Source organism: Cutibacterium nasicola (assembly GCF_051303185.1).
In the GTDB taxonomy this organism is placed as follows: Bacteria; Actinomycetota; Actinomycetes; order Propionibacteriales; family Propionibacteriaceae; genus Cutibacterium.
On sequence record NZ_JBPPGE010000001.1, the window covers coordinates 517,147 to 574,817 of the forward strand.

The window sequence follows — 57,671 nt, forward strand, 5'->3', positions numbered from 1 at the left end:
AGTCAGCGACAACGTACAGTAGAGCCACCATGAGTCAACCGCCTGACATCAGCCAGTACCAGCCGCCACAGCGTCACGGCGGTTGGATCGGCGTCATCATCGTGGCGGCCGTCGTCGTCGCACTGGTGCTCGTCGCCCGCCGAGTCACGACTGAGGCGACGAGCCCCGTCACGCCGACACCATCGGCTACTGCGACGTCCGCGTCCGTAACCCCACCGCGTGTCCCGGCATCGGCTACAGCCGTCGCGTCGTCGTCACCCTTTTCTTCGAAGGATGACGACACCGAGGGACGGTGGTCGATCGACAATGTGACATGGGGGCCCGGCACTGTCACCCTCACGGTCACCATTGAGGTCACCAAAGGCTCACTGGCCGATTACAGCTTTTTCATCATGGAAAACGAATCGACCAACATTCATCAGGAGAGCCAGTCACCGACAGGGTCTCTTGGCACCATCGTGTCCCAGGGCCACAAGGTTCGCGGCACAGTCACCATCGACTGCCCGCGCACCGATGCCACCGTCATGCTCACTCACGCGTCGGGGATGTCCTCGCCCATCTCGGCGTTAACGATCAAGGCGTAGCTCACGCCTCGCACGAAGAGGCGTGAGCCCGGCTTCAGCGTTTCTCAGGCAACCGCAATGCGCGGGTAACGTGGCTGCCACATCGCCGAAAACACCTTCTCGACTGGATTGTCGGTGGACTCGGCCGCCACACCTTCCTCCATCGCCTGCTGGGCCACAGCAATGCCCACCGACGCCGACAGTGATCTCAGGCTCTTGATTGACGGTAGGAGTGAGGCCCCGACAAAGCGACTGTCGGCGTGCAGCGCCACCGCCTGAGCAGCAGCGGCAATCATGCCACTGGTCACCCGGGAGGCCCGAACAGCGATGGTTCCCAAACCAATGCCTGGGAAGACCAGAGCGTTGTTGGCTTGCGCAATCTGATAGGTCACGCCATTCACCATGACCGGCTTGAACGGAGACCCTGTGGCAACCAGGGCACGTCCGTCAGTCCACTTGAGGATGTCGGAGGGCAACGCCTCAGCTTTACGAGTCGGGTTGGACAACGGCATGATCACTGGGCGATCACAGTGGGCAGCCATCGTCGTCACGATTTCCTCGGTGAAGGCTCCAGTCTGAGCAGAACAGCCGATGAGGATGGTCGGGTGAACGTTTCGAACCACGTCGCCGAGGGTGTACTGGTCTGGACTATCGAGGGCCCAACCTTCTAGCTCTTCCTTGCTGCGAGCGAAGGGCTGCTGGAAGTCACGCAGCCGCAAACCGTCGCGCAACAAGCCTCGTGAACCGAGCCCCCAGAAGTGGGAGCGGGCCGTCTTCTCATCAACCCCCTGGCTCACCATGAGCTGCACCAGCAGATTGGCAATTCCGGTCCCAGCCGAGCCTGCGCCGTGAATGACGATCCGGTGCTTGCTCAACGGAATACCCGAGGACTTGACGGCGCTCAGAACCGCTGCGACGACGACGGCCGCGGTACCTTGGATGTCGTCGTTGAAGGTGCAGTAATCATCGCGGTATTTGTTGAGAATCCGCGTGGCGTTACCGGCCGCAAAGTCTTCCCAGTGCAGAAGGGCATGGGGGAACATTCGGTGAGCGGTCTCGACGTATTGCTGGATGAACTCGTCGTATCTCTCGCCACGCACACGGGGGTGACGCACCCCGAGGTAGCCATCGTCGTTGAGACGTTCCATGTTGTCGGTACCGACATCGAGGATGACTGGAAGCACACGGTGAGGGTGAATTCCTGCGGCAGCCGTGTAAACGGCCAGTTTCCCCACCGTGATCGCGACGCCACCAACACCCTGGTCGCCGATGCCCAGGATGCCCTCCGCATCGGTGGCCACGATGAGGTCGACATCGTCGGGGCCGTGGCCCAACTGCGCCAAGGCCTGCTCCATGCCGTCCGGATCGTCAATGGACAGGTAGATGCCACGCGGACGGTCGTACCAGTGGCTGTACTCCTCAATCGCCTTACCGATCGTCGGGGTGTAGACGATGGGAAGCATCTCCTCAATGTGCTCGGCCAAGAGACGGAAGTACAGCACCTCATTGCGATCATGCATGTGGTTGAGGTATAGGTACTTCGCCAAGTCATCAGGCTGCGCCGAGTACTGTGCGTACACCCGCTTGAGCTGATCAGTAATCGTCATGACTCCCGACGGGAGCAAACCGGTGAGACCAAGGGCCTTTCGCTGCTCAATCGTGAACGCAGTGCCCTGGTTGGTCAGGGGGTTCGTCAACACCTCCTGGCCACGAGCCGTAATCCTGAGCAGATCTCCGTCGTCATCGTGCGCATACTGAAAAGGAACTGACATATCCCTTAGCTTATGCGGTCAGCAGCACAAATGGTCATCACTTCACGCGATGGATGACAAAGTGTCACGCAACCGTTCCGCTGAAGTCTTGAGAGACGCGATCTCCTCGGTATCCATGAGGACCGGAACAACCCCTTCGATGCCGTCGCGAGAGACGAGGCAGGGCATCGACAGTGCGACTCCTGAAATTCCGTGCACGTCGGTCACCACGCTCGACAACGGCAGGACGGAGCGGCCTGGGCGCAGCAGCGCCTCGGCCAGACGGGCGCCTGTCAAACCGATGGCATAGTTCGTCGCGCCCTTACCCTCAATAATCTTGTAGGCCGCGAAAGCCGCCTCATGAGCCAGGTCAGCCAGCACCTCCTCGGTGAACACCCACTCGCCGTCGACGGTCCAGTCGCGGATCGGTACACCGGAAATATTGGCTGTTGACCACAGCGGAAACTCCGAATCGCCGTGCTCACCCACGATAGTTGCGTGGACGTGACGCTGTTCCACGTTGGCCCATTGGCGAATGAGCCAACGCAGCCGCGAAGTGTCGAGCATGGTTCCGGTGGAAAAGACACGGTTGGCAGGCAGCCCAGTGGCTTCCTGGGCGACGACGGTGAGCACGTCGCACGGATTGGTCACCAGCACGAAAAGGGCATTCGGGGACTGTTCAACCAGTTGCGGCATGAGAGAGCGCAAGATATTGGCGTTGACGCCAGCGAGGTCCAGACGAGTCTGGCCTGGCTTTTGCCTGGCCCCGGCCGTGATGAAGACGACGTCAGAGTCGGCAGTGTCGTGAACGTCAGCGCCACCCATGACCGACGCAGGAGTGAACTGGGTGCCGTGGGCGAGATCTGCTACCTCAGCCTCGACCTTGTCCTTGGCGATGTCATAGAGGGCAACGAGGTCAGCTGATCCACGAATGAGGCAAGCGTAGGCCAGTGAAGAACCGACCGAACCAGCACCAACAACGGAAATTTTGGAGGCGCGACGGGTGGCGTCAAAAGTGCTCATGCTCATCATCTTAGGGTGCCTCGTGTCTGATGATGGATCCTGCGCACCGGGGCTGCTCATCTGAACAAGCTGTCAGCAAGGCTGGGCGGTTGTGCATGCCTTGAGGTCACCGCCCGTTCGCTCGGCGCCACGCCTGTGCGAGCTCCCGAGCGCTGGACTCGGGATCGGCGCTTCGACAAATTGCCGAGACCACGCTGAGGCCGTCACAGCCCATCCGGGCTACGTCCTGAGCATCACAGACAGTGACTCCCCCGATGACGCATACCGGCCACGGACTGACGTCGACGACAGCGCGTATCGCAGCCAGGCGGAGCTCCCCTGCCTCAGGTTTGGTTCCCGTGCTGTGCAAGGCCCCGACGCCCAAGTAGTCGACAACGTCACGGCCATGAGACAGCGCAGCCTCCACGTGAGCAGGGATCTGCGCGGACAAGCCGATCAGCAGATCGTCCCCGAGAATCTCTCGAGCCTGGGCTACCGGCATGTCGGACTGCCCGACATGGACGCCGTCCGCCCCGATGTCGGCGACCAGATGCACCCGGTCGTCAATGATGAGGGGTACGCCGCTGCACACATTCCGCACCCGTCTTCCTACGACGACGAATTCGTCGTCGGGCATATCGTGGTCGCGAAACTGAACCAGAGTCACTCCACCGGCGACAGCGCGCCGCACGGTCTCGACGACCGCGTCTGGACCACCGCATTGGGCGGTGTCTGTGACGAGGTACACCGACAGGTCGAAGTCAGGACGTGACATCGCGAAGCCCTCCCTGCGCGCCAACTTCATCGGGTGAGACCAGGAACAGTTCGTCGATGAGAGCCTGAGCGAATCCACCCGGACCCACACTGTGATCCGCCGCTCGTTCGGCAGCCACACACACCATGGCGGTTGCGGATGCAGCGGCAATGAGATGATCATTCTGGACGCCTGCAAAGGCCGCCGTGAGAGCCCCCAGCGAGCATCCGACGCCGGTCACTCGCGCCATCCATTCATGCCCCGATGACACGGTTACGTGCCGGTGCACGTCCATGATGTGATCGACGGGGCCACTGATGGCGACCACAGTGCCGTATGTGCGCACGAGATCAGCTGCGGATCCCAATGCGTCCTCGACGGCATCTCCGGCCTCCGGCCCTCGAGCAGACGCTCCTGTTCCGGCCAGTGTCAACACCTCGGAGGCGTTCGCCCTGATGACGGCTGGAGCGCCGACGCACAAAGCGTCCAGGGCGACTTGGGTACGCCATGGCATCCCGACTCCCACTGGGTCGAGCACCCAGGGTGTGTCACCACCTGCTGCGCCCCGCACGGCAGCAACCATGGCCTCGGCGGTCTCCCGGTACGGAGTACCAGTATTGACGAGCACGCCGTCAGCCACCGAGGCGAATCTCTCAGATTCCTCAGGGTTGTCGACCATGGCAGGAACCGCCCCCGCAGCCAACAACACATTCGCGGTGAAATTGGCAACCACGATGTTGGTCAAGCACTGCACCAGCGGCTTGTCCCGACGCAGCCGCTCCACGGACTCCGACACCAAATTCGACAACTCAGTCATGTCAACCACTCCCTTCGCCGGCATTACCCGGACAGGTTCAGGCGGTCGGCACCATCTCGGCACCCTCTCAGCCCTTGTGGTGGGCTCCCGCGTTGTTGTGGTCCACTTTAACGCCGAGCGGACACTTGGCCACACCAACATGTCAGTGGCCAGGTGGCCAAATGGAACGCCCCAGAGCCGCAAGCACCGACTCGTGCATCGCTTCAGATACCGTCGGGTGCGCGACGATCGCCTCAACCAGCGTCTCCGGCGTGGCCTCGAAAGCCTGGGCAACGGTGAAACCCTGGATCATCTCGGTGCCGTCAGGACCGACCATGTGCGCCCCCAGCAACTCACCGGTATCGATGTCGAAGATGGTCTTGACGAAACCGTCAGCCTCCCCCGGCGCAAGAGCTTTACCGTTACCTGACAAGGAAAATCGCCCCACCACAATGTTGGCTCCACTCTTCTTTGCCTCTTCCTCGGACACTCCGCCCGACGCCACCTGAGGTCGGGTGTAAATGCACCCGGGAACCCGGTCGCGTCGCAGGGGATGAGCCGACGAAACCCCGGCCAGATGCTCGACGCACACCACCGCTTCATGGCTGGCTTTGTGGGCAAGACATGGACCGCCTGTCACGTCACCCACTACATAGAGGCCGGCAACCGTGGTACGGCTCCACTCGTCGGCGACGATGAATCCGCGCCGGTCACGTTCGACACACAGCCCATCCAGGCCCAGCCCCTCGGTGTTCGGGGCGACTCCCGTGGCGACCAGTACCACGTCTGTCGTCACTGATTCCTCAGTTCCCTCCTTGGTGGTAAACGTCGTCACCCCATGGGCCGTCGCAACGTCCGACACATCCGTGTGCACACGGATACCCCGGGCACCAAAGTGATGCTCCATGAATGCGCAGACCTCGGGATCCTCAGTCGGGAGTATCCGTGGCAAGACTTCGAGCACCGTCACCTCGACCCCAAGATCGCAGTACAGGCTCGCGAACTCAACGTCAATTGCTCCCGACCCGATGACGAGCAGGGAGTCCGGCAGGGATGAGGGATGCAGGGCCTCGGTCGAGGTCCAGATCCGGTCGTCGTCAGGTGTCACCCCGGGAATCGACTTCGGTCGGGCACCGGTGGCGAGGATGATGTGGTCTCCGCGCAGGGTGCGAGTGCCGTCCTCGCCGTTGACCTCGACCGCCCCCTTGGCGGGAATGGCCGCAGTGCCGGTGATGATCTCGACGCCATTGGCCTTGAGCAACCCGCCGATTCCGGCGCGCAACTGGCCGATGACCGAGTCGGCGTGACCGACGAGGGCGTCGAGATCGATCCCCGTGAGCTCGGCTTTGATCCCTAGGCTGTCGGCCTGTCGGACAGCATGGGCGAGGTCTGCGCCATGGAGCATGGCCTTGGTGGGAATACAGCCACGGTTGGTGCAGGCGCCACCCAGTTCCCCCCTCGACGATGGCGGTGTCCAGGCCCAGCTGGGCGGCCCGGATCGCCGCAACATATCCCCCAGGGCCGGCCCCGATTACGATGACGTCGTGGCGTTCCGTGGCATTGCTGCTCGTCATGGTAACCACCTCAGACCAGCATCTGGGCCGGGGACTCCAGGATCTCCCGAGCCACCGAGATGAACTGAGCGGCCTTGGCCCCGTCGACGATGCGGTGATCGGAGGCCATCGTCAAGGTGACGACGGTCTTGACCTGCACCTCGCCGTCCACGACGACCGGGCACTCCTCACCGTCCCCCAGCGACAAGATCGCGACCTGCGGTGGGTTGATGATCGCGTCGAAGGAGGTGATGCCATACATGCCCAGGTTGGACACCGTGAAAGTGCCACCCTGGAACTCGTCGGGGCTGAGCGTGTGGGAAGCTGCGGACGGTCTGCCCGTCGAACTGCACGTTGACCTCGGGCATCCGCGTCAGCGCCACGGCTGCGGCCTTGACGATGAAGTCGTTGACCGAGACGTGGACGCCTGGGACCGAGTCATTGATCTGCTTGCGCAGGACCAGGACGTCGTCGAGGACGACGTCCTGGTTGACTCGGAAGTGCGGGGCCTCACGCACCGATCCCTGGAGGCGACGAGCAATGATCGAGCGCATCCCGGACAGGAGACTCTCGGTGGGTTCGTTGCTGGGCTGGGCCTCGGCCTGCGGGGTCCCGGTGGCCACCTGCTCCTCAAGGAGCGACAGCCGTTGAGCGGCCTCCTCGACGTCAGCCCGACAGACCCGGCCCCGGCTTCCGCTGGGACGGCGGTCGTGCAGGTTGACGCCGAGCTGTTCGGCGATGCGTCGGGCCACCGGGGTGGCTTCGACGGTGGAATCGTCAAGGGTGGACCTGACGACGAATCCGGATGTGCGTACCGACTTCGGCTCGAAAACGGTGCCGCCTGCGTTGCAGATCGCGGTGGTGACGTCGGCCAGGCTGACGACATTGGTTTCGTCCCAGGACGAGTGTGGGGAGAACGCGACGTCGACACCAACGGCATCGGCACCACCCTCGAGATCGGGGCTCCAGTCCACATCCATGCCGCTGAGCACTATCGCCTGCGTCAGCACCAATGGAGCTGCGCGGCATCCCCGGTGTTGGATCCCCGCACCTCACGCATCGTCAGAGCCATTGACTTGTCCTTCACCGCAGACAGTGCTTGTCCCACTGCGGTGGCACTGGCCTCGTCCTTGGCCCGGCAGGCCGAGTTCGCCTTACGAGCCGCACATCTACGCAGATTGGAAAAGTTGCATCACACCACCAACCGATTACGGATTCGAGGGCCGTGGGTGCTCGTCGACCGGTGGGGGCGGGTGGCTGACAGTTCTGGTGTCACGGTCGCAGACCGTCTACCAGTACCTGAGGCCCCGGCCCGCGGTATGGTCGTCAGTGGGCAAGGAGCGACCCGGTTGGAGCCGGTGGACGGTAGGTGGTTGCCTCTTCCTCGGGGTGACCATCCACGGAAGGGATGACGCAGACACTTCGGTACGGGCCGAGATCCACAGAATCCGCTCCCGTATCGCCTTGCGCCAGGGGTCAAGGTGTCCGACGCGCCCAGTACTCGTGCCTCCGCGTGATCCGAAGCCGAGACCGGAAACGGCCTTGTCCAGTAATACAAGAAGCCGGCCTCCCGACGAAGTCTCAAGTGACACAATGCCGCCATGACTTCCCATCTTGACCCTGTCGTTGACGTTCTCGATGCTGCGTCGTCAGAAGCTGCCGATAGTGGAACCTTGTTGTCCTGGGCAGCCGTTGACGACAGTGAGGTGCGATGTAACGACACTGACGATCACGTCTACAGCATTGCGTCGATGTCGAAATCGTTTACCGCTGCCAGCGTCCTCGGGATCTGTCACGGGCTCATTGACGTGGCTTCTCGACGGCCCAGTCTTGACGACACGCTGAAAACGTGGATCCCACGGCTTCAGCCGCCAGTGGCGGACGCGACGATCCGTGACGCCTTGACGATGTCGACCGGCTTGCCACCCGATGATCCTTGGGCAGACCGTCAGCAGGCCATGCCCCGAGACGAGTTCGAGGCTCTGTTGGGCGAGCCGTTGCTCACGACTTTTGCCCCGGGTACGGGTTATGCGTACTCAAACCTCGATTATGCCATCCTCGGACACATCGTCGAACAGGCCACCGGGCGGTCTTTCCTCGACGTGGTCACGACTGCCTTGCTCGACCGGGTAGGAATGACGCAGTCTTACCTCGACGTCGCGCAGGTGCCCGAGGAAAAGCTCGCCCCGGGTCTCGGCAGAGATGGCAGCATCCAGCCGTTGCTCGGGCCCGGAACCTTCTCCCCCATTGGCGGCCTCATCTGTTCAGCCAAAGATGTTGGTGTCTGGGTCAGTCGCTTCATCACTGCCTGGTCGGGTGACGACGGCTGGGATCGGGTCTTGCGTGACATGCAGCAGATCCAGCGGTATTTCACGAGCTACGGCCCAGTCACCGAAGGATACGGATATGGCCTTCACGTCGCTGTCACGGGACAGGAACATGTCGTCTATCACTGTGGCGGATATCCCGGTTATGGATCGACGATGATGTGGCATCCGCGGTCCGGGGTCGGCGTCGTCGTGCTTGCCAACCAGACATATCACCCGGCCATCCGCGTGGCGGCGCACGCCTTGGAGACCGTCGCTCCTGGGGCTGCCGATCTGCTGCTGCCCTCACAGGCCAAGGATCGTAAGGCCTGTGACGCCGTCCATCCCTCGCCGATGAGCCCGCTGGTGCGGGACCGACTGTCCCATGTTGAGCGCGTCATTCGCGAATGGTCGCAACCCATCGTTGATCATGAATGGAGTCCAACTGTGGCGATGGATCTGCCGCTGGATCAACGTAAGGAAGCGTTCGCGGAGGCCGTCAAGGCCACTGGGGAGTCATCCGACGCCGCTGTCAGCATCGTCGAGGTCACCCCGAATCGTTCGATCTGGCGGGTCGAGGGCCCCCTGGCTACCCGGCAGGTCACAGCGTCAGTTAACCCATTGGGTCAGGTACAGGCCCTCGACGTCAGGATCGTCTGATTGGTCAAATTGTGTCGAGTGAGGTGCCTCGAGTTTCGCGGGCGAACGTATATGTCAGACCGCCGATAACGAGCAGCACAGTGAACAAGATGAACGCCGGGAAGACCGCATCCAAGGTGACATTCTGTTTGACCGCAGATCCGCCCACCATCAGCCCCATAAGCGCTGGTCCGATGATTTTGGCAGTCGCACCGATGCCGTAACCGAGTCCCAGACCGGTGGAGCGTGCTTCGTTGGGAAATTGCTCGGCGCCAAAGGCATTCAGAATGCCGAAAGCTCCGTCACCGAAGGCCATTGCAATAAGTACGCCGGCGAAGAAGACCTGCCAACCCCAATCCAAATGAGCCGAAAGCGCGACGATCAGAGTTCCAGTGGCACCGATGAGACCGAATGACAGCATCGTGATCCTCCGACCGATGCGGTCGGCCAGCCATGCTGAAAGAAAGCGCCCGATGAGATCAGCCAAAGAGACGAACATAAACAGGGTCCCAACTTGCTCTGCAGACTTGCCAAACCCAGTCTTGAGGAGGGTCTGACCCCACGACTGAATCGTGAATGACCCCAGAATGAAGCAGAAGGATCCCAAACTGACAATGAGGAGGCTCTTACGATACTTGCCGAAGACAAGTGAGTACGAAGCGTCTTGGACGTGCTCTACGGACGGCAGATCTCCAATGTCGTCAGCCGGTATCTCCAGCGCCCATGCCAGAGCCTCACGAGCTTCCTTTTCTCGCCCATGACTCTGCAAAAATCTTGGCGACTCGGGAACAAGGCGAATCCACACAAGCAGGAAGACGGGAATGGCACCTAGCGCGATGAGAGCACGCCAATTATCTCCCAAGGCATTTTGCGCAAGTGACCCCAGAAAAAGACCTAGCGGGATGAACACCGACGCCAATCCAGCAAGAAGGCCACGCTGTTTAGCTGGCACAAACTCCTGAACATACGGAATCGACGTGATATTGAGACCGCCAACACCTATCCCCACGCCGATACGCAATATGGCGAGCATAACCCAGCCGCGATCTGGAGTGAACACTGATATGACGGTGAATGCAACAAACATGAGGACGCACCAAAAAAACGATGAACGGCGTCCAATTTTGTCCGCGAGGCGTCCCCACATGATAGCACCGATGACCGTACCCAGGCCAGAACAAGCGAGGATGACGCCCGCCTCAGTGCCGGTCAAATCCCATGGCTTAGTGAGGACGGATACGACAAAACCAATAAGAAAGATATCGAAGAACTCGGAAATATTTCCGACGATAGCAAGGGCGACAAGATTCTTCTGATTGCGCGTCAAGGGACGCGAGTCTATAAGATCTAAGGCTGATTGCTTGGATGCTGTAGAAGTGGACATGTAGGTGTATCTCCTGTCTGCGCCACGATTATTGTCAACGCAGGATGTCTGTGTTCGAAGGAATATTGAGCTCACTGGGGCTCACACGAGTCAAATCACCGTAATGAGTCAGGGCGTAAGCAGATGTCCGCTGCCCGTAATAGATTCCCTGGACCACATCACCTGCAAGATACCCGTGCAATGTTCCTGCAACAAAGGAGTCTCCTGCACCTGGACGGTCGACGACAGGCACCTGAACCACTGGGAAGGTGTGGTCACCGCGCTCGTCGTCGGATAGATAGACACCGCTGATCTGGTCAGTCGACACAACCGTCGGAGCTCCGAACAATTCGCGCAGATCGTGGCATGCCTGTTCCCCGTCGGATTCAATTCCGAATACCGCCCTGCCATCACGCACTGAGCAAAAGACGATATCCGATATGTGAGCAATGGGCTCGAGCACCTCTCGGGCCCGCCTCGACTCCCACAGCAGGGAACGATAATTGACGTCAAGTGCGACGGCTATTCCACGGCAATGGGCTTCCTCGACGAAATGGCTCACGACAGCAGCTGTATTCTCGGTCAGAGCAGCCGTAATGCCAGTCACGAAAACCAGTTTCGTGTCGAGCATGGCATCCCACTCGAGATCCTCGACACGGACGTCACGAAACGGAGTGTGCTCGCGGTCGTAGAGTACACGCGCTGGCATCGGATATTCACCGGGCTCCATGAAGTACAGTGCGACGCGTCCCTCGGGCTTGATGCAGATGTGGGAGACATCGACACCAACACTGCGAAACTCGTTGACAACCCGGTCAGTCAGATCGCCCTTTGGCATAACAGATGTCCAGCAGGCGTCGCGGCCGAGCTGGGACAGCAAGCCTGCAACGTTGGCTTCGGAGCAGGCAGCGGTGGCGCGTAGCTGCTGGGCATTGACCAGCCGTTCTCCCTTGTAGCAGGTGAGTCGGATCTGCCCTTCACCAATAGTCGAGATGTCGTAAGTCATGCCGTCACTCCCTGGGACGCAGCTGCGGTGCCGTAGCGATTGGTGTACCGGTCATGGTTGGAGTCAATCTCCGACTGTGGGAGTGGGGAGATCTCGCCGATGAGCTTGGCAAAAGTCAAGGTCCGGGCTACGTCCTCGACCATAACGGCCGCCTTGACAGCCTTCTCAATGGAAGTGCCGACGGTAAAAACACCGTGTTTCTTGAGTAGCACGGCTGGGGATTCGTCGATGAACCGTACAATTTGCTCACCTATCTGCTCAGTGCCGATCTGAGCGTAATCTCCACACGGGACCCGCCCACCGAACTCGTCGGCGACGGCGGTCATAGCGCAGGGTATGTCCTGGCCTGTGGCCGCCCAGGCGGTAGCGAAGGTGGAGTGAGTGTGAATGATGCTGCGGACATCGTCATGGCGACGGTAGACGTACAGGTGCGAAGCGGTGTCCGAAGATGGCCCGCGATGTCCGTCGACGACTTTTCCGTCGAGGTCGACGACGACCATGTCGTCAGGCATCATGTCGTCGTACAGCATTCCGGAGGGCTTGATGACCACCAGGCCAGTCTCGGGGTCTCGCGCAGATAAATTGCCTGAGGTCCAAGTCACCAGGCCATGTCGGGGCAATTCTAGGTTGCCCTCGCAAACGTCTTTCTTGAGCTTTTCGAGCATCGAACGTTCTCCTTTGAACAGCGGTTTAGAAATTTCTTGGGGTTGGGGTCAGTCAACCCAGGATTCAAGCCGGTGCGACCGGTCCCGAATCAGGCCAGGGTACGACAAACCGGGATTCCAGCGATTCGAAGATGTTCCTCGATGAACTCACGCGCCGACGCACTGCGATCGTTGGAATCGGGGGCATCGTCGTTCCACATCTCGATCATCATTCGGCCGCGCCAGCCCTGCTTGGCAAGGATGGCGAAGGCATCGTCCCAGTCAACGGTCCCCTCCCCCATCGGTACCCGTCGAGGCTCGCCAGGCCGGACATCCTTGACGTGGATCGCGACCATATGGCCGCGTCCAGCCCCGAGTTCGGTGGCAGCGTCGAGCTGTTGCTCAGCAATGTTGCCGAGGTCGGGGTACACCTGCAGGCACGGTGAGTCGGCGAGCTTGACGAACTCCATGGCCTTGCGGATCGAGGTGACGTCGGTGCCGTCAACGTTTTCGATACCCATCACGACCCCCAGCCGTGCAGCCATTGGGACGGCGTCGAGCAGAAGATCGGTGTACCACTGCTCAGACTGATCGTTCATCTGCTCGTAGTAGCAGTAGTATCCCGCCACCTGAAGCACAGGCACTCCGAGATCGTGGCACAGCTGCAACCCTTCGGCCATCACTTCGCGGGCGCGTTGACGCACCGTGGGGTCGGCGCTACCGGGACCAATGCGCCTGTGCACTGACAAGCAGATACCACCGATCGTAGTCCCTGTTTCCTCGATGCAGTGGCGCACCATACGACGCTGGTTCTGATCCCATTCAAGCCGTGCGGTTCGTTCTTCGGTTTCATCGATCGATAGGTCGACGAAACTGAAGCCGGACTCAGGCACCTGGATAAGGAAGCGACGCCAGTCGTCGGCAGTCTCAAGCGGGTTGCCAACGAGGGCCTTCTCGTAGATGCCGAGGGTCACTCCGTCTGACAGGGGCTCAATCATTTCGGCCACACCTCGTCCAGGGTGGAGCGTAGCTGCTGTGCCGCAGCCTTTGGGTCGTGGACGTCGACGATTGAACGACCAGCGATCACAATGCCGACCGGATGGCTAGCAAAAACCGGGAGGTCCTTGGGAGTGATGCCTCCAGTGACGGTGACCGTGAATCCCATCTCAGCGAGTTCGTCGACCCGTCCGAGATCCTCTGGCTTCCAGGAGAGGTCTCCGGCGGCCTCACGGTCGCGGGAACGCTTGACGATGACATGCTCAACGCCCAGCTCACGCCAGCGGCGGGCACGATCAGCGTCGTACCACTCGTCGGCGAGCTCGACCTGAACTTCGCCACCGAACTCCTCTGCCACCTTGCACACCTGGTCGATGGTGGTCAGAGATGCCCCGGCGACACAGGAGACGAGATCAGCTCCGGCTTTGAAACACATCCGGGCGATCTTGGCCCCAGCCTCGGCGATGCGGACATCGGCGAGAATGGTCTTGTCGGGGTAGGCCGCCCGAATGGCGCGCACCACGCCCATGCCCTCGGCGAGAACCAGGATAGTGCCGCACTCAATGATGTCGACGTCATCAGAGACCTTAGCCAACGGGGCGATTGCCGATGGCAGGTCGAATGTGTCAAGAGCGATTTGAAGGCGTGGCATTGCCGTCACCCAGCCAGCGGCTCGAAGCCGAAGAAGGCGGCGGCGTTGTTGATAAGCAGGTCGTCAACGTAGCTGCGGTCAACACCTTCGTCCTCGACCAGGCGCGGGGCAAAGACGGCGGGATCATAGTCGATACCCGAAACCGAACCGTAAACCTTCTGGTACGAGGCCTTGCCGGAATCAGTGCCCAGGAGGATCTGCTTGCCGTAGCCTTTCTCACCAAGGGTCTTGATGAGGTTGACGCGGGTGTTGTCGGGCACGTACTTGATACGGTTGGTGCCGTCGAGTTCAACGTAGCAGCCGAGCTTGCAGATCTGCTCGTGGACCCACGGATCCCAGTTACGCTGCATGTGGCCGATGGCGATCTTGGCGGGATCGACGCCTTGGTCGACGAGGTAGCGAGCCTGCTCGGGGCCACAGGTGCCGGCGGTGACGTGGGTGTTGATGGGGCAGCCAGTCTCCTTGGAGGCGATAGCGACAGCCTTACCGGACTTCTTCTCCCATTCGGTGATCTTGCCGTACGCGGTAGCCCACTTGATGACGCCGGCCTTCACCTTGGTGCGCTCAACGATCGGGCCCATATAGTCGAAACGGTCGATGCCCTCGACAATATCGGCGATCAGCAAATCCGCGATCTGGTTGACGGTGTACTGGTTGACCCAGCTCTGACGCCACTCAAGGTAGACCTTCTGCTGGTGAAATCCGGTGGCCTGGACGACCTGGAGGCCTGGGACCTTCTCGACAACTTCAAGGGTCTTGAGCACACCGCGACCCGAGGATGCGGGGCACATGTCGACGACCGTGGCGCCGTCGGCCCAGCTCATGGAAGCTTCGACGAAGTAGGTGGCCTCTTGAGCGGCCTTGTCGACGTCGTCGAGCAGGTGGTCAGGATCGATGTAGACCTCACCGGCGCCAACACGGATGAGGTGGTCGTGGGCGTTGACGACGCCAAGCGTATCGGGTGAAACGTCGCCAGTGATGGTACGAACGACGGCCATTGGGGTGATTCCTCTCTCACGACTGTGTGACGAGAACCATTCAGCCGTCAGCCCGACATCCTTCGCAAGGCCATGGACTCACATATGTGAATTCACTAAGCGCTAAACCGCCAGTAAGATGGCCTAACACCGCGTTTCAGCGGGGCTTCTAGCATAAAGATTCACATTTGTGAGATACATATGAATGACCGCGAACACATCCAGACCCTACTGACCGTGGCAAAGCGATACTGGTTGGAAGAAGCAACTCAGGCCGAGATCGCTGATGAGATCGGCTACTCCCGATCAATGGTGTCGCGCCTACTCGACGAAGCGCGGCGTCGTGGAATCATCACGTTTACCGTGCAGCACCCGTTACAACGAGCACTTGAGTTGGAACAGGACCTGACGCGCACCTTCGGATTAGCGTGCGCGCGCGTAGCCATGTCAGATGACGACTCTGCGGCTCACGAGGTATCACGGATGGCTTCCGATCTCGTGACTACATATATGCACCCGGACTCGGTCATCGCACTGTCGAATGGGCGTGGAGTAGCTTCGGTGGTGCGCGCCATGACCCCGACACGTCATCCTGAAGCGACAGTGGTCCAGGCAATCGGGGGGACAGCGCGGGGGAATCTACTCCTAGACTCCCCCGAACTGTGTCGTCAACTGGCGGAGCGACTTGGCTGCGCTTACCGAGTGATGCCCGCGCCAGTGTTGGTATCGAATCCGCAAGTAGCAGCGGCTTTAAAGGCGGAGAAGTCCATTGGAATGACAATCGCTATGGCCTCCCACGCCGACATCCTGGTGACGGGGGTAGGCGCGGTCGGAGTGAATTCAGTGGCACCGATTTTCGATCACGTGATGCCCGAACGAACTCACGCCGAGTTGTTGTCGCGGGGAGCGGTCGGCCACATCTGTGGGCACCACATCAATGCTCAGGGCCGTCATGTCGATGCGGACTTCTGCCACGGGTTGATGACGATACCGATCGACCGGATCCCGTCAATCACCCACGTCATCGTCAGTGCTTTCGGAGCTGAAAAGGTGCCAGCTTTATCGGCGATCCTTCGAACCCATCTGGTAACGGATCTGGTAACTGACATCGCAACTGCGAAAGCCGTGCTGGATCATCGCGGCTGAGGTTGGGGTAACTAACGCACTGTTACTGTCGGAAGTATCTCAAGCCGAGGAGGATTCCTGTGGCCCCTGGCCTCACCATCACCACAGACGAGCTCGTCGCGGCCATTGCCAAATGCCGGTCGACACTGGAACATGTGTGGGGGTGGCTCAGGTGTTGGCCACAAACTGTGCATCATGTGAGCGGGATGGCACAACTAGTCACGGAGTGGTTCAAGGTCTCGGAATACGTAAAACAGTCGGACTGACAGGACCGTCACCAGCGGAGCGCACTACGTGGGCCCGCTGTACCTGCGTATTGACGGCCACAACAGTTTCGCCCAGCCCACGGCGACTGCCACCGAAGTGACCACCAAGCGGATGCCCACCGGAGCCGGTGCCGCGATCGTTGCCGGCCATGACGCCCACCACTTCAGTGCCCTCTGGCCCAGTCTCGAGCCGTGGGCTTATAAGGGGTTCATCGGCTTAGGAATGGTCACCAGCTGGCGGTAGCGGCCAAGGGCACAACCGAGGCCGCTATGAGCACTAACCCCATCGCTTTTGCGACGCCGCTACCCGGCCAGGACCCGCTCGTCTTCGACTTTGCGACTTCCTCAATTTCTCACGAGGACCTGCAGCCCATGGCTCACACGGATCAGACGCCCCGGAACCGGTATTGACACCGCGGATAAGGAGACCGACGATCCGTCTGAGATTCTTGAGAAGGGCAACATCCTGCCCCCTTCGATGAGCACAAAGGAACTCTCATCGCCATGATGATCGAGATGACGGCAACTGGATTGACGGGTACAGGGTTTTCCTATCAGGTAGCCGCAGAAGCCCCAGAAGGCGTGTCGACCTTCCGCACCGGCCAGCTGTATATCTTATTGGATCCGACCCGAGACGGGAATGACGCCTATGCCGACCGGATCAGCGAGTTCGTCGAGATACTGGAGCAGGCCGGGTGGGATCACATCCCGGCCCGCAGCAGGCATCGCCGTCGTGACAAGGCGATGGAGAAAGGGATCCTGGTTACTAACGAGCTCGCAGCTTTGCTGGAGAAGTGAACGAAACGCTCCCAGGCAGTCACCACAGCTGATGACATGACGTCGTCACCCCGTCGAAGCCGACTGAAAGGAGGTCATCCACGACAGCCCGGGAACGAATGAATCCCCGGCGAGAAGAGTGCGCTTCGGCTCGCTGTTCCGCACGGCGTGATAGGCACCCTTGGCCATCGGTCCGGGAAGAATCTCGACGGCATCCGTCCGCAGCTTTTCCAGGATTCGAAGAGCTGTCTTCAAGGCAATTGAATCCAGTAGAAAAACTCTGAAAATTGTGTTGAGTCCTCATTTTTGCGCAGTTTCGATCACCCGGGCATTCGCGCTGATGACCGTGTCGACGCCGCACTATTCCTTGAGGAATGACAGGCCCGCCGAATTCGGATGAAGGCCGGACATCATGTCGGCATGCACCACGACTTTCTTCCCTGCCGTCAACACGTCATGGGCAGCCGACATCACAGTATCGAGGGCCACGTCAGTGAGTAGAACGTTATGAAGTGTTACGTACTGTTTTTCGCTATCCGGAAGCGTAAGACCAATCCACTCCTCGATTGAGTTCACGATGCGAGCCGCTTCTGGCTCTGCATTGGGAACTTGGGATTTAATTTCGGTCATCAGCTCATAGCCTGGGCCATCAGTTAGGGAATTTCCTTTGTGAATACGATCGAGCGACGCAACTACATGCGACACCAGCAGCCCCACCGATTCATTGTCCAACTTGTCGTCATCCACCACGTCGCGGATCGCGGTTTCTACCGCATCTATCCACTCTGTTGGCAGAGTAGACGTCTCTCTAATGATTTCGAAACGACATTTAAATTGTTCAGCCATGTAATTCTCGCAAAAATTGGTTTTAGTATCTTGGCATCGTCTGGTGTGCCATTACTGCCCTCACTACAGATATGATGTCTTCGCTACCAAGGACCTTCAATACATCATCCCCAATCGCATCAGAACTGTCCCACTTGACCAGCACGGCGTTTGTGTTTCCAATTCCTTCAAGTTCAGGCATTGGAACTATCACTACATCTGACGGCAGTTTTGAACGAGCTTCATCGGCGTTCCATATGGTGGCGTCGAAGAGATCGCCCTCAAACCCACGAGATAGCTGGTTGTACGTTGTCTCAACTACCATGTCATCGCGGAGCCGAGGGAACGCCTTCCTTGCAAGAAATATCTGGTCGGGAGACGATGGGTCAACGGCGACTCTCAAGTGAGGATCTTGAATGTCACGACCGTTCTTCATCATGATCTGATGCGATCCAACATACGTCCCTGGACCGAAGTCCCTAATGACTTCGAGATGCGGGTTCTCGCTGGATGCCATTTTTGACATCACCGCGAGGTCGATTCGCTCGTCGCGGAGGAGGTTAATGCGTTCATATGCTCCTCGGACATACGGGAGACTAAGAGGAACACCAGCATCCTCAAAGGCGGCATGGAATCCCGTCGCTAATGCTTCATATCGAAGGGTGTAGGGCAATGGCATCGCGATGACGAACGTGCCCCTTCCCGAGATGTCCCACAGAGCGGCTTTGTCGATCTTGGTCACATAGGTACCAAGATGACCGTGGGTCTCCACTCTTAACGCATCCACCTCCGCGAGCACGCCGAGCGCGGCTTGGATCGTTCCTTTTCCGTAGCCGTAACGACTTGCGAGGTCCTGCATCGTCGGGATCTGGTCACCAACTTGTAGGCCCCCAAGGTCGCGTGACAACAGCATCGCGGCCTTGCCAACCCTCGTCATCAGTGCCCCTAGACGTGTCATACAGAGGACAATAGTCAAAAATCTGGATATTGACTGTAGGTGTCCGCACTTCGATCACTGAGGATGATCGGAGACCTCTGTAGGTCAGACGCCGGAAGGATCCGACACGTCAGTCATCGCACTGTAGTCCTGTGCCCCGAGGCCGTAACCGGTACCTCGATGACCGGTTGGAAGATGAGACACCGGGCACCATCAATGTCGCCGCGCGTGGCGGAGGATCCTCAGTCCTCCAACTCCTCACCAAGCCCCAGCCCACGGAACCGCTCAACAATTCCCCCAAGGCCTTGATCACTCGGTTCTTCTTCTCGGCGTGAGGGTTCCCGCCAGACCTGCCTGCACCGCCAAACTGCGACATCGGCCTCATGACCTCGATGATTCCGGTTCCGGTGGTCTGCACCTCTCCGTCGCGGAAGGCATTGCCCATGAAGTTACGCGTCTCTTCAGGGCGCAGGTCCTCATCCCGGATGATCTCGTCGAGCTCTTGGTTCCGTTTTGTGGTGATGAAGCGTCCCCATTGTGAATCAACGGCCTCGTCAACGCTCATGATCGCAACGAATTCTTCGACGAGATCCTTCATGTTGGGTAGGTTCGGGTTGGCGTTAATGGCACGGTAAATGGTCGGGGTCAGTTCGACATCCTCGCCATCACCACACTCCTTGCGGTGCTCCTCGACAAGCATGAGGATGTAATCGACGTTGACGGGGACCTGCTTAATGAGCTCAATCTCAAAGACGACGTCGTCGTGGTCGAGCCTTTCTTGTCAGCGTCCTGCTCACTGCGGGATTCGTTCCACGTTTCAGGTAAAAACTGCGATAGTCCTGCTTCTGACGCTCGGTAAGCATATCGTCGGCCGAGAATTCGTCGAACGAGGTGAGGATGTTCTCAAGCCTGACGATAGTACCGAACAGCTTGACGAACTCCTTGTTCGCTTCCTCTCCGACAATGGGTTGACCGAGTGGAAACCGAGCGAGGAGCTCTTTGACCTTCGCGGCGTAGTCCGTCAGGTAGTCCTTGTAGGGCTTGAGCAGGACGATGCCGCCAGCGTTCTTGTTACCGAAGAGCTCGAGGGCATTGTTGGTGGCGTCCTCAAGATCTCGGAAGCAGACGATGTTGCCGTAGGTCTTGACGGGATTGAGGATGCGGTTGGTGCGAGAATAGACCTGTAGGAGCCTGCGGGCTTTCAACGGCTTGTCGCCGAACAGGGTGTTGAGGGTAGTGGCGTCGAAGCTGGTCAGAAACATGTTGACGACGACGGCCAGGTCGACTTCGCGGTTCTTGAGCCGCTGCGAGAGGTCCTTGTAGTAGTTCTGGAACTTGTCAGAGGACGTGTCGTAGCTCGTTCCGAACAACTGGTTGTATTCCTGGATGGCGTCCTCCAGGAATACCCGCGAGTCCTCGGACAGCGCATCGGTATTCAAGGCCTCGTCGTCTAGGATGCCGCCCTTAGTCGCCTCGTTGGTCCCGTAGGAGTAGATGATGGCGATCTTGAGCTTCTTGTCAGGGACCAGGTCTTCCTGTTGCGCTGGAATTCGTTGTAATAGCGACGAGCGGCGTCAATGGATGCCGCGACGAAGATGGCATTGAACCCGCGAGCACGTTTGCACTGGCGGATGGCTTCGTCGACATGACGGACGCGGGTGGACTCACTGACGTTGACGACAACAGAGTGCTCGTAACTGCTCTCACGCTTAGTCTTCTGGTCAAAGTGTTCCAAGGTGTACCGGACGATCTGACTGATGCGTTCAGGGGCCATGGGGGCCTTCTCGGTGTCGATGCCGGTAACCTCGCGGTCCTCCGGGTTTCCGACCCTCATGGTGTTGATGTAGTCAACGCGGAAGGGCAGCACGTTCATGTTGCTGATGGCGTCGACAACGGAGTAGGTGTACAGCTTGTCGCCAAAGGCCTGCCCGGTGGTGCGCAGCTTCGGGTTGCCGGAGCTACCGCGATTGGCAGCGAAGATGGGCGTACCGGTGAAACCGAAGAGGTGGTAGCGCTTGAAGGCCCGAGTGATGTCGGTGTCCATGTCGCCGAACTGGGACCGGTGGCACTCGTCGAAGACTATGACGACGTGCTGGTTGTAGATGTCGCGGTTCTTGTTGCTGTGGATGAACGTGCTGAGTTTCTGGATCGTCGTAATGATGATCTTGGCGCTCGGATCCTCAAACCGACGCTTGAGGATGGTCGTCGAGGTGTTGGAGTTGGCGGCCCCCTTCTGGAACCGGTCGTACTTGCGCATGGTCTGGTAGTCCAAATCCTTGCGGTCAACGACGAAGATGACCTTGTCGATCCCGGGCATCATGGTGGCCAGCTGGGCGGTCTTGAACGAGATCAGGGTCTTGCCGGATCCGGTGGTGTGCCAGATGTATTCGCCGGCCGCGACAGTGCCAAGCTGCTTGTAATTGATCGAGGTGACTTCGAAGCTGTTGGAGGCCTTCGGGGCCGTGCGCTTCTGCTGATCCTTAAGGTGCTGGTTGCGAGTGGTGTTCAAGTAGTACTTGGTGTGGGTGCCGTTGGAGATGACGAACAGCTGGACGTACTCAACCAGTCCGGAGCCCACCCAGTAACCCCGTTTATCTGTACACCCAAGACGGGGCGTGCCCGACGTGAAATCATACGTGCCGACATTCGAGAACATGATCGCGTCGTATGACGGTGTCAGGCCCGCCATACGACGACCATCATCGTCTGTTGGAGTGGTGTGGCAATCGACCTTGTGAACCCCACACCACTTGACGTTGGTCAGGCAGTAAGCAGCCGCCGAGGGTTATCGATGACGAGACTGCGGCACTGCGCCTCCGAGACACCGCGGCTTCGAAGTTGAGCGAGAAACACCTTCGGTACGAAGGCGAAACCATTCCCACCATTGCAGGTCCACATCTGCTTCAGGAAAAGATCGTGACTGAAGATCAACTGCTGACCGTACCCTCGGGCAATGAGATGAGCGACGGCGTCAGCAGTATCAGAGACCGACGGTGAGACACCCTCCTTCGGAAAATTGATGTCCAAGCCGATCATGTCAAACTCTAGCCACACACCTCGATCAAGGAGCATTTTCTGGTAGTCGTAGTCATGGCCTGATGGGTCACTGTGGGCAAGCGAGACCTTAGCTGGATTGACCCCAACCTCGTCAAGGACCAAGTGCAATACGTCGGCTCCGTATCTTTTCCAACCAGGCATGTGAATATTCAATGCTGTCCGTGGCGATTCAGTCTGTGCCACAGCTGCGGCTCGCAGCGCGCCACGCTCAGCTGGCGTGTAGCTCGGCGATATTCCAACCTCACCGATCATGCCAGCTTGGATTCCTGTGCTCCCGACTCCCTCGTTGAGATCATTGAGGATGTTCTCGGTCTGGATGTCGATCGCTGTTGCGGTGATGCGCTCACCTTCGAATTTCTCAAGGTAGGTGCCCGTGGACATGACGATATTGAGCCCCGTGCGTCGGGCCACCGCCGCTAGTCGTTCGGGGTCTCGGCCAATCGACGTCGACCCCGTCGCATCAACGATGGTCCGCCCGCCCAGCTCGGCGAAGGCTCGAACCTCCTCCGTGACAGCGTCCACCGGCTTGTCCCGCAAGTTGTCCTGATTGCAATAGGGGTCCTGCCGCAGGGCCCACATAAGAGAGGGCTCAACTCGCTTACCGACTAGGATTGAGGAGAACTCATAGCTGGGTTCGTCAACGACGCTCGACAGGTCGTTGAACAAGTGTTCATGAGGCAGCGTCATCCCCATGTTCTCGGCCGGCACATCACCGGTAACGGTAGTCAGAACATTGTTCTCTGACGACATCGTCATTTGAATACCTCCTGCTCAACGGGATTCATGTGTCATGGAATCGATTGTCAATGTGCCCTCGATCCCACTGTCGACATCGGATCTCCTCGAGGGGATCATGGCGATGCCAGATGCGATCAGGGCGACCGCTGCACCCAGGACAGTGACGAAGTAGACCTCATTGCCCAGTGCAGGTATCAGCGTGTCAATAAGAACGGATCCGAGCAGCTGGCCGGCTGTAGAGGACAGCGCCAGAAGCAGTAAGCCGAGTTTGCGTACAAGCAGAGCCATCAGTGCAATCGAGGCGAGCCCGAGTGGACCCCCAAGGTACATCCACCAGCTCCCAGGAAGGTTGAAATGTGCGTGCCCTACAGCCATTCGGAGAAGGAATACGAGAAGCAGAGCAGTGAAACCCACGAAAAAGTTCCACGTGATGGACACGAGCATTGAACCGGACAGACGACCGATATTGGAGTTTCCGGCTGGCTGCCATCCAGCAAGGAGCCCGGCGACAAAAGGAAGAATGGTCAAGGCCACCGCGTGAGGAGCTTGAAAGTTTGGTGACACTACAAGTAGTGTGGCAACAATTGCAAGGGCAGCACCAATGATGCGCGCAATGCTCAGCGGCTGTTTGAATTCGACGCCAATACCCATGCGATCACAGACAATTCCCGAGATAACCATTCCGGAGATAAGGGCCGTCTGGAATGTGGCGACCCCGAGAGGCCCCGCCGAGATGCCTTCAGAAAGGACAACGGCTACGCCGCACAACCCGGCGACGAAGTTAGGCCACGGCACGTCGCAATGCCGCGCCTGGCGAGGCAGGGCGAACAGAGCTCGCCTCTTGGCTCGGTCAGGTAGCACAATCAGGATCATGAGGATCAGGCCACAGCCAAAGGAGATCGTCGCGGCCAGGTGGCCATCTCCGACTTCGGTACCAAGTTGGCCATTGACGGCGGACTGCATTGGGCTCAGCATGCCCGCCAGAACAGTGAGGATCACGAACAACCCGGTCGAAGCCATGACGGCCCCTACTGTGCCGGGAGGTCGGTGATCATAGGATGATTGCGTCATTGCAAAAACATCTCCTTCGTATGGATCATTTTCGTATGGGTCATTTCCCAGCCAGCCAGGCCACCGCGTTGTCAAACAAATCGGTGTATCCAGGCCAGTTCATGAATTCTTCGGGCGCCCAATGGGGCGACACATCTGAGGCGAATGCCAGGGTCCGTCCACTGCCAACCTCTCGAACGGTCAGTAGGGGATCACCCTCGACCACGGCGAGGACGGCGGCATCCGCTCGAGCCTGCAACCGCTGGTACCCAAGCACGATCGGCCACGTTGAGGACAGCCCCTGCGTGACCGGGTGTTGCACTCCGGTCAGTTCGCCGCAGACGCCTTCTGGGCTCTCGACTCGATCATCGTATTTGGAGATCGTTACTGGAAGGATCTCCTCAACCGGTGTACCAGAGTAGTTCGCTTTCGCCTCGAAGCCCTGAAAGCTCAGGTATCCACCAACCATCATGAGCCCGCCGCCCTGGTGAACCCACTCACGCAAAAGCTTTAGTCGGTTGGGCATCGGGCGGCCCGTCTCGAACACCGATGGCGCAAGCAGCAGCGTATTGGCCCCGCAGTCGGACAGAATGACAACGTCATACTGGTCGAGGGCTTGAAGTGTGGTTGGAAAACTCGCGGCGACGTCGTGCGACAGCAGGTGGGTCACCTCGTGACCACGCGACCTGAGCGCATTAAGCAGTTTGGTGCAACCGATGTGCAGCTGAGTGTGGGGGAATGCATCGTAGCCCTTGTGGTCAGTCGTCGCACTGATCCACGACTCACCAGCCAGAAGCACTTTTGACATCTGTGGCTCCTCCTCGAGCAATCATGTTGCGCAATCGTTGCGCAACGTTTTGTGTTGCTTTATACTACGAAGCACAGATCGGCTTGTCAACCAATTTCTGGGGAGGGCGTTGCATGTCACTGTCAGCAGTGGCGCGTGCCGCGGGAGTATCGGTATCCACGGTGTCCCGGTATGTGAAGGGCGAGTTGGCACTGAAACCAGAAACTGAGCGTGTGGTCCTCGATGCCATGCATGCGGTGGGGTTTTCCATGCCGCATGACCACAAACGAGGGTCAAAGGTTGTCCTGGTGATGCCTGAACTGCGAAATCCCTACTTCGCCAACGTCGCGGAGGCCGTAACGAAGGCATGCAACGAACGTGGTTTACAAGCACTCATCTCAGTGACCGGCGGCATCGCACATCAAGAACGCCAATTAATAGATGCAGCAGCGCACATGGATGATATCTACGGTATTCTTTATATTGGAATGACTGCGGAAAACCCCGCCCTCGAGGCCGTGGCCGCCAACGTGCCAGTAGTCGTGCTGGATGAGCCAGTGGGTTCCGGAGGCCAGGATAGGATGCCCTTGGTGACGGCTGACAATTTCGACGGAGCCTTCCAAGCCACAAACTACTTGATCCAACAGGGCCATCGCGTCATCGCTCACGCCGGCGGGCCAGAGGATTTGTCATCCACTCGGCAACGCCTTCGAGGCTATCAAGAAGCACTCGCGTTCCACGGAATCTCGGTAGCGCCTGAGCTGCAGTTCCATGGACCATACAGCGAGACGTACGGGATCAATGTGCTCACACGAATCCAGAGACTGAACACTCAACCAACCGCCATCATGGCGGCCAGTGACATCGTCGCCATCGGCATCGTCTCTGGCGCTGAGCAATATGGCATCTCCATTCCTCAAGATTTATCTATTATCGGCTTCGATGGCATATCAGTGGGCGCTTGGCTCAGACCCAAGCTCACGACTGTCGTACAACCCGTCGAGGGCATGATTTCAGCTGCATTTGAAGAATTACGACACCTTTACGAGAGAGAAGATATACGAAATCATTCCCTGGCAATGGAACTACGCATCCGAGAATCCTGCACAAAGGTCAATTCTGATCAATAATTATTCCGTCCAGCACAGAGCCTGGGCCAGCTCTCGGAACACGAGACAGACTCTTCACAGATGAGCGTGTAAGTGGACAGCCGGGGCTGAGTGGCGACAAGGATCGAGGCCCTTGGATGATGAAAATCCTCACACAGCCATCACCAAAGACCTCGACATGGACGACGCTACCTTCACCGACCCCTGACCTGACCACGTTCTGCCTCCCGGACGAGCCAGGCCCTGAGCGCGCCACGCTGCTGTGCCGACCGGTCGAGCTCGATGACTTGTGTCATCGCTGCGACTGTCGCGGATCACCTCGTGACAGCGTGATCCATAAACTAGCGCATGTCCCGTTCGGTCAGCGCCCCGCCATTCTCCAAGCGCGGCTGCGTTGGGCCTGGAAGCCCTGGTGGTCATCCTTTTGCGATGAGCTCGCCTCCCGAGGTCTCTCGGGGCGCGTGGAACACCGCCAACGATGCGGTACTGACCGAAGGTCACCGGCTGCTCATCGAGCTCACCCCATCTCTACTGACACCGGTGCCAACCACTCGTTCCATATGATCCGGCTGACCGGCGACGCTCTGGATGCGTGACGACATCCGCATTTTCTTCGACCACCACCGTTCCAGCAACAGTCCCACCCCAGCCCTCAGCAGCCAACTCGAACATCTGCTCGGCACAACCCTGGCTTCCGCGACCTCACCCACTGCACCGCCCGATCACTGCTCAAGGCCGACAGGTCCTAACCAGTCCCACACCCCGGATTGTGAAGAGCCGGTTCTTGACCTGGTTGAGCGGTGCACGTTTGAAACATTCGTCAAGCACGTGATCCGGTCGCTACACAAACGGATGTACTCGACGCCGGAGTTTGAGGTGTCCTAGGAGAAGACCATGTCGCGCACGACCTACCGGGGTGAGGCATGACCGCACGGATTTGGTGCAGCCCTGCGTACTCCGAATCAAGGAGGCCCGCAGATTGATCCGATCGACATTCAGGTCACCCCGCGCTGGGCTGAAGATCACCCGTGGTGCCCCGAAGGGCTTGGTTCTTTGGCTCCGTGACAAAGTACTCAAAGAGTGCTATCCGCTGCCAGACACCGTCTTGAAGCTCCAGGAATCGACTTCACTGCCCCGAACGACCACTGACATTTTTCTGACCTCGCAGCATGTGGGTGAGTTCCTGAACCGCTTGAATGACGACATCAAGATGGCCACCGAATGCATTGTAAAAGAGCTCGCTTACACTCTCATCGATGGGATTCAGTACGAGCCAATTGATGGCAGAATTTGCAAACTTCGCGAACTGAAAACTGACGGGATCGAGAAGACGGACCGCTTGATACATTAGCTTTACGAGATGACTGACAAGGAGAAGACATATTCAATCAAGTGTCCTTTGGCTCGGTTATGGAGAAACCGTTCGTCAACTATTTGGATGGCCATGAGGAGGTCAAACTGTTCACGAGCCGGACGACAAGTTCCGCACCCCGTTCCACTCGGGGACTATAACCCGGGCTGGGCAATCATCGATCATTAGGATCAAGGACGGCGCCTATCGGCTGTCTTTGGTGCGTGAGACGAAGTCCAGCCAAGATCCAACAAAGAGAGCCGCTCCGCGAGTATGCGAAGATCACAGCGCCGATGAAGCACTTCACGGTCGTCGGCATGGACTATGCCGTGAGTTCTCCTGACCGTTGGGAAATCCAGGAGACGAATGCGTGTTGCAGCACCAAAATGACTACGAAGCCCAGTTCTATGCCCACGAGCCAGATCGTCCTATTCAGCTCGGCCCGTCACATCTCCTGCTGATGGGAACCATTGCCAGCCTCCTGCGCCACGCGCACCTAGTACTTCGGAGAACGTGATTGAGTGTATTCCTACCCTCCACCAGTTCTGGAGACCATCGCGTTCCGGCCATACGAACAGCGTCGACTGATGAGTCACCAGGCTGAAGCTAGTCTCGATGCTGCGGCTCGTGAGGTTGTCGATTGTGTGGGGCGAAGTAGCGGCAGGCCGTCGTCAAGATGAGAGTCGATGAACGATCCGTCCAATCAAGCGGCTCGGGTGACAGGCGATGATGAGCTCACAATGTTGGTGGGGATACAGCATGCTGTATCCCCACCAACGTCCCCTTCGAGTAGACGTACTAGCGCTGCGGTAGTCGCTGTACAGAAATGCTGTCGCTGAGTTCGGACAACACCGCTCCCTTGTCGTCAGCCGCCAAGAATCGTTCTGCGGCATCACGAGTGGCACTCATGACGAGGCTGACATTTCCTTCCCGCTCATTGGCAAAATCAACCAGACGATTCGTTACGCTTTCTCGATCTCCGTGAATATCAACGAGGCTCGGGTCTGCGGTGCCGATTGAAATAATCTTGTGGTCACCATCAAACTTAAGGATCAGACTGGCCCACAGTGCATTGTCATCGTGAACTGCCAGCACCGCCGTACTGTTTGGCCGTACGAACGACATAGCAGCGGCGGCAACTTCGTCGTGCGACGCGCCAAGCTTCCACTGGAGGCCAAGAGTTTGCGCAGCAGGCGTCGGAGCCGTACAAATGGAATCAACGTACTTATCGGCCAGGAGTGTCCAGCTACGCGTCACGTATACGTCCAGATCCTCATCCGCGGACCAAGCGTTTTGGTACTCGGCGAAGTACTCATCCATTGCATCGCGCTCAGCCACGAGAACGAAGTCGACATCCTGCTTATTCGCCTCGAACAGCGCTTTGGCAGCTTTAGGCAAGTCGGCGACTTGAGCCGGTGGCTCCTTAACTTCCAATCCCTGAGTGTGACGGCATTTCACTACGCTTCCCTTTTCGAGAAGACAGATAATTCTCCGTGATTCTTTTGCTGAACACAGCAGTAGATCTTGCGCATTACGCCATTGATCTACATCAAGGTCAGCCATCAAGACATCGCCATGAAGCATTTCTAAATTCCTTTCATCCCTGCAAGAAGCAGTCATAAATGTTGATGGAGTAAGGCGGCATCGGCACTGTCAATATATTGCCGTCGAACTGCGCTTCAGTGTTGCACCACAGCTCGGTGGCGCTGTTGACAGAAAATGGCAGCTCGATCGTCGCATCAATCTGTTCGGCTGTCGGATTCGCAACAAAGACCACCCGACGGTCATCCGACTCAAGATCGCGGTGAACAACAACGTCAAGACGAGAATCGTTACTGCGAACAGGCAGGACCCCAGCCTTCGCACATGCAGCGTCAACAAGAGCACTCGCGTTGGCTTCGTCATCCAGGACAAACCAACCTGCGTCGGCTGCTTCGACAGCGTCCTTGAGAATGGTGCATGGCTGCATGAGCGAGTCGAACTCAGGCAGCTTCGGGCCAACTACAGCAACTCCGCCCTGGCTGACGAAATCCACCAGTGCTTGTTGCAGTTCAGCGTCAAGGTAATCCAGCGTGGGCACGACGATCACTCGACGCCCCTTCCAACGTGCCGGATCAAGCGCCGTATCGGAGATGACAAAGTCATTCCCGCTGCTCATGAGTGCATCGAAGTAAGCTCCAAAAGCCTGACCCTTGCGGAGCTGAACCGGCTCATCGAAGCCCAGCGGTTCCTCGCTGATGGTGAGCGGATTCGCGTACTCACTGAATCCCGACGGAGTCTCGAGGAAATCACCGGGGAAGGAAACCAGCACAGCCGCGGCCTCGAGGCGATCGTATTCGCGGTTGGCCAACAGCAGTACCTGAGCATCCCGGCGCAACGACGCGAATCCCCCGTCGGACTGCATACGGTTGGCGCTGCCAAACATGGCTGCATGGTCTTCACGAACACGCCCGTCACGACGAATTGGAGAATCAAGCCAACGATCGCGCTCGACAAGCATGTACCGGCTGAATCCCTTAATGCCCTGCATGAGGGCTGCCTTGGTGACGAATTCTTCGTCGGCAAGATTGCCCGGGTGTAGGTACCAAGGCCAGACTCCAGCGATGAACTCCGGGATGTAGGGATACCGGCTCGTGCCTACAACGTATGAACCCACGGTCTTGACGTGGCTGTAGAGCTCCTTGCGCGAGTAGATGTCGAAACCGACAAAGTCGAGCTTCTCCTCCAACCGGGCGATGTTGAACGGGGTGGTAAAGCCCGAAGCAGCGCCGCCAGGGCCGAGGGGGTGAGGGTAGTTGTGGAACAGAGCGATCTTGTCCAAGCCACGCTCACGCATCATGCTGGCGAGGCGATCCATCGACGTGATGAGGTATTCTTCGCGGTATTCAATCCAATCGGCGTACCGAGGAATCTCATGCTGTGTCATGGCCTCGAATCGCCGTGGCGGTTCAATCTCACTTTCAGCTGCGAAATTCGTCCGGTAAGCGGAGTTCAGGTTCGTCAAGCTGCCGTACTTCTCAAGCAGGAACGAGCGGTACTGAGACAGGGAGTCGTCGCTGTAGTCAGCCGCGTAGGCGTTGATGCAGAAGAAGTAGGCCATCTCATTATCAACCTGAGCAGCAACGATGTTGCCCTTGGGATGGCAGTGACGAGCCAGAATCTCACAGATTGCGTCATACCAGAGTGCAGTCTCTTCAAAGAACTCATCCGAGGCGTAGTTCACTGCAGGGATTGGCTTCGGCACCTGAGTGAGGACGGTCCGGCCTCCCTTGGCATTACGCATCTGAAGATTTTCATTCTCCAGAATCCGCTTTGGATAGCCAAACCAAGTCAGTTCCGAGTTGATCTGCGGACCAGGACGAACTACGATATTGAGTTCCCTCTCCTCACAAAGAGTCAAAAAGGCATCAATATCCTTGTTTCCGGAAAAATCAAATACTCCTTTTTCTACTTCATGGATTTCCCAGGGGATGTAGATCGAGATCATGTTGAATCCCATGTCCTTAACCGAGTCAAGGATGGATTCCCACTTATCGCGATCGAGCCGCCAATAATGCACTGCGCCACCGTACAGCGACGCTGTGGTGTCATCGACCTTGAATGCGCCGTCACCGATAGATACCGGACGTTTACTCATGGTCTTTCCCATGATTTTTCCTTTCTTCTGAATTCGACTCTCACAAACGAATATGAAAAGTTGCTAGTCCCTACGAGCCAGCGCCATGGCGAGGATGATAATCACGCCGCGAATGATCTGCTGCTGAGAAGTGTCAAGACCCGCCAGGATTAGGCCGTAGTTGATGGTTGCCATGAGGAGTGCTCCGAAGAAGGTACCGATCACGGACCCCCGTCCACCCGAAAGAGCGGTGCCGCCTAAGATGACTGCAGCAATGGCGTTCATCTCGTCTCCGGCACCCCATTGGAAGCGACCAGATTGAAGTCGGCCAGCGTAGAGCATTCCCGCAATGGCGGCGCTGACGGAGCACAACAACATGACGCGAAAGCGCACTCGTGCGGTCCGAATTCCGGAGTATTCTGCGGCTGTATTATTCGCGCCAGTGGCCATAACCTGACGGCCAAAGCGCATCTTTTTAAGCACGACACTACCTACCGCGACAAAGAGAATCATCCATATAATCAGTCCCGGGACTGGCCCAATGCTGCCTCCACCGAAGTTTGCTATATACGTCATGTCCAGAATAGGTACAGGCGCAGAGTCGGTGACCCACTGCGCGGCCCCGAAGGCAATCCCCATCATCGCCAATGTCACGAGAAAGGACGGAATTCTAGCAAACGCGACCAGTGCACCATTGACACAACCAATCACGACGCCAAGAAGGATTCCTGCGAGAATTCCGGCGATAAGCCCGAAGTGCGAGAGAGCTAGCGCCGTGACAACGCTGGCAAGGCCGGCCACAGATCCCACCGAAAGATCAATCTCCGCGGCAGCGATGACGAAGGTCATGCCCACAGCGATAACGGAGACGATGGCGGCCTGCCGCAGGATATTCCAAAAGCTAGCCGTCGAAAGAAATCCTTGGTCGCGTAGCAGTATCGAGAAAATCAAGAGAACAACGACGAATCCTACGTAAATAATATCGCGTCGCCAGTCAAAAGTGAATCGCCCCGAGCGCTTGGCGGCGGTAGATGAATCAGGCATGGGTAGTCACTCCTTGGATGACAAGCTCAAGGGACTGCTCATCGGACACAGCGGACCGATCCACCTCCTTATTGATCGTGGAATTGCGCATCAGTAGTAACCGGTTGCTCATGGCGAGAAGTTCCGGATATTCAGACGAAATAACGACCACTGCATGACCGGCTGCAGCAAACGAACGAACCATTTCAATGATCTCCGCTTTGGTCCCGATATCAACACCGGCAGTAGGTTCATCCATCAGCAGCACTCGCGGATCTCGGCTAAGCCATTTGGCCAACACAATCTTCTGCTGATTTCCACCGGATAGTAGTGCAGCAGGCTTGTGCGGACGTGCAACTCGAATGTTGAATTTCTCAATCAAATCACTCGAAAGGGTCGCGAGTCCACGCTTGTTTAGCCAGCCGGCTTTTGAGTACTCGCGCAGATGCGGGAGCTCAAGATTGCTGTTGACCGAGTGGGGCAAGACGAGACCCTGCAACCGCCGGTCCTCCGGGACAAGGGCAATGCCATTTTCCAACGCATCTTGCGGATTCCTGACGGAGACTGACTTGCCGTCAACCGCAACCGTTCCGGAGGTGATCTGGTCAACACCGAACAGCGCTCTCACAAGTTCCGTACGACCAGACCCCATCAGCCCGGCCAGGCCAACAACCTCGCCCTCATGTACTTCGAAGCTTATGTCGTGCAGTCCATTGTCGGATGCGATCCCCTCGACCGCGAGTACAACTGGGGCCTGTGGGCAGGATCGGTGCGGGGTGTCAACCAAATCCACGGTCTTGCCCGCTACGCTCTCCACAATCTTCTCGGGAGTGATGTCGTTCATTGCTGAAGTCAACAGCCGCTTCCCATTACGCAGAATCGTGATGCGGTCAGCAATTCGGTATACTTCTTCCATGCGATGGGAGATGTAGACAACACCCATCCCGCTATCCGTGAGTCTGCCAATGAGCTCAAACAGTGAATTTGCCTCATGCTGCGAAAGGGATGCCGTTGGCTCATCCATGATGAGGATCTGTGCGTCCTCGGCAAGAGCCTTAGCAATCTCTGTCAACTGCCAATATGCGGTGGGCAACGATGACATCTCGGCAGTCGGATCGATGGCAACCTGCATCCTCTGAAAGAGTTCTTTCGCACGTTTAACCATTGCCGCGTCATTGATCACACCCCCTGATCGAGGCTCCGCATTCAGGAAGATATTTTGGGCGACGGTAAGTGTTGGCACCAAGCTAAATTCCTGGAAGACCATACCAATGCCAGAACTCTTCGCATCCTGAATACTGGCGAAGTGCTGCTCCTTACCGGAAATCTGGATTAACCCCTTGTCCAACGAGTAAACACCCTGCAGGATCTTCATCAACGTGGACTTACCAGCACCATTGCCACCGGCCAGGGCATGGACCTCGCCATGCAGCACCTCGAAATCGACTGAATCCAGCACCGTAACGCCGGAAAAAGACTTAGAGATTCCAGCCATCCGGACCAGCGGCTCATCGCTGGCCTCACGATGATTCGCGGTGGCGTTCATTTCCTCATCGCTTTCTGGAGATCTGCTGGCGGCTCAGCGTTGTAAACCTGCTTCCACGCTTCAAGTACATTTTCGTGAGTGACGGGCAGGGCCTCGAGGGCGACGTATGAAGGACTCTTCTTTCCGATCAGGGCGCCCGCACCGATACGAGCCTCAGCCACTCCTTGCTGATACGGCTGTTGCGCCCCTAACCCCACCACAAGCTGATCTTGCGCAAGAGCTATTGCAACATTCATTCCTAGATCCTCCGTGGCGATCTTGAGATCGCTACGACCACCCGAGCGGGCAGCTGCCATAACCCCTTCCGCCGGCACATCCCACACCGCCCAGATGGCCGCAAGGTTCGGGGTCTGACTAATCATGGCGTCGGCCACCTTTTGGGCATCGCCGGCAAAGTCCGGGCCAGCAATCCCCTGTGCCTTGATAATCTTGATGTCGCCGTAAGTCTGCTCAATCGTCTTTCGGAAGCCCTCATAACGCTGCTTCGTGACGAAGAAATCAGCCGAATGATAGATGACGCCGATCTCACCTGAACCGTTCAACGACTTCGCCAGGAGGTGGGCAGACACCACACCATTTCCGTAGTTGTCGGCGCTGACCACTGACTCATAGTTCTTCCCGGCTTTGAGGCCGGACGGAACGTTGTCCATGAATATAAGTTTTGCGCCGCTCTCAGTGATCTTTTTGAACGCACTAGCAGTAGCGACCGGGTCGGTGGGAATCGAGACAACGATGTCCGGACGCTTGGCTAGTACCGTCTCGATATTGGAGACCTGTTGCCCCGGATTGAAGTTTGCGTCGGTGACAGCAATTACCTCGACGCCTAGACGTGCAAACTCGGCCTTGAGTCCAGCGATCTGAGCTCTGGCCCAGTCGTTTCCGGCGTAATGCATGACGATGGCAGCAGTGGCTCCGTAGTCCTTAACCTGAGCAATCTCAGCATCGGTCAGCTCCACGGTGCTTGCCTTTGAAGGATCCTCACCGTTGGGGCCCTTGCTCAGAACCTTCCCCTGGACCTCTTTCAGAGCGGTTTCTGCCTTGCTCGCGACCTCACTATTGGTGGTCCCATTGCTAGTTGTCTCTACACTGCATCCCCCTACACCGCATGCCGCTGCGGCTAGCCCGGCAGCCATAAGAAAACTCCGTCGTTTCACTATGCCTCTCCTTTGAGTTGGACTGGTCCGCAACTTTGGGTGTCTGGACCCTCCTGCCATCATTGTGAACGTTCACTGTCAGCTTGTCAAGGGTTTCAGATACGCATGCGACTGGCTCTGACCGCTACAGTCCATCGCATGGACCCTTCAGGTAATACTCGCCGCCCAGGGCTGCACGACGTGGCTCGACTAGCTGGGTGTTCATATCAGACCGTCTCGCGAGTCGTGAACAACACCGGGGCGGTCAGCGACAACACGCGCTCACACGTGATGGCTGCAATTGCCGAACTGGGTTATCGGCGCAATGGTGCGGCGCTAGCCCTCAGAACGGCCAAGGCGGGCGCCATCGGCGTGGTCACCCACTCGTCCTGGCGCTATGGCCCCATGGGCGTATTGCACGGAATCGAGACTGCGGCCCGTGAAGCGGGAAAACACCTGCTCCTCTCAGTTGAGGAACGGGACTCATTTGCATCCTTAAAAGCCACCCTCGACTCATTCCGAGAGACGTTCGTAGACGGAATAATAGTAATAGCACCAATTGTTCACGAAGCAGAGCAGGCTCTGAAGATGATCGGCGAATCGGGGTGGGCCAGCGCACTTCCCATTGTCGTTCTTGCAGCAGACATTACCTCGCTGCCTCACGCAACCGTTATCTCCGAGGACCAAGCCGAGGGCGCACGTATGGCCGTAGGGCATCTTGCCGACCTTGGTCACGACAGTATTGGCCACGTGGCGGGTGGTCAGGATTGGCTGGAAGGCCGAGCCCGGCTGCTGGGCTGGAAGTCTGAGCTGGAGGCCCGAAACCTTCGGGTCAGCGAGCCAATCTTCGGAGACTGGTCGGGCGAAAGCGGTTTTGAGGCTGGGCAGAAGATCGCGGCGATGGCGGATCCACCGACCGCCGTGTTCGTAGCTTCTGACCTCATGGCACTTGGCGTTATGCGAGCTTTTAGAAAGCGGGGGATCAGAGTACCGGAGGACGTAAGCCTTGTCGGCTTCGATGACCACGAGTTCGCCGCACAATTCGATCCGCCCCTGACCACAATCCGTCAGGACTTTGCCGCGCTGGGGCGACTCTGCATTGCTACATTGAACGACTTAGGAACCCACGACGCTCGCATTATCTCACCAAAAATTATCGTTCGCGAGAGTACTGCAACCCCGCCCACGCGTTGAAGAAAGATTATTGCCCTCCTCACCGCAACCCAGTGCAGTTTCCGATGTGGCTCAGTCGCACGAGCCTTGTGTTGTGTACTCCCACTCCCGGGGCTGCAGGCTGTCCGGTCCGGTCTGTGCCCCGCATGACCGCTCATACGGAGTGGAACAGACTGATGCGACTGGTGAGCAAAAGCTTGAAAACATCCCAGATACCTCACAGCCCAGCGTGGGGAGCCACTCGGATTCCCGATGACGGTCAGGCTGGCACGCGATGACGAGGTACGAGATGCCGGACGAGCATGTCAGTAAGGCTGCGGCCGGGTCTTCGACGGCAAGGGCTCCCTCCCCTGCTGCGCTGCGACCTCGGCGTGGAAGGAGCCCTGGAAAGAGTCGAACACTTCTGCGTCAATCACGCGGGTGAGTTCGTCAAAACCCGCACATGTCGGTCCAGCTACAGCATCCCGGCCAAGCTCTCACTAGCTGTTGCGGCTCATGTGGTTGTTGACGGTGTGGGGAGTGCGACCGTGGGCACGTGAGGTCGACCGCCACCTACCAGCGAGGACAACCTCAACGACTCGATGAATCGGCCCGAGCACTGCCTGGTGACCGTACGACATGGCCGTCATCGATGAACTCAGCTCGTTCAAGAACCATCGGGCTCAGCACTTCAAACCCTTGTAGTCGTCAGGCATCGGATCTCGCGGCTTGTAGGGGCCACCGGCGCCTCAGCATCGAATGGGTTGATGGACCTCTGGGCGCAATTCCGACTCCTCAACGAAGGCCAACGTCTCAGACGCAGCATTTCCCACCATCGCAGCCGCTGATTTGTCCCGGACAAGCACAACGGTCAGCAAGCAGAGGGCCGGGTACACCTGACCTCCATTCCGTGGAAGACGGCTTGTCCTGACTGATCTACACCGAGGCCTGCGAGGACAAGACCGCCTCCCCACGATCGGGTTCCTCCACTAGGAACGGCTGTTCTTCGCCGCACACGGCATCACCCGCACCACGCGACTGGTCACCGACAACGGATCGAGCCAACCCCGGCGTCATCCTCAAGTCGTCTCCCTCGAGATCCGCACCCGGCTGTCCCTCATCCAGGGGCCGTCGAAATTCTGCTGTCGGAATGGCCCGGTCCACTCAACGACGAGCAATATCATTGCTGCCACCGTCCCGGAGCCGCTTGATGAAGCATTCTCAGCGCGTCCTCAAGCATCTCCGGCTCATGCCAAACCGGCAGTCGCAACATTGTCCGTTGTCCGTCATAGGCCGAATACCCCGGCCCAGGAGCCAGACGAATTCCCACCCGTTTCGCAGCTTCAGCAAGGGCTTGGGAATCAGTATGAGTATCAACCCACAACCCTGTACCGCCCTGGGACTCAGCCCATGCCCACGTCGGGAACACACCGTTGACAACTTCACACGTCGCTGTGCGTCCAGCCTGAAGGAACGACCGACGCTCCATACGCGCTTCCTCCACGTGCGTCAACAGATTGGCCGCTACCATCTGGGTTGGTATGGGGCCGGCGAGATCCTCCGCCTTACGATGCTCTACCAACTGACGAATCCGCGTCTGGCTGGCTCTAAGCCATCCGATTCTCAGACCACCCCAGAACAGTTTCGACAACGTCCCGACTGTGATCACCAGGTCATCACTCATCTCCCCTGCCAGCATCGGAGCTGGCGACCCTGATGCGGTCAGATCATATGAACAGCAGTCCTCGACCACAGGAACACCATGACGTTCAAGAAGTCCGGCCAACGCCGTTCGATTGCTCGAGAACATCGTCAGCCCCGTAGGATTGTGGATGCTCGTCTGGCAGTACAGCATCACCGGCGCACGTCGCAATCCACGCTCGACGAGCCCAAGATCGAGGCCGCCCTCCGTGAGAGGGACGGTCTCCACACGGGCCCCAACCAGTCGCAATTCTGAGAGCTCGCCCCGGTAAGTTGGCTCCTCAACCAGAACCATGTCACCAGCGGAGACCAGAAGCTGCGATGCAAGGTGGCTCGCGTGCTGAGCACCGTTGGTGACAAGAATCTGCTGTGGAGTCGTCGGAATTCCGTCACGGGTGAGCCGGTCCGCGAGTGCCGCCCGCAATACGGGCAGTCCGGCAGGGAAGTACCCGTCGGTGTCGAAGTAGACGTCGAGCCCTACCTGGCTTTCCGATAGCAGTCGTCTTGCGACCTCTGATGCCGGTAGTGCCCCCGTTGACAGATCGACCACCCCGGACGCGGCGTCACTGAACGAGAACAGCCTGCCATCGGTCCGCACTGCCGCACGGCCCGACCTCACCCGCGTCCCTGACCCGACGAGAGCCGCGATGTGGCCTGAGGCCTCAAGAATCCCAAATGCCTCTGCCACGGTATGTCGCGACACCTGAAGGGTCGCAGCACACGTTCGTTGCGACGGCAAAACCGCACCAGCCGGGAGGAACCCGGCATCGATGAGCTCCAACAGAGCGGTAGCCAGTGCCTCCGGAAGAACCTCTCCCTGCTGACTCCAGTCCCCCAGCATTCGACTCAGACTTGCAGGGTCAACTCTGACGACCACACCCGAAGTATCACTCCTCAGGGCAAGCAGGGCTACGACCCACGGGCCAATTGGGCTCAAGTGGCCCGGCCCGGTGAAAAACGCCGAATTAAGGTCATACACACACGATCACGAAGGAGTGTTCATGGCCACAATTGCCTTGCTAGGAACCTTGGACACCAAGGCAGATGAGTTCGACTGGCTACGCCAGAATGTCCTCGCCCGTGGTGACCACGTAGTCACCATCGATGTTGGCTCATTCTCCACCAGCCCGATGGCCGACTACTCACCTGATGACGTCATTCGCGCAGCAGGGGAATCACCAGCTGAGATCCGCGCACGCCATGACCGTGGAGAAATGATGGACGTCATGGGCCGTGGCGCCTCAGCCATCGCATCGAAACTGGCGGACCTTGGCAAGATTCATGGACTGCTGTCCGCTGGCGGGTCTGGAGGCTCATCCGTTGCAGCACCGGTGATGCAAGCTCTGCCAATAGGATTCCCAAAACTCTTGGTCTCCACGATGGCATCGGGGGACGTTGGCCCCTACGTCGGACAGACCGACGTCACCCTCATGTATTCAGTCGTTGATGTCGCAGGCATCAACTCAGTCTTCCGAATGGTCTTCTCGAATGCCGCAGCTGCCATCACAGGAATGGCGACCGCCTATGAGAAAACCCGGGTGGAAGGCCGCGCTCCTGGTGCCAAGCCGGTCATCGGTCTGACGATGTTCGGATTGACGACGCCTGCCGCCGATGAGGCCCGCCAAACATTGACCGACCTCGGATACGAGGTTCTCGTCTTCCACGCCACAGGATCCGGCGGCAAGGCCATGGACAAGCTCGCATCGTCCGGCCTCCTTGCAGGAGTGTGCGACCTCACAACCACCGAGCTCGCCGACGAACTCTGCGGTGGCGTGCTCTCTGCCGGACCTCACAGGATGGAGGCTGCCAGCGAAGCAGGAATACCTCAGGTCATCAGCCTCGGCGCTCTCGACATGGTCAATTTCGGCCCCACCGACACTGTTCCGCAGCGCTACATCTCCCGTAAACTGCACCTGCACAACCCGACGGTCACTCTCATGCGGACCAACGAGAGCGAGATGGCGGAACTCGGTCACCGTATCGCAAAGAATGCCGCAGCGGCTCGCGGACCTGTCCAAGTCTTCATCCCGGCCCAGGGAGTCTCGGGGATCGATCTCGCCGGAGAAGACTTCCACGACCCGATTGCCGACGAAGCCTTGTTCAAGGCGGTCCGAGACGGTCTCAAGGGCACCTCTGCCACCGTCATCACCCGTGATCAAAACATCAATGACCCCGGGTTCGGAAAGGCGATGGCCGAAGCTCTTCATGGACTCATCAACCAGTACTGACTAGAAAGGAACATCACGATGAACCGCACTGAAATTCTGGACAGATTCCGCAAGCAGGTCGACGAGGGCAATCCCATCGTCGGTGGTGGCGCAGGAACTGGTATCACGGCAAAGTCCGCCGAGGCGGGCGGGATCGACTTGCTCGTCATCTACAACTCAGGACGATTCCGCATGGCCGGACGGGGATCCCTCTCAGGCCTTCTGGCCTACGGTGACGCCAACGAGATCGTGATGGACATGGCCAATGAGGTGCTCCCGGTTGTCACCCACACTCCCGTTCTTGCCGGTGTCAACGGAACCGATCCCTTCCGAGTGATGCCTCGATTCCTGACTCAGGTCAAGGACGCAGGATTCGCGGGCGTCCAGAACTTTCCTACCGTCGGTCTCATCGACGGAACGTTCCGCGCAAACCTCGAAGAGACTGGAATGGGATACGGCTTGGAGATCGACATGATCAAGGCAGCACACGATCTTGATCTCGTCACTTCGCCCTATGTGTTTGACGTTGACCAGGCCAAGGACATGGCTCGAGCTGGCGCCGACATTCTCGTCCCCCACATGGGTCTGACGACCTCCGGAACCATCGGTGCGAAGACTGCCCTCACCATCGAGGACGCGGCTGCCAAGGTGCAAGAGCTCGCCGACGCGGCCAGATCCGTCAACCCCGACATCCTCTGCCTGTGCCACGGTGGTCCAATCGCCAACCCGGAAGATGCGCAATACATCCTCGACCACACTGAAGGCATCATGGGATTCTACGGTGCATCCTCGATCGAGAGGTTCCCCGCCGAGACCGGTATCAAGAAGCAGACCGAGGACTTCAAGGCCCTCACGTTCGAGAAGAACTGACGCGCTACCCCAGATGTCGGCGGGGCAACCACGATGGTCGTGGTTGCCCCGCCGAGCACCGTCGTGGTCCACCAGAGAAAAGGTGGTCGGCCTCACCTGTCCACTTCCGACCGGAGTATCCGCATTGGGAGCCACGCTACTCACTGATACGAATCGATTACTGCGTGACCATCGACTCCATACCCATGCAGGATGACATCCACGCGAAAACTGCACCATGCGACTAAACTCGGGCCAAGACAAAAAGATGCCATCACCACCATTCGAATGCGTCGGCTCAGTGCTCCCTGAAGGACACCGGCCCCCAGCAGGGCTGTTGCCGGGTCCACTGGCCACGAACGCATCTGGCAAATTCAGGTACAGCCCACGGTGACGACATGGGGAAGACCGCATCAAGCGCACTCAAGACCCGAGACGAAGCCCACTCGCCCAAGCCCTTCCGAATGCCCGCAATTAACTCGTGATCGTCCGCAAAGTTGGGTGTGCAGATGCGAACTGTTCCTTGGCAGTCGCCGACACCGCAAGCTCCAAACGTCGCCAACTCTTCCTTGACGCTCACGAGGCGTTACCGAGGTGAGATCCGACAAAAGGGCTATGTCTGCACTGACGCAACCGTCTGGGCTCACCGGCACTGATACGATCACTTGGTAGCGATGTCAGATGCTCTTTCGCGAGGGACTGGTAGCCACTTCACCAAGTGACGATTCAGCCACTACACCTGGCTGAGACACGGACTCGGGAGGAAGCCCCACCACGTCGATCCCACTGCACTTTCAACACAGCTCGAGACCTTGGAGTCCGTAGATGAACAAGAGGGTCACTTCTTACGATGTCGCGAAACTGGCGGGAGTTTCACGGAGCGCTGTTTCCGTCGTACTGAATGGCCGCGCCGACGGGATCGTGTCCGTCAAGAATCAAGAAGCTGTCAGAAGGGCAGCACAACAACTCGGATATCGGCCCAATCGCCTGGCCCGGAGCCTGAGGAATTCCACGACTCACACTGTTGGAGTCGTCACTGACTCAATCCTCTCGGGGGCATTCGGCGGCGCGATGATCAGCGGGGCAACGATGCGGGCCGCGCAAGAGGACTATCTCCTCCTGGTCATAGGCACCGAAAATGATCGGAACCAGGAGAAGCATGCCATCTCTGCTCTCCAGGATCGCCAGGTCGATGCGCTCATCTTTGCGGCGGAAGGTTTGAGCCCGTGGTCTCCCCCAGACTCATTCCGATCCGAGTGCAACATCCTGCTGAACGCCATCGATCCCACGCACGGAACGGCGTGCGTCATTACCGATGAGGTCCGAGGCGGCTATCGTGCTGCAAAGATCCTTATTGAGGCTGGCCATCACAACATCGCATACTTGGCTGGGACGCCTGACCTCATCGCTACCCATCGACGTTTGGAAGGCTTCAACACCGCCATGGCGGAGGCTGGCATCCGTCCACGAGTCCTCACCTGTGGATGGGAAATAGACCGAGGCCTTGAGACAGGTGCAGCGGTTCTCGCTTCGAGTGGCAGGCCGACTGGAATCATGTGCGCCAACGACCGTGTCGCCGCTGGCGTCTTCATCGCCGCAGCCCGGTTGGGGCTGCAGATCCCTGAAGATGTATCCATCGTCGGATACGACGATGACCCAAACGTTGCTCCCCAACTGGGATTGAGCACGGTCGGCATTCCTCACTGGGACATGGGAGCAAAGGCCATCGATCTACTGCTCGAGCAACTCGGAGGTTCTCAGGTCGATCACGACGAGGTCCTCGTCCAAGGACCTGTGATCAAGCGATCCTCGGTCTGTTCGCCTGTCGACCATCGGTGAGTCTGCAAGGTTGCAAGAATGGTGTGTCTCGTCAGATCGAGATCCACAATGCGGCATCACATCCGTGAGGGCAGATCAACCTGGTTCGTTCCAGCATGGTGGATTGGCGCCGGCTCGCTCCCGGGAACACGGATTTCGACGCCAGCGGCTGTCATGGCCACCACACAGTGTTCCCCATCGTCAGGATGCCGATTTGTGGCCCTGTTCTCATCCGGCAACCCAGCAAGCATCTCGACGGGATCGACTCCCTCTCCTAGCCACGTCATGTCTTCATCCGAAGCCTTGACCACGTCAGCCATCAACACAATATGGTCCAGATCATGGCGGGCACTATGCGAACTGTCCAGCAAGCTCAGGCGAACGTTCGGCCAGAGGTGATCGTGGCGGAGTACCGTGCTCTGCCCACCGTTTCGCCACAGCCTCGCGGCCTGGAGCAATACCGCAAGCCAATGAACCAGTAGAACGGCCAGGGAGTCACCGGAAATCCCGATACGAGGAAGCGCCCTATCCACGCGGCTAGGTCGACACCGCGTCCAAGACGCGCCAACCAACCGCGACATTCATTGGCGACCCTCCAGGATGTTCGCTGATCTGACCAGCATCGTTGACAACATCAATTTATGATTCACCGGTAACAAGGGCCCTCGACATGACCTTCTCCTTACATCGGTTCGTCACGGTGGTCATGGAGGTACACCCGGTATCTCACGATTCCAGTACTGAGGACACAGCACAGACGCTGACAGTGACCACTTACACACGGGACAGGGCCTGAGCATCATCACTGGTGACGCTCCACTCGGATCCCTCTTCTGGATAGATTCGAGTGGTGCAGCTACGTCCGCCATGGAATAGCTCGACCAATGAACCATCAACGAGCAAGGAACCGCCGGCAGGCACCCGCATAGTGCGGACATCACCGCAGACCGACGAGCAACTCACTACCGCCGACTCCTTTGCATTGACGACAAACGATGGGCATGCTGCCGCGTTCCAGGATGTATCGAGCTCACGACAATGCTCTCTCACGTACTCCTTGATCGGTGTCTGACACAGCCTTCCGCTCACAAGCGTGAGCTCACGAGGTGTCGTCAACGTACCGGCCCATCCTTGGGCGTCAACGGCATTGTCGTCCAGCAATTCCCATGACCAACCCCAGAGTAAAGTGCGACCGTGTGCTTGGTGTGCCTGCGGAGCATAAAAGGCAGGACCCGTGTCCAGAATGCCGCCGTCCGCCGGGAGGAACCGTGGCCCATCATCTGTCTGCGCCAGGTCCCCCACCATCCAGCGCACACCAGAGAGGTTTCCCTTGCCCCCCTCCCACACCCACAACGAAACAAGCAATACCCACTCACCGCCGATGTGGAGCAGATTCGGGCACTCCCAAATATTCGCTGGAGCCACACGAGACGCAACCGAGTCACGAGCATCAAGGAACGTCCCGAGCATCTTCCAGTGTTCGAGATCATCGGCTTCGTAAACCAGTACTTTCCCGTACCCGTCCGGCCCAGGTCTCCCCGAGCCCTGAATGACATATCGATGGCCACCAAGGATGAAGGGGAAAGGGTCACGTGTTTCTTCCACATCGTCACCCGTTGCGGGGGCGCTATATCGGTTCCTGGGAACCCAGACCTCCATGTCTGGGGACCCAGTTGCCGTCACGGCGACTGCTTCATTAGCATGCTCAGGAACAGCGGTGTACAGAAGCGTTGGCATCTCCCCGTCCATAACGAATGAACCGCTCCAACATCCTCCGGCGTCAAGACATCCTGCCCGAGGGACTAGCGCAAGATCATGCTCGTGCCAGGACACTAAGTCCCGGGTACTCCAATGACCCCAGCAAACCCGGTCATGTCTAGCGGAGTATGGGTTGTACTGAAAAAAAACATGCCATTCCCCATCGACATATGAAACACCATTCGGATCATTCATCCAGCCCTTATTCGGCCTCACGTGATTCCTCGGGAACGCTAAGCTCATATTTCCACTCACTTCACAGCTCCTGCAGTTAGACCTTCACGCAAGGGTCGCTGACCGACAACGAACACGATTAGAGCTGGAATCATCGACAGCACGACGCCGGCCAGCACTGTGGACATCGACCCTGTTCCAAGTCGCCCCTGAAGACTCACCAAGCCGAGTGGCAAGGTGAAGTTCTCGTTACTGATCGTCATAATGAGGGGTCGGAAAAACTCATTCCATATGCCGTTAAAAGCAAGGATACCCACGATGGCCATTCCAGGCATCGCCAGTGGCAGATAGATCCTGCTGAACGTCTTCCACGGTGAGGCCCCATCAACCCGGGCAGCTTCATCCAATGAGTCAGGAATGCCAAGAAAGTACTGCCTCATGAGAAAGGTACCAAACGCAGTCGGAAGAGCCGGAAGGATCAGAGCCAGAAGAGTATCAGATAGATGCATTCCTCTCATAACCATGAACACTGGAACTATCGTCACCTGCATCGGAATCATCATGGTCGCAAGGATGAGCGCAAAGAGGACATTATTTCCCTTGAAGCGCAACTTGGCAAACGCATAACCCGCCAACGCCGAGGTAACCATCTGACCAATAGCAGCCAATGCCGTCACCAACGTTGAGTTCCAAAACAGCCTGACAATATCAACCTTGCTGGCAACATCCCGGAATGAGGCAATGCTTAGCTCCCTTCGACCCAATTCATCAGTCGGAGTGAACGCAGTGAATACGGTCCACACCACCGGTCCCAGCGTCAAAAATAATGCGACCATCAGGATAAACATTTTCCCGACCAATCCAGGTGTCAATTGTCTTGATTTCCGAACTCTCGCGGTACTCTCAATGTTTTCAGACATCATCGACCTCACATGTAAAAGACAAAGCGCTTGGAAAGTTTGAATTGCAACCAGGTTGCTAGCATGATGATGGCCATCAATACCAGACCAACGGCGGACGCCAAGCCAAAATGGAGCTCTTGGAACGCTGTCTGATAAATCACCATGACGGCAGTCCTTGTCGAGTCGGCAGGGCCACCCTTCGTAAGAACGTACGGCTGATCGAAGATCTGCAGCGCAGAAATGATCGCCATAACGCTGGCGACTAGCACCGTAGGGCTCAAGAGCGGAAGAGTGATCCGCCAGAACCGGCTCCACTCCGAGACCCCATCAATGGACGCTGCTTCGTATACATCAGCAGGGATGGATGAGAGGCCCCCGATGAAGAGAAGAAACGTGAACCCAAAGTTCTGCCAGACATAGATGAGGATGGTAACAACGATCGCGCCAGTTCCCGTGGAGAGCCAATGAACTGGACTCATGCCAAGAATAAATAGCATCCGATTGACAACGTCAAAGTCCTCATTGAACAGATACGACATAATAAGCGAGACTGACGACGCCGAAAGAATTAGCGGAAAAAAGAAAGCTGAGCGAAAGAAGGATCGCACCCACGTTGGCATCCTCGTCTGAACCAGAACTGACAACACCAGCGCCACCGCAAGTTGAAGGAGGACTGCCGCAACAACAAATCCAAATGTATTGGCAAACGACACTCGTATCGTAGGATTTTCTGCCAGCTCCACGAAGTTTCGAATGCCGACGAATTCTGGGGGCGAAATGATATCCCACTCAAAGAAAGCCAGGACGATAGATCCAACCATCGGCACCAGCATGAATATCCCTAGACCTATCAGGGTAGGTGCAAGAAATAACATCGCCAAGCGACGTTCTTTTTTCAACGTCTGGTTTTTCTTGTGCGAATTAAACATCATTTCTTTTCCCCCAAGGCGAGCTCAAGATCACGCTGCATCGCATGGAGAGCCGTAATCATCCGTGAGTAAGAACCGCCGACGGCACCGACAACATTCTTGGTCAGTGCAGTTTCAACAGCAGCCCCTCGAGGTGGAGCAGGTATGGGTTCAGAGTTGGGGAATCTATCAAGGGTTTCGTAGAAAATATTCCAGTGGTTCGGACCTAATTTTTCATACAATTCCTTGTTATGAGATCGTCGAGCACTGCTTGAATCGGGATGCGTCTGTGCAATCCTCATACCGTCAGGTGACGTGCAGAACTTCAACCATTCCCACGCTTCATCCTTACGCTTAGATCCGCGCATAATTGCATATCCAGCAGAACCGAATGAATGTTTCTGGGTCCTTTTCTTCGGGAAGTATGCTACATCATAGTCATTTCGCCTCATGCCTGCCTGGTCAAGACCGTAAACCCAGAAGCCTCCAGCAGGCGTCATGCCAATGAGCCCATCACCGAACCTGTTGACGAGTTCGTTCCCGCCACCTTGAACAGGACTGGAGGCAAGCCCCTCTGACACAAGTTCGCGCATGAAATCGAAGCTCTCAATCACCCGGGGATCGAGTGCATTTGCGTCACCCCAGCGATAACCACCACCGCGACGCTCTTTCTCAGGATAAAACTCATCCCACAGCCACTCGCCTCCGGAAAACTGCCTGGGCGTCAAGAAATTCGTGTCATTGGTACACAGCCATGGCACAATTCCTCCCCACAGGCGGTTTGTCCAGAAAAAAGGACGGAATTCCCCTTTAATTTTCTTCCTCAATTTCTTGAGGCAGTCATGAAAATCATCCCATGTCCAGTCCACATCCGGATACCCCAAGCCAGCCTTGGCCATCGCGTCATGTGACATGTACATATTTGCAGCATTGAAGCTCAGCGGAAGCTCAAACAAACTACCTTGATACATGAATGCCTCGATCAAGGCGGGGTGAACATCGTTGAAGAAGCTCTTCATCTCCTCCTTGTCACGACGCACGTAATCGTCCAGCGGTTCAGCAAGCCGATCCGCAAAGAGCTGCGTCCCTTCGGTAGCGACCATGACGACATCTGGAGCAGTTCCTGCAGCGACGAGTGTCAGGATCTTGGCGAAGAAGTCGCTCCAGTCAGTTCCTTGAACAGGAGTGATTCGTACCCGGATATCCGGGTGTGCCGCATGGAATGCCTGAACAAGTCCCTCATTTGCGGCCGCATCCTGGGCAGTTCCATTGATCGCAACAGTGAGAGCGTCGTCACCTCGCCCCGGGATATCGAGCCCCGTCAGACGCCGCCAAGAAAGTCCACCGCCCACCGCAGCTGCCAGCGCCGTGCCAAGTACCACCCTACGCGTGACATCTGGCATGAGTACCTCCTCTTTGAGTACCTAACTCGTGTTAGGTTAGGTTGCAAAGAACACTCTGTCAAGAAGGTTGGCCACATACCTGACTCGAGTTAGGTATGTGGTGGGGGGGTGCCATTCGTTCGCACGATTTCGACCGTCAGGCGTTTTACCCAAGAGGACATACACAGGACGCCGCCTACTAGGCTTTTCCCATTCCCAACTCGAGGAGTTTTCCAGTGCCCCACTTGCTTGTCCTCGCCTGGGATGGTTGGCTTCCCCTTTGCCTCGCAGCACTTCTCATTGCCGGCTTGGCCTTCTGGGCAGCCGTCAACAGTCCAGGCCACCGCATTGATCGCGCCCCGACGTCATCCCAAGTCGTCTCCCACGAGATCCGCACCCCGCTGTCCCTCATCCAAGGAGCCGCCGAAATCCTGCTGTCAGAGCGGCCCGGACCACTCAACGACGAGCAGCGTCACTTCCTCCAGACCATCACCGGCAACACCCAGCGCGTTCTCACCATGACCGAGGCGATCCTGCTCCAGACCAAACTGGGCGACCCGAACTACCCCCTCAGCATCGAGCCCTTCGATCTCCGCGCCCTGGTGCGCACCACCTGCCAGGAACTCCGCGAGATCGACGATGCCTCGATCCTCCTCACCGACGACGGCGCACCTCTCATCGTCGAGGCCGACCACCACCTTGTCCGTCACGTGCTGTGGAACCTCATCACCAACGCCCGGCGCCACGGCGGCACCGAAGCCATTCGGGTGCGGACCTTTCCCACCGCCAGCGGTGTCGTCATGGAAATCGTGGACGAGGGGCGCGGCATGGCCCCTACCGATCGCGCCGACATGTTTACCCCGCTCGTCACCCACGCCACTGACCTCTCCACCCACGACTCCTTTACGAGTAGTTCCCCCAGAGACGACGCTGCTGCCCCACCCACCACCGCCGAGGGATACGGTCTTGGCCTGGGCATCGTTGACGACATCGTCCGCCTCCACCACGGCCGGATCGTCGTCAACACCATCAACGACCACGGCACAGCCATCGCTGTTGAGTTCCCGCGCACACCATCAGTCGCATGAAACGAGGAGAACCGGTGAGAGCACTCGTCGTCGACGACGAACCACAAATGGTGGCCATCGTCTCCTACGCACTGGAAACCGTCGGATTTGACACCCTCGAGTCACACAATGCGATGTCCGCCTGGAACATCCTGCGCCACCAGCAGATCGACCTCGTCGTCCTCGACGTCATGCTGCCCGACGTATCCGGCATCACCCTGTGCAGGCGCATCCGAAGCCGCTGTCCCTCCACCGCCATCCTGCTGCTCACCGCCCTTGGCGACGTGGAGAATCGGGTCAATGGCCTGGAAGCAGGAGCTGACGACTATCTCACCAAGCCCTTCTCACCCAAGGAACTCAGCCTGCGTGCCCAGGCCCTCATCCGCCGTCTCGGCGGAGCACCCAGTGCTCCGGTTGACGTCATCCGCGGATCCCTGCGCTTCGAGACCGGGACCGGACGAGTCTTCCGACGCGGCACGCTCCTCGACCTCTCCGAAACCGAAGCCACCCTGCTCAAAGTCCTCACCGACTCCCCCGGACGTGTCAGGACCGTTCGAGAACTCCTCAACGAGGTTTGGGGAACCACCGCCAGCGAAGGCGGACGCAACATGGTCAAGACCTCGGTCTATCGGTTGCGTCGCAAACTTGCCGCGGCCGGCGCCGACCCGGACTCCATCATCGCGGTGAGAGGCCGCGGTTACACCTGTTCTCCATCCCTCATTGACGATGAGAATTGATCTTCTTCTGCCCCCGCACGACCCCTTGGTCACAAAGCTGTGACCAAGTGTGACCGTTGAGTCGGGGCGTTGTTACTGACCGACTGGCAGGCTGATTCCGCCTTGCCCGCTTGGGCATTTCCAACCTCACGCACGAAGGGGTGCCAGTCATGGCCCAGTTCTCCTTGCCCTCCTGGCTCAGCGCGCCGCCGTCGGCTCCGCGCCTGTCTGAAGACGAGATCGCGAAGCGCTACCCGCGCCTGCGATTTCAGGTGTTCATGGGTATCTTTCTCGGATACGCGGGCTTCTACCTTGTTCGCAACAACATCTCGCCGGTAGCCACTCTCCTCATCAAGGACACCGGCATCGACACCGTCGGCATCGGCATCGTCGCCAACGCAGTGCTGTTCGCCTACGGCCTGTCGAAGTTCTTCTCCGCGATGCTGTCCGACCGGGCCAACGCGCGCTTCTTCCTTCCGCTGGGACTGGCGCTGTCGGCCATCGTGAACCTCCTTGTGGCATTCGTGCCGTGGGTCACCGCATCGGTAGGCATCTTCGCCATCTTCATGTTCATCAACGGATGGTTCCAGGGCATGGGCTGGCCGCCTTGCGGTCGCGTCCTGGTGCACTGGTTCTCCACCAACGAACGCGGTTGGAAGACCTCGCTGTGGAACACCGCCCATAATGTCGGTGGTGCCGCACTGCCCGCCCTCGTAGGTCTGGGCCTGGCCTGGACCGCTCAGGACTGGCGCTCGGCTTTCTGGGTCCCGGCCGTCGTGGCCCTCATTGTCGCCGCCCTTGGCTTCATCCTGGTACGCGACACCCCGGAGTCAGTCGGTCTGCCTCCGATTGAGCAGTACCGCAACGACCGCGCCAAGGTGGAGGTCAAGGACGACTCCGGCATCTCCGGTCGCGAGCTGCTGTTCAAGTACGTCCTCAAGAACCGCACCATCGTCCTGCTGGCCGTGGCCAACGTGTTCGTCTACGCCCTGCGTTACGGCGTGCTGAACTGGATCACCGTCTTCCTCCACGAGAAGCACCACGTCAAGATCGACGGTGGTCTGGTTGGATTCGCTGCCTTCGAGCTCGCCGGCATCCTTGGCACCATCCTGTGTGGCTACCTGTCTGACAGGCTGTTCAAGGGCTACCGCTCCGGCGCCGGCATCTTGTTCACCGCGCTCACCGCCGTCGCCATTGCCGCCTACTGGCTCGTCCCGGTCGGCACCCCACTGCCCGTCCTGGTCATCCTCATCGCCTGCATCGGCGGCCTCATCTACGGCCCCGTCATGCTCATCGGCCTGCAGGCCATAGACCTGGCTCCCCACAACATCGCTGGTACCGCCGCTGGCTTCACCGGCCTCTTCGGTTACCTGCTGGGCGCCACCCTGGCCTCCACCGGTGTTGGTCTCATCGTCAAATTCGCCGGATGGAACGCCACGTTCATCGTGTTCGTCATCTTCGCCGTCCTGACCATGATTCTCTTCGCGATCATCGGTCGCGACGAGAAGGAGATCATCGCCAACCACCACGCCAAGATCATTGGCGACTGACGTACTCGCCGGTAACACGAATGCGGGGCGTGGCCATGCGGCTGCGCCCTGCACTTCCATGCTCCGTAGACTGCTCCCCATGAATCCGAGCGCCCACCGTCGGGTGGTCACCATTGTCGCCATCCTGCTGTCGCTCATCGGCGCAACCACACTGACGTCCTGTTCCGCCGACGAAGAACTCTCCATCGTCTGCTCCAACGAGGAACACATCTGCCAAGGGTGGGTCGACCAATTTACGGCGACCAGTGGCATACCTGCGCACTTCTTGCGCCTTCCCACGTCCGAGGCCCTGGCAAGGATTTCCGGATCGACATCGGCGCCAGAGTTCGACGTCTGGGTCGGTGGCCCCTCGGAGAACTACGTGGCAGCCATGGAAGCAGGCCTTCTCGATCCCTACTTCCCCACCGGTTTCTCTCAGATCCCACGCGCATTCCGCGACAACAGTGGTCACTGGTTCGGGGTGTACGGATCCATCCTGGCGGTGTGTTCGAACCCTGACGTACTGGAGCAGCTCGGAGTGGCTGCCCCGCAGTCCTGGCACGACCTGGAGTCCCCCGCCCTGAGCGGCTGGGTATCGGCGTCCTCACCGCTGACGTCAGGTACGGCCTACACCGCACTGTGGACCCAGGTCGGGGTGTTTGGGGCCGACGCTAGCACGCGTTTGCGGACCATTTACTCCCACACCTCCCGGCTCACCCACTCCGGCACCTCACCTGCCGACGTCACGGCTCGTGGCGAGGCTGCCGTGGCAATTTCCTTTGCTCCCTACTGCCGTCAGAAAGTTGCCTCAGGGCGGCCCATGACGATCGCCTATCCCAGCGAGGGAACCTCCTTCGAGGTCGGCGGTGCCGCCCGCATCCGACGGGCTCGCCACCCCGACCAGGCGAGGATCTTCCTCGACTGGCTGTCCGAGCCGGCCGGTCAGGAGGTCGCGGCCCACGATGAGAATATTCACCAGCGTCCGATCACCCGGGCCTTGCCAGGTAACCTCGAGGAGGTTCTCGACAGCACTCGAATCAAGGTGCTGCGTCCCGACGCCAATCTGGCCGCCCATGCCCGCCACGCCTGGCTGACCTGGTTCGACCACGAGATTCAGGGGCAGCCATGACGAGGGTGGCGAGGTGGCAGCGAGTCGGTCTGACGACTGCCATCGTGATACTCGCACTCGCTTTCGTGGCGATGTGGCTCTACCCCCTCGCCGTGCTGTTCGGGCAGGCGGGACGGGCCCACGACAGGTCGCCGGGTGCCTTGAGAGACCTCGCATGGTCAGCATTGGCAGCCGCGACGAGTTCAGCGTGCGCGACCCTCATGGGAGGATTTGCGGCCCTGGGGGCGCGGACGATTCCTCGGCGTCATGCCGCCATCCTGGACACTGCCGTCTTCGTCCCGATCCTCTTCCCGCCCTTCGTCATCGGCACGGCCGTCAGGTCAGGAATCGGACGGGCCGGTCTCTGGCAGGTCACAACCGCAGGGAACTTCTCCGGCTTTTGGCCGATGGTCCTGACCTGGACGATCGCCTATCTGCCACTGTCCTATGGCGCGTCACGGGTGGCTCTGCACCGTGTTGGGTCGTCCTCCGTCGACACCGCACGGGTGAGCGGCCTAAACGGATCCCGGCTCGTCGGACTCATCATCGTGCCACTGCGCGCCGTCTCCCCCGTGGTGTTTCTGCTCGTTTTCGTCCTCGTGTTAGCCGACCCGGTCGTCCCCCACCTCGTCGGAGGAAAGACCCCCAACACCGCCGAACGTCTATGGCTGCAGGTGACAGCTTTCGGCGCCGACGCCCAGGCTGCCCAAACTGCGCTGATGCTCATGATCCCTGCTCTGGTGTGCGGTGTCCTGGCCGGGGCCACAGCGGGACGATCCCGGCAGTCCCTGAGTGGGCGGAGCAAGGATGGATCCTTGGGACGACGACCCTCGGCGTCGGTGCCGGTCGGGGTGACAGTGTGGCCGCGAGCGGCCCCCGGGATCGTGGTGGGCGGCGTGGGACTCACGGTGCTGGCCGTCCTGGTGGGACGAGCTGGTGACGCGCTGTTCCATCGTCACGACGAGATCACCATCCCGTCGAACGTCCTCGTCAACACCATCGGTCTGGGCTTGCTCGCCGCAGTCGTGGCGTTGTTGCTGGTATCCCTGTCGACGTGGGTGACGTCGGTACTACGCAGCGCGCGCGTCGTCATCTTCGCCTGTTACGTCGCGTTGCTGGCGGTGCCGGGAGCGACCCTCGGCGTGGCGTATTCGCAGGCATACGGGCCGCACGCGTGGTCCCCCGTATTCTTTCTGGCGGGAGGGTCGGCCCCGGCATCCGGGACGATCCTCATCGTCGGTTCCTACGTCTCAACAGCCGCGCCGCTGGTGTACTTCGCCATGCAGGTCTACCCGATGAGGACAGCCCGGCAAGTGTGGGAATCGGCGTTGATGTTCGCCGATTCCCGCTCCCAGGCTTTTGCGACTGTCATCTTTCCTCAAGTTCGCCATGACGCAGCCCTGACGCTGACCGTCGTCGTGGCGTCGTCATCGGTCATGGTGGCGCCGCTGATGTGGGTGACAAGTCCTGACAGCCCGGTGATTGTGCCGAGGCTTTTCGTGCTGCTCGACCATGCGCAGTACTCGGTGGCCTTCGTCATCTCAACGGCCTGTGCTCTCGTGTTGATGATTCTGCTCGTAGTCACCCGGTGGACGTTGGATGCTCGCCGTCGTGGAGGTCGTGAATGAGTCACGCTCTTGAGATATCCCACCTGTCGGTGGACCGTCGCGGTGCGCCCGTGCTCGGGGACTTGTCGCTGACGGTGGGTTCCGGTGAGTTGGTGGCCGTGCTGGGGCCGTCCGGCGCTGGCAAGACGACCTTGTTGCGAGCCATTTGTGGGTTGCAGCGCTGCAAGGGGAAGGTACTCATCGACGGACGCGACGTGTCTGGGCTGCCTCCGCATCGGCGCAACTGCGCCATCATGCTCGACGACGACGGCCTGTTCTCCCACCTGACAGTGCGCGACAACATCGCTTACGCCGTCAACGCGTCGCGCGGTGACGTGACGGTCTCCGATCAGGTCGAGGCAGCTCTGCTGACGGTCAACATTGGGCATTTGGCTGGACGGCTGCCCCACCAGATGTCGATGGGTGAGCGTCAACGGGTGGCGTTGGCGCGAATTCTGGTGCGTCGGCCTCGGGTGTTGCTGTTCGACGAGCCGCTGGCTCACGTTGACGCCACGGCACGGGCGAGTCTGCGTCAGGAGTTGGTGAGGGTCCATCGGCGGATGGGCTGCGCAACGATCTACGTGACTCATGACGTCGGGAAGGCCCTGTCGATCGCAGACAGGATCGTGTATCTGGCTGACGGTCAGGTCGTCCAGGACGACTGCCCCGAGGACATCTACGAGACCCCGGCAAGACTGGACATTGCTCGTCACATGGGCGCGACGACCATGATTTCCTGCCGCGCAAGGATCACTGGTCAACCACCGATGGCCGAGGTCAGGATCTTCGACGACGTCGTCCGAGTGGCCGCCCACCCCCATTTCGACGACCTCACCGGTACTGAGCAACAGGTGGTGTTGGTGGGATACCCCGGCAGCATCCGCATTTGTCGGGCTGACGAGCAGATACGCGTCCACGGGTGCCATGGCCAGGTCGTCCGCCACATCTTCGACGGTGAGTTCTACCTGGTTGGGGTGGAAACCGAGTACGGCATGGTCACCGCCCGGATCGGGGTTGACGCCGAGCCCATGATGGTCGGAGACGCGGTGACGGTGAGCCCGGTGGCGTCGAGGTTGTGGGCCCTGCCACTGGGTTGAGTCACTCAAGCAAGCGGTGGAAAAATGTCTCCTCGGTGATGCCCTGGGTCGGTAACCGTGTCTCGTGCAGCCAAGTATCCCTCGGTTCAAATCTCGGACTTGACGATCGCCCCGGACCCAAGGATGGCGGGCCAGGCCGATCGAGACGTCCACCGAGGAACGCAAGCGGAAAGCTCTTGTCCCGGCGAAGATGCCACCGAGGGACCTGATCCCACCTTCGAGGAGTACTCACCGCCCGCTCACTGCGACGAATCTGCCGACCAGTTGCCCGACATGATGGTGGAGCATAGGGGATTCGAACCCCTGACCTCTTCCATGCCATGGAAGCGCGCTACCAACTGCGCCAATGCCCCGCGGACGACCTTGTCAGGTCTTCGCAACGATCCTCCGCCGCAGCATTCACCGCATCGGAACATCGTGCCTGGTGGAGCATAGGGGATTCGAACCCCTGACCTCTTCCATGCCATGGAAGCGCGCTACCAACTGCGCCAATGCCCCGAAAACAACCCCGCAGAGGAGCCATCTTCTTCGTTCACCCGAGTCACCGGGCGACCCGCCAGACACTACCGGACCTTGCCCGATTCCGCCAACTCGACACCGCTGACATGCGAACAGCCGATCGATGGCCAACTCGGCTCCCACAAAGCCAGTCGACGACACTCGTCACATCACGGTGGCGTTATACGTACGAAGCCTCCAGCGGTCACCCATTCCGCGTCGGTCAGCCTCGCCGGATCCGATCCGGTCCAGCACTGTCCACGAGCAGTTACCCAGTCCACCAAATCGCAGAAATTCCGGGTATTCGCCGCCGAGAAGCCACACCACCGCCGCTCGCAGCGCGAATCCGTGTGCGACCAGACACACCGTCTCCCCATGATGCACTCGCACCACATCGTGGATAGCCGACGTCACCCGCTCAGCGACTTCGGCGGTCGTCTCCCCGTCAGATCGTCGAAAGTCCTCCCCCGACGCCGTCAGCCGGGTGTAATCGGGGTCATTGCGGTGCAAATCGGGCACAGTCTGGCCCGCCCACTGACCGACGTCAACCTCCTTGAGGCGATCGTCGGTAACAACGTCAACCCCAGCAGCTCGACCAATGGTCTCAGCAGTGACCCGAGCACGCATCAACGGCGACGACACGATTACCACCGGGGTCATCCCGGCAATGACGGGCGCAACGGCCTCAGCCTGGGCAATCCCCACCGGGGACAGCGGAATGTCCAACCGGCCTTGCAACCGTCCGTCGGCGTTGAACTCGGTCTCGCCGTGCCGAACCAGGACGATCCGCGTCGTCACATCTGGTCCCAGTCAAGCTGCTCCTCAGGCAACTGCAGGTCAACGGCCGGGCAGTCCTTCCACAACCTCTCCAGGGAGTACAGCTCGCGCTCCTCCTGATGCTGCACGTGCACCACGATGTCGACGTAGTCGAGCAGCACCCAGCGGTTCTCCCGCTCTCCCTCGCGTCGTGCGCGATGAGCCTTGTGCTCGTGCATCGCCTTGTCGATGGCGTCGACCACGGACGCCACCTGACGCTCGCTGGCCGACGAGATGATGACGAAGATGTCGGTGATGGCGAGGTGCTCCGAGACGTCAAGGGCGACGATGTCGAAGCCCTTCTTGTCGAGGGCGGCATGGGCTGCCACCCGGGCGAGCTCGATGGCCTGTTCGGTGGCGCTCAATGGTCCTCCGGATTGATCTTGATGTTGTCGCGGTAGAGACCGCGCTTGTTGATGTACTGCACGATGCCGTCCGGCACCAGGTACCAGATTGGCATGTCCTCCCCCACCCGCTGACGGCAATCGGTTGATGAAATGGCCATGGCTGGCACCTCGAGGAGAGTGACCTTCTCTGCCGGCAGGTGAGAAATGTCCTTGGTCCCCAAGGGCACCCCGGGCCGCGACACACCGATGAAGTGCGCCAGATCGAACAGCTCTTTGGCTCCGCGCCACGTGAGAATGTGGCTCAACGCATCCGCACCGGTGATGAAGAACAAGTCGACGTCACTGCCTCGCTCTCGGCGCAGGTCCTTGAGGGTATCGACGGTATACGTGTCGCCGGGACGCTCAATATCGACCCGCGATACCGAAAATGATGGATTTGACGCCGTGGCAATAACGGTCATGAGGTAACGGTCCTCAGCCTGTGAGACCTTGCGCCCCTTCTTCTGCCAGGGCAGGCCGGTCGGCACGAAGACGACCTCGTCAAGGTCGAACCTGGCCGCGACCTCCGAAGCTGCGACAAGGTGGCCATGATGTATGGGATCAAAGGTGCCACCCATCACCCCAAGCCGGTAGCGGCGTCCGTCGTGAACCCGCGCCAGTCCCAACTCAACACTTGGCATCAGGAATGCGACCGATTCTTACCACCACCCCAGACGATGGACGACGCGATCAGCACCACCAGCGTCAAGATGCCGACGGCGGGGGCCGACGACTCCATCAGGAGAGGAACGATACTCATGGCGCCTCAGCCTATCCCACAACACGCCACGACAACCGACAACCGGTCATCGCCGGATCTGACCGTCCCCGTGCAGGACGTAGGTCGTCGTCGTCATCTCCCGCAGGCCCATCGGTCCGCGGGCGTGCAGCTTCTGAGTGGAAATGCCGATCTCCGCACCGAATCCGAACTCGCCACCGTCAACAAATCTACTGGAACAATTCACCAACACGGCAGCAGCGTCCACGCTTGAGGTGAAGAACTCCTGCGAGGACATCGACCTCGTGACGATGGTTTCCGAATGCCCCGACCCATGCGTGGCGATGTGATCGACCGCCTCTTCCACGTCGTCGACGATGCGCAGTGCAAGGTCCAAGGACAGGTACTCGTCGTCATACTCGTCGGAGACGGCTGGAACGATCCTCGGATCGAGCCGGGTGCTTTCGTCATCACCATGCACCGTAACCCCACGATCACTCATGGCGTCGACCAGCTGAGGCACAGCCAGCTCCGCGATCCCACGATGCACCAGGACAGTCTCGATGGCATTGCAGACGCTGGGGCGCTGGGTCTTGGCATTGACGGCAATATCGACCGCCATTCCCACATCAGCGCTGGCATCAATGACGAGGTGGCAGTTGCCAGTTCCAGTCTGGATGACGGGCACCTCGGCGCCGGTGACGACGGCGTTGATGAGCCCGGCGCCGCCGCGTGGAATGAGCAGATCGACGTACCCTCGAGCGGCCATCAATTCATCGGTGACTTCATGGCCGCCCTCGACGAGCTGCACCGCCTCACGGATCTCCTCGGGCAACCGAGACCGCATCGCGGCGATGACGGCACGGTTGGACTCCAAGGCCGAGGACGATCCTCGCAACAGGCACGCATTGCCGGCCTTGAGACAGATACCGGCGG

53 protein-coding genes, 2 tRNA genes, 4 pseudogenes and 1 riboswitch (1 of these 60 running past the window's edge) are annotated in these 57,671 nt (G+C 58.8%); of the genes and pseudogenes, 18 read left to right on the forward strand and 41 right to left on the reverse strand.

All coding sequences use genetic code 11. From position 1 onward, the window contains the following. Window positions 1–34: 34 nt before the first annotated feature. Window positions 35–349: pseudogene (locus tag ACSJJT_RS02415) on the reverse strand (hypothetical protein). 43 nt (window positions 350–392) lie between these two features. On the opposite strand from ACSJJT_RS02415, the gene ACSJJT_RS02420 reads away from it, so the two are divergent. Continuing rightward, window positions 393–584, forward strand: a complete 192-nt coding sequence (locus ACSJJT_RS02420) for a hypothetical protein (RefSeq protein ID WP_435916761.1) — start codon at window positions 393–395, stop codon at window positions 582–584. A gap of 44 nt (window positions 585–628) precedes the next feature. On the opposite strand, the gene ACSJJT_RS02425 is transcribed toward ACSJJT_RS02420, so the two are convergent. The 8 genes and pseudogenes from ACSJJT_RS02425 to ACSJJT_RS02460 form a co-directional block, all read right to left on the reverse strand. Beyond that, complete coding sequence (locus ACSJJT_RS02425; protein WP_435916762.1) at window positions 629–2,335, reverse strand: NAD-dependent malic enzyme; 1,707 nt, start codon at window positions 2,333–2,335, stop codon at window positions 629–631. A 42-nt stretch (window positions 2,336–2,377) separates the two neighbouring features. Then, a complete protein-coding gene (locus ACSJJT_RS02430) occupies window positions 2,378–3,346 on the reverse strand; it encodes an L-lactate dehydrogenase (RefSeq protein WP_435916763.1) in 969 nt (322 codons plus the stop codon). Window positions 3,347–3,443: 97 nt separating this feature from the next. After that, window positions 3,444–4,091, reverse strand: coding sequence for a thiamine phosphate synthase (gene thiE / locus ACSJJT_RS02435; RefSeq protein ID WP_435916764.1), 648 nt, complete (start codon window positions 4,089–4,091; stop codon window positions 3,444–3,446). Beyond that, complete coding sequence (gene thiM, locus ACSJJT_RS02440) at window positions 4,078–4,911, reverse strand: hydroxyethylthiazole kinase (RefSeq protein WP_435916765.1); 834 nt, start codon at window positions 4,909–4,911, stop codon at window positions 4,078–4,080. The genes thiE and thiM overlap by 14 nt, the downstream gene beginning before the upstream one ends. Beyond that, a riboswitch (TPP riboswitch) is annotated at window positions 4,880–4,988 on the reverse strand. It overlaps the preceding gene by 32 nt. A gap of 41 nt (window positions 4,989–5,029) precedes the next feature. Continuing rightward, entirely contained in the window at window positions 5,030–6,373 is a 1,344-nt protein-coding gene (gene lpdA / locus ACSJJT_RS02445; protein WP_435917041.1) for a dihydrolipoyl dehydrogenase, read from the reverse strand. Further along, window positions 6,312–6,440 (reverse strand): annotated as a pseudogene (locus ACSJJT_RS02450) (FAD-dependent oxidoreductase); the annotation flags it as partial. The gene lpdA and the pseudogene ACSJJT_RS02450, both read right to left, overlap by 62 nt. Window positions 6,441–6,450: 10 nt before the next feature. Next, window positions 6,451–6,696, reverse strand: a complete 246-nt coding sequence (locus ACSJJT_RS02455; protein WP_435916766.1) for a 2-oxo acid dehydrogenase subunit E2 — start codon at window positions 6,694–6,696, stop codon at window positions 6,451–6,453. Next, entirely contained in the window at window positions 6,608–7,399 is a 792-nt protein-coding gene (locus ACSJJT_RS02460) for a 2-oxo acid dehydrogenase subunit E2 (protein WP_435916767.1), read from the reverse strand. Before ACSJJT_RS02460 ends, ACSJJT_RS02455 begins: the two co-directional genes overlap by 89 nt. Here ACSJJT_RS02460 and ACSJJT_RS02465 point away from each other — a divergent pair. Both ACSJJT_RS02465 and ACSJJT_RS02470 read left to right on the forward strand, forming a co-directional pair. Then, entirely contained in the window at window positions 7,325–7,831 is a 507-nt protein-coding gene (locus ACSJJT_RS02465) for a hypothetical protein (RefSeq protein WP_435916768.1), read from the forward strand. The two genes, ACSJJT_RS02460 and ACSJJT_RS02465, sit on opposite strands and share 75 nt — an antisense overlap. A 189-nt stretch (window positions 7,832–8,020) precedes the next feature. After that, a complete protein-coding gene (locus tag ACSJJT_RS02470; RefSeq protein WP_435916769.1) occupies window positions 8,021–9,385 on the forward strand; it encodes a serine hydrolase domain-containing protein in 1,365 nt (454 codons plus the stop codon). A gap of 4 nt (window positions 9,386–9,389) precedes the next feature. On the opposite strand, the gene ACSJJT_RS02475 is transcribed toward ACSJJT_RS02470, so the two are convergent. From ACSJJT_RS02475 to ACSJJT_RS02500, 6 genes are all read right to left on the reverse strand, one after another. Next, window positions 9,390–10,748, reverse strand: a complete 1,359-nt coding sequence (locus ACSJJT_RS02475) for an MFS transporter (RefSeq protein ID WP_435916770.1) — start codon at window positions 10,746–10,748, stop codon at window positions 9,390–9,392. 34 nt (window positions 10,749–10,782) lie between these two features. Further along, window positions 10,783–11,733 (reverse strand): sugar kinase, encoded by a 951-nt coding sequence (locus ACSJJT_RS02480; RefSeq protein ID WP_435916771.1) that lies wholly within the window; start codon window positions 11,731–11,733, stop codon window positions 10,783–10,785. Continuing rightward, complete coding sequence (locus ACSJJT_RS02485) at window positions 11,730–12,398, reverse strand: L-ribulose-5-phosphate 4-epimerase (RefSeq protein WP_435916772.1); 669 nt, start codon at window positions 12,396–12,398, stop codon at window positions 11,730–11,732. Before ACSJJT_RS02485 ends, ACSJJT_RS02480 begins: the two co-directional genes overlap by 4 nt. Before the next feature lie 89 nt (window positions 12,399–12,487). Then, window positions 12,488–13,375: an L-ribulose-5-phosphate 3-epimerase gene (locus ACSJJT_RS02490; RefSeq protein WP_435916773.1), complete on the reverse strand. Its 888-nt coding sequence runs from the start codon at window positions 13,373–13,375 to the stop codon at window positions 12,488–12,490. Further along, the gene (locus ACSJJT_RS02495; RefSeq protein WP_435916774.1) at window positions 13,372–14,025 is read right to left on the reverse strand and encodes a 3-keto-L-gulonate-6-phosphate decarboxylase UlaD; all 654 of its coding nucleotides are present in this window, start codon (window positions 14,023–14,025) and stop codon (window positions 13,372–13,374) included. The genes ACSJJT_RS02490 and ACSJJT_RS02495 overlap by 4 nt, the downstream gene beginning before the upstream one ends. Window positions 14,026–14,030: 5 nt before the next feature. After that, a complete protein-coding gene (locus tag ACSJJT_RS02500; RefSeq protein WP_435916775.1) occupies window positions 14,031–15,023 on the reverse strand; it encodes a phosphotriesterase family protein in 993 nt (330 codons plus the stop codon). Between the two features lie 180 nt (window positions 15,024–15,203). Here ACSJJT_RS02500 and ACSJJT_RS02505 point away from each other — a divergent pair, with 180 nt between their 5' ends. The 3 genes and pseudogenes from ACSJJT_RS02505 to ACSJJT_RS02515 all read left to right on the forward strand — a co-directional run bounded on the left by ACSJJT_RS02505 (window position 15,204) and on the right by ACSJJT_RS02515 (window position 17,191). Further along, window positions 15,204–16,148 carry a sugar-binding transcriptional regulator gene (locus ACSJJT_RS02505; protein ID WP_435916777.1) on the forward strand — a complete coding sequence of 315 codons (945 nt, stop codon included), beginning with the start codon at window positions 15,204–15,206 and terminating at the stop codon, window positions 16,146–16,148. A 273-nt stretch (window positions 16,149–16,421) separates the two neighbouring features. Next, window positions 16,422–16,637, forward strand: a complete 216-nt coding sequence (locus ACSJJT_RS02510; RefSeq protein ID WP_435916778.1) for a hypothetical protein — start codon at window positions 16,422–16,424, stop codon at window positions 16,635–16,637. Window positions 16,638–16,663: 26 nt separating this feature from the next. Next, window positions 16,664–17,191: pseudogene (locus ACSJJT_RS02515) on the forward strand (Ldh family oxidoreductase). A 45-nt stretch (window positions 17,192–17,236) separates the two neighbouring features. On the opposite strand, the gene ACSJJT_RS02520 reads toward ACSJJT_RS02515, so the two are convergent. From ACSJJT_RS02520 to ACSJJT_RS02560, 9 genes are all read right to left on the reverse strand, one after another. Next, on the reverse strand, window positions 17,237–17,425 hold the full coding sequence (locus tag ACSJJT_RS02520) for a hypothetical protein (RefSeq protein WP_435916779.1): 189 nt from the start codon (window positions 17,423–17,425) through the stop codon (window positions 17,237–17,239). A 105-nt stretch (window positions 17,426–17,530) separates the two neighbouring features. After that, window positions 17,531–18,016 (reverse strand): PRD domain-containing protein, encoded by a 486-nt coding sequence (locus ACSJJT_RS02525; protein WP_435916780.1) that lies wholly within the window; start codon window positions 18,014–18,016, stop codon window positions 17,531–17,533. A gap of 22 nt (window positions 18,017–18,038) precedes the next feature. Next, window positions 18,039–18,932 (reverse strand): YhfZ family protein, encoded by an 894-nt coding sequence (locus ACSJJT_RS02530; protein ID WP_435916781.1) that lies wholly within the window; start codon window positions 18,930–18,932, stop codon window positions 18,039–18,041. 130 nt (window positions 18,933–19,062) lie between these two features. Beyond that, window positions 19,063–19,677, reverse strand: coding sequence for a type I restriction endonuclease subunit R, EcoR124 family (locus ACSJJT_RS02535; RefSeq protein ID WP_435917042.1), 615 nt, complete (start codon window positions 19,675–19,677; stop codon window positions 19,063–19,065). A 1-nt stretch (window position 19,678) separates the two neighbouring features. After that, window positions 19,679–20,482: a type I restriction endonuclease subunit R, EcoR124 family gene (locus ACSJJT_RS02540; RefSeq protein WP_435917043.1), complete on the reverse strand. Its 804-nt coding sequence runs from the start codon at window positions 20,480–20,482 to the stop codon at window positions 19,679–19,681. Next, entirely contained in the window at window positions 20,383–21,510 is a 1,128-nt protein-coding gene (locus tag ACSJJT_RS02545) for a DEAD/DEAH box helicase family protein (protein WP_435916782.1), read from the reverse strand. Before ACSJJT_RS02545 ends, ACSJJT_RS02540 begins: the two co-directional genes overlap by 100 nt. Window positions 21,511–21,692: 182 nt before the next feature. After that, window positions 21,693–22,745, reverse strand: a complete 1,053-nt coding sequence (locus ACSJJT_RS02550) for a phosphotriesterase family protein (protein WP_334355094.1) — start codon at window positions 22,743–22,745, stop codon at window positions 21,693–21,695. 15 nt (window positions 22,746–22,760) lie between these two features. Then, a complete protein-coding gene (locus ACSJJT_RS02555) occupies window positions 22,761–23,747 on the reverse strand; it encodes a DMT family transporter (protein ID WP_435916783.1) in 987 nt (328 codons plus the stop codon). A gap of 91 nt (window positions 23,748–23,838) precedes the next feature. Beyond that, on the reverse strand, window positions 23,839–24,585 hold the full coding sequence (locus tag ACSJJT_RS02560; RefSeq protein WP_435916784.1) for a glutamine amidotransferase: 747 nt from the start codon (window positions 24,583–24,585) through the stop codon (window positions 23,839–23,841). A gap of 113 nt (window positions 24,586–24,698) precedes the next feature. Here ACSJJT_RS02560 and ACSJJT_RS02565 point away from each other — a divergent pair, with 113 nt between their 5' ends. After that, window positions 24,699–25,694 (forward strand): LacI family DNA-binding transcriptional regulator, encoded by a 996-nt coding sequence (locus tag ACSJJT_RS02565; protein ID WP_334355097.1) that lies wholly within the window; start codon window positions 24,699–24,701, stop codon window positions 25,692–25,694. 157 nt (window positions 25,695–25,851) lie between these two features. Continuing rightward, a pseudogene (locus ACSJJT_RS02570) lies at window positions 25,852–26,189 on the forward strand (ISL3 family transposase); the annotation flags it as partial. A 1,633-nt stretch (window positions 26,190–27,822) separates the two neighbouring features. On the opposite strand, the gene ACSJJT_RS02575 reads toward ACSJJT_RS02570, so the two are convergent. From ACSJJT_RS02575 to ACSJJT_RS02595, 5 genes are read right to left on the reverse strand one after another with little or no spacing between them, the layout of a single operon-like run. Next, complete coding sequence (locus ACSJJT_RS02575; RefSeq protein WP_435916785.1) at window positions 27,823–28,608, reverse strand: hypothetical protein; 786 nt, start codon at window positions 28,606–28,608, stop codon at window positions 27,823–27,825. Between the two features lie 13 nt (window positions 28,609–28,621). Then, window positions 28,622–30,673, reverse strand: coding sequence for a beta-galactosidase (locus ACSJJT_RS02580; RefSeq protein WP_435916786.1), 2,052 nt, complete (start codon window positions 30,671–30,673; stop codon window positions 28,622–28,624). 51 nt (window positions 30,674–30,724) lie between these two features. Further along, the gene (locus ACSJJT_RS02585; RefSeq protein ID WP_435916787.1) at window positions 30,725–31,684 is read right to left on the reverse strand and encodes an ABC transporter permease; all 960 of its coding nucleotides are present in this window, start codon (window positions 31,682–31,684) and stop codon (window positions 30,725–30,727) included. After that, on the reverse strand, window positions 31,677–33,209 hold the full coding sequence (locus tag ACSJJT_RS02590) for a sugar ABC transporter ATP-binding protein (protein ID WP_435916788.1): 1,533 nt from the start codon (window positions 33,207–33,209) through the stop codon (window positions 31,677–31,679). Before ACSJJT_RS02590 ends, ACSJJT_RS02585 begins: the two co-directional genes overlap by 8 nt. Continuing rightward, window positions 33,206–34,165, reverse strand: coding sequence for a substrate-binding domain-containing protein (locus tag ACSJJT_RS02595; protein ID WP_435916789.1), 960 nt, complete (start codon window positions 34,163–34,165; stop codon window positions 33,206–33,208). The genes ACSJJT_RS02590 and ACSJJT_RS02595 overlap by 4 nt, the downstream gene beginning before the upstream one ends. A 336-nt stretch (window positions 34,166–34,501) precedes the next feature. Here ACSJJT_RS02595 and ACSJJT_RS02600 point away from each other — a divergent pair, with 336 nt between their 5' ends. Further along, window positions 34,502–35,536: a LacI family DNA-binding transcriptional regulator gene (locus tag ACSJJT_RS02600; RefSeq protein ID WP_435916790.1), complete on the forward strand. Its 1,035-nt coding sequence runs from the start codon at window positions 34,502–34,504 to the stop codon at window positions 35,534–35,536. Window positions 35,537–36,674: 1,138 nt separating this feature from the next. Here the strand turns inward: ACSJJT_RS02600 and ACSJJT_RS02605 are convergent. Continuing rightward, on the reverse strand, window positions 36,675–38,072 hold the full coding sequence (locus ACSJJT_RS02605) for an aminotransferase-like domain-containing protein (protein ID WP_435916791.1): 1,398 nt from the start codon (window positions 38,070–38,072) through the stop codon (window positions 36,675–36,677). A 124-nt stretch (window positions 38,073–38,196) separates the two neighbouring features. On the opposite strand from ACSJJT_RS02605, the gene ACSJJT_RS02610 reads away from it, so the two are divergent. The 3 genes from ACSJJT_RS02610 (at window position 38,197) to ACSJJT_RS02620 (ending at window position 42,090) form a co-directional block, all read left to right on the forward strand. Continuing rightward, window positions 38,197–39,423, forward strand: coding sequence for a Tm-1-like ATP-binding domain-containing protein (locus ACSJJT_RS02610; protein ID WP_435916792.1), 1,227 nt, complete (start codon window positions 38,197–38,199; stop codon window positions 39,421–39,423). An 18-nt stretch (window positions 39,424–39,441) separates the two neighbouring features. After that, window positions 39,442–40,272: a phosphoenolpyruvate hydrolase family protein gene (locus ACSJJT_RS02615; protein ID WP_435916793.1), complete on the forward strand. Its 831-nt coding sequence runs from the start codon at window positions 39,442–39,444 to the stop codon at window positions 40,270–40,272. Window positions 40,273–41,076: 804 nt separating this feature from the next. Beyond that, window positions 41,077–42,090 (forward strand): LacI family DNA-binding transcriptional regulator, encoded by a 1,014-nt coding sequence (locus tag ACSJJT_RS02620; protein WP_435916794.1) that lies wholly within the window; start codon window positions 41,077–41,079, stop codon window positions 42,088–42,090. Window positions 42,091–42,146: 56 nt separating this feature from the next. On the opposite strand, the gene ACSJJT_RS02625 is transcribed toward ACSJJT_RS02620, so the two are convergent. From ACSJJT_RS02625 to ACSJJT_RS02645, 5 genes are all read right to left on the reverse strand, one after another. Next, a complete protein-coding gene (locus tag ACSJJT_RS02625) occupies window positions 42,147–42,389 on the reverse strand; it encodes a hypothetical protein (RefSeq protein ID WP_435916795.1) in 243 nt (80 codons plus the stop codon). Window positions 42,390–42,843: 454 nt separating this feature from the next. Beyond that, complete coding sequence (locus tag ACSJJT_RS02630; protein WP_435917044.1) at window positions 42,844–44,070, reverse strand: glycoside hydrolase family 32 protein; 1,227 nt, start codon at window positions 44,068–44,070, stop codon at window positions 42,844–42,846. An 8-nt stretch (window positions 44,071–44,078) separates the two neighbouring features. Continuing rightward, window positions 44,079–44,924, reverse strand: coding sequence for a carbohydrate ABC transporter permease (locus ACSJJT_RS02635; protein ID WP_435916796.1), 846 nt, complete (start codon window positions 44,922–44,924; stop codon window positions 44,079–44,081). Window positions 44,925–44,929: 5 nt separating this feature from the next. Then, complete coding sequence (locus tag ACSJJT_RS02640) at window positions 44,930–45,835, reverse strand: carbohydrate ABC transporter permease (RefSeq protein WP_435916797.1); 906 nt, start codon at window positions 45,833–45,835, stop codon at window positions 44,930–44,932. Continuing rightward, a complete protein-coding gene (locus ACSJJT_RS02645) occupies window positions 45,832–47,214 on the reverse strand; it encodes an ABC transporter substrate-binding protein (RefSeq protein WP_435916798.1) in 1,383 nt (460 codons plus the stop codon). The genes ACSJJT_RS02640 and ACSJJT_RS02645 overlap by 4 nt, the downstream gene beginning before the upstream one ends. A gap of 215 nt (window positions 47,215–47,429) precedes the next feature. On the opposite strand from ACSJJT_RS02645, the gene ACSJJT_RS02650 reads away from it, so the two are divergent. The 6 genes from ACSJJT_RS02650 (at window position 47,430) to ACSJJT_RS02675 (ending at window position 54,317) form a co-directional block, all read left to right on the forward strand. Further along, the gene (locus ACSJJT_RS02650) at window positions 47,430–48,281 is read left to right on the forward strand and encodes a sensor histidine kinase (RefSeq protein WP_435916799.1); all 852 of its coding nucleotides are present in this window, start codon (window positions 47,430–47,432) and stop codon (window positions 48,279–48,281) included. Next, a complete protein-coding gene (locus ACSJJT_RS02655) occupies window positions 48,278–48,997 on the forward strand; it encodes a response regulator transcription factor (RefSeq protein WP_435916800.1) in 720 nt (239 codons plus the stop codon). The genes ACSJJT_RS02650 and ACSJJT_RS02655 overlap by 4 nt, the downstream gene beginning before the upstream one ends. Window positions 48,998–49,146: 149 nt before the next feature. Continuing rightward, complete coding sequence (locus ACSJJT_RS02660; RefSeq protein ID WP_435916801.1) at window positions 49,147–50,526, forward strand: MFS transporter; 1,380 nt, start codon at window positions 49,147–49,149, stop codon at window positions 50,524–50,526. A 79-nt stretch (window positions 50,527–50,605) separates the two neighbouring features. Continuing rightward, window positions 50,606–51,634: an extracellular solute-binding protein gene (locus tag ACSJJT_RS02665; RefSeq protein WP_435916802.1), complete on the forward strand. Its 1,029-nt coding sequence runs from the start codon at window positions 50,606–50,608 to the stop codon at window positions 51,632–51,634. Next, window positions 51,631–53,241, forward strand: coding sequence for an ABC transporter permease family protein (locus ACSJJT_RS02670; RefSeq protein WP_435916803.1), 1,611 nt, complete (start codon window positions 51,631–51,633; stop codon window positions 53,239–53,241). Before ACSJJT_RS02665 ends, ACSJJT_RS02670 begins: the two co-directional genes overlap by 4 nt. After that, complete coding sequence (locus tag ACSJJT_RS02675) at window positions 53,238–54,317, forward strand: ABC transporter ATP-binding protein (RefSeq protein WP_435916804.1); 1,080 nt, start codon at window positions 53,238–53,240, stop codon at window positions 54,315–54,317. The genes ACSJJT_RS02670 and ACSJJT_RS02675 overlap by 4 nt, the downstream gene beginning before the upstream one ends. Window positions 54,318–54,594: 277 nt before the next feature. Here the strand turns inward: ACSJJT_RS02675 and ACSJJT_RS02680 are convergent. The 6 genes from ACSJJT_RS02680 to ACSJJT_RS02705 form a co-directional block, all read right to left on the reverse strand. Beyond that, window positions 54,595–54,670 (reverse strand) — tRNA-Ala (locus ACSJJT_RS02680). 69 nt (window positions 54,671–54,739) lie between these two features. After that, window positions 54,740–54,815, reverse strand: a tRNA-Ala gene (locus tag ACSJJT_RS02685). 165 nt (window positions 54,816–54,980) lie between these two features. Further along, a complete protein-coding gene (locus ACSJJT_RS02690; RefSeq protein ID WP_435916805.1) occupies window positions 54,981–55,613 on the reverse strand; it encodes a histidine phosphatase family protein in 633 nt (210 codons plus the stop codon). Then, entirely contained in the window at window positions 55,610–55,996 is a 387-nt protein-coding gene (gene rsfS, locus ACSJJT_RS02695; protein ID WP_435916806.1) for a ribosome silencing factor, read from the reverse strand. The genes ACSJJT_RS02690 and rsfS overlap by 4 nt, the downstream gene beginning before the upstream one ends. Continuing rightward, window positions 55,993–56,658, reverse strand: coding sequence for a nicotinate-nucleotide adenylyltransferase (gene nadD, locus ACSJJT_RS02700; RefSeq protein WP_435916807.1), 666 nt, complete (start codon window positions 56,656–56,658; stop codon window positions 55,993–55,995). The genes rsfS and nadD overlap by 4 nt, the downstream gene beginning before the upstream one ends. A 165-nt stretch (window positions 56,659–56,823) precedes the next feature. After that, window positions 56,824–57,671 carry the 3' portion of a glutamate-5-semialdehyde dehydrogenase gene (locus ACSJJT_RS02705; RefSeq protein WP_435916808.1) on the reverse strand. The gene runs 400 nt beyond the window's last position, so the window shows 848 of its 1,248 coding nt (coding positions 401–1,248); the start codon falls outside the window, past its right edge; the stop codon is at window positions 56,824–56,826.

Coding starts and splice junctions, on each gene's coding strand:
- ACSJJT_RS02670 (WP_435916803.1), top strand. CDS start 51,631: ATGACGAGGGTGGCGAGGTGGCAGCGAGTCGGTCTGACGACTGCCATC.
- ACSJJT_RS02615 (WP_435916793.1), top strand. CDS start 39,442: ATGAACCGCACTGAAATTCTGGACAGATTCCGCAAGCAGGTCGACGAG.
- thiM (WP_435916765.1), bottom strand. CDS start 4,911: ATGCCGGCGAAGGGAGTGGTTGACATGACTGAGTTGTCGAATTTGGTG.
- ACSJJT_RS02460 (WP_435916767.1), bottom strand. CDS start 7,399: ATGGATGTGGACTGGAGCCCCGATCTCGAGGGTGGTGCCGATGCCGTT.
- ACSJJT_RS02500 (WP_435916775.1), bottom strand. CDS start 15,023: ATGGCCGTCGTTCGTACCATCACTGGCGACGTTTCACCCGATACGCTT.
- ACSJJT_RS02475 (WP_435916770.1), bottom strand. CDS start 10,748: ATGTCCACTTCTACAGCATCCAAGCAATCAGCCTTAGATCTTATAGAC.
- ACSJJT_RS02495 (WP_435916774.1), bottom strand. CDS start 14,025: ATGCCACGCCTTCAAATCGCTCTTGACACATTCGACCTGCCATCGGCA.
- thiE (WP_435916764.1), bottom strand. CDS start 4,091: ATGTCACGTCCTGACTTCGACCTGTCGGTGTACCTCGTCACAGACACC.
- ACSJJT_RS02640 (WP_435916797.1), bottom strand. CDS start 45,835: ATGATGTTTAATTCGCACAAGAAAAACCAGACGTTGAAAAAAGAACGT.
- ACSJJT_RS02555 (WP_435916783.1), bottom strand. CDS start 23,747: ATGGCTTCGACCGGGTTGTTCGTGATCCTCACTGTTCTGGCGGGCATG.
- ACSJJT_RS02480 (WP_435916771.1), bottom strand. CDS start 11,733: ATGACTTACGACATCTCGACTATTGGTGAAGGGCAGATCCGACTCACC.
- ACSJJT_RS02425 (WP_435916762.1), bottom strand. CDS start 2,335: ATGTCAGTTCCTTTTCAGTATGCGCACGATGACGACGGAGATCTGCTC.
- ACSJJT_RS02530 (WP_435916781.1), bottom strand. CDS start 18,932: ATGACGAGGGTTGGCAAGGCCGCGATGCTGTTGTCACGCGACCTTGGG.
- ACSJJT_RS02585 (WP_435916787.1), bottom strand. CDS start 31,684: ATGCCTGATTCATCTACCGCCGCCAAGCGCTCGGGGCGATTCACTTTT.
- ACSJJT_RS02470 (WP_435916769.1), top strand. CDS start 8,021: ATGACTTCCCATCTTGACCCTGTCGTTGACGTTCTCGATGCTGCGTCG.
- ACSJJT_RS02575 (WP_435916785.1), bottom strand. CDS start 28,608: ATGCTTCATGGCGATGTCTTGATGGCTGACCTTGATGTAGATCAATGG.
- ACSJJT_RS02485 (WP_435916772.1), bottom strand. CDS start 12,398: ATGCTCGAAAAGCTCAAGAAAGACGTTTGCGAGGGCAACCTAGAATTG.
- ACSJJT_RS02645 (WP_435916798.1), bottom strand. CDS start 47,214: ATGCCAGATGTCACGCGTAGGGTGGTACTTGGCACGGCGCTGGCAGCT.
- ACSJJT_RS02490 (WP_435916773.1), bottom strand. CDS start 13,375: ATGATTGAGCCCCTGTCAGACGGAGTGACCCTCGGCATCTACGAGAAG.
- ACSJJT_RS02635 (WP_435916796.1), bottom strand. CDS start 44,924: ATGATGTCTGAAAACATTGAGAGTACCGCGAGAGTTCGGAAATCAAGA.
- ACSJJT_RS02560 (WP_435916784.1), bottom strand. CDS start 24,585: ATGTCAAAAGTGCTTCTGGCTGGTGAGTCGTGGATCAGTGCGACGACT.
- ACSJJT_RS02590 (WP_435916788.1), bottom strand. CDS start 33,209: ATGAACGCCACCGCGAATCATCGTGAGGCCAGCGATGAGCCGCTGGTC.
- ACSJJT_RS02655 (WP_435916800.1), top strand. CDS start 48,278: ATGAAACGAGGAGAACCGGTGAGAGCACTCGTCGTCGACGACGAACCA.
- ACSJJT_RS02600 (WP_435916790.1), top strand. CDS start 34,502: ATGGACCCTTCAGGTAATACTCGCCGCCCAGGGCTGCACGACGTGGCT.
- ACSJJT_RS02580 (WP_435916786.1), bottom strand. CDS start 30,673: ATGGGAAAGACCATGAGTAAACGTCCGGTATCTATCGGTGACGGCGCA.
- ACSJJT_RS02665 (WP_435916802.1), top strand. CDS start 50,606: ATGAATCCGAGCGCCCACCGTCGGGTGGTCACCATTGTCGCCATCCTG.
- ACSJJT_RS02660 (WP_435916801.1), top strand. CDS start 49,147: ATGGCCCAGTTCTCCTTGCCCTCCTGGCTCAGCGCGCCGCCGTCGGCT.
- ACSJJT_RS02610 (WP_435916792.1), top strand. CDS start 38,197: ATGGCCACAATTGCCTTGCTAGGAACCTTGGACACCAAGGCAGATGAG.
- ACSJJT_RS02630 (WP_435917044.1), bottom strand. CDS start 44,070: ATGAGCTTAGCGTTCCCGAGGAATCACGTGAGGCCGAATAAGGGCTGG.
- nadD (WP_435916807.1), bottom strand. CDS start 56,658: ATGCCAAGTGTTGAGTTGGGACTGGCGCGGGTTCACGACGGACGCCGC.
- ACSJJT_RS02675 (WP_435916804.1), top strand. CDS start 53,238: ATGAGTCACGCTCTTGAGATATCCCACCTGTCGGTGGACCGTCGCGGT.
- ACSJJT_RS02620 (WP_435916794.1), top strand. CDS start 41,077: ATGAACAAGAGGGTCACTTCTTACGATGTCGCGAAACTGGCGGGAGTT.
- ACSJJT_RS02525 (WP_435916780.1), bottom strand. CDS start 18,016: ATGGCTGAACAATTTAAATGTCGTTTCGAAATCATTAGAGAGACGTCT.
- ACSJJT_RS02550 (WP_334355094.1), bottom strand. CDS start 22,745: ATGACGATGTCGTCAGAGAACAATGTTCTGACTACCGTTACCGGTGAT.
- ACSJJT_RS02505 (WP_435916777.1), top strand. CDS start 15,204: ATGAATGACCGCGAACACATCCAGACCCTACTGACCGTGGCAAAGCGA.
- ACSJJT_RS02565 (WP_334355097.1), top strand. CDS start 24,699: ATGTCACTGTCAGCAGTGGCGCGTGCCGCGGGAGTATCGGTATCCACG.
- ACSJJT_RS02430 (WP_435916763.1), bottom strand. CDS start 3,346: ATGATGAGCATGAGCACTTTTGACGCCACCCGTCGCGCCTCCAAAATT.
- ACSJJT_RS02625 (WP_435916795.1), bottom strand. CDS start 42,389: ATGGCTGACGTGGTCAAGGCTTCGGATGAAGACATGACGTGGCTAGGA.
- ACSJJT_RS02420 (WP_435916761.1), top strand. CDS start 393: ATGGAAAACGAATCGACCAACATTCATCAGGAGAGCCAGTCACCGACA.